This is a genomic window from Limosilactobacillus equigenerosi DSM 18793 = JCM 14505 (genome assembly GCF_001311375.1).
GTDB lineage: Bacteria > Bacillota > Bacilli > Lactobacillales > Lactobacillaceae > Limosilactobacillus > Limosilactobacillus equigenerosi.
Window position 1 is genome coordinate 1 of sequence record NZ_BBAS01000005.1, and the last position, 57,671, is coordinate 57,671.

General features: G+C 41.1%; 51 protein-coding genes and 14 pseudogenes (1 of these 65 running past the window's edge). 6 read left to right on the top strand and 59 right to left on the bottom strand.

What is annotated here, in order from left to right; translation table 11 throughout:
* Positions 1 to 70: 70 nt before the first annotated feature.
* The 5 genes and pseudogenes from JCM14505_RS03520 to msrA form a co-directional block, all read right to left on the bottom strand.
* Positions 71 to 1,001, bottom strand: a pseudogene (locus tag JCM14505_RS03520) (manganese-dependent inorganic pyrophosphatase).
* 63 nt (positions 1,002 to 1,064) lie between these two features.
* Positions 1,065 to 3,584: pseudogene (gene parC, locus JCM14505_RS03525) on the bottom strand (DNA topoisomerase IV subunit A).
* 17 nt (positions 3,585 to 3,601) lie between these two features.
* On the bottom strand, positions 3,602 to 5,605 hold the full coding sequence (parE, locus tag JCM14505_RS03530; RefSeq protein WP_054652983.1) for a DNA topoisomerase IV subunit B: 2,004 nt from the start codon (positions 5,603 to 5,605) through the stop codon (positions 3,602 to 3,604).
* Between the two features lie 496 nt (positions 5,606 to 6,101).
* A complete protein-coding gene (gene msrB, locus JCM14505_RS03535; protein ID WP_054652985.1) occupies positions 6,102 to 6,530 on the bottom strand; it encodes a peptide-methionine (R)-S-oxide reductase MsrB in 429 nt (142 codons plus the stop codon).
* Positions 6,531 to 6,533: 3 nt separating this feature from the next.
* A complete protein-coding gene (msrA, locus tag JCM14505_RS03540) occupies positions 6,534 to 7,067 on the bottom strand; it encodes a peptide-methionine (S)-S-oxide reductase MsrA (protein WP_054652987.1) in 534 nt (177 codons plus the stop codon).
* Positions 7,068 to 7,486: 419 nt separating this feature from the next.
* Between msrA and plsY the strand changes: the two genes are divergently transcribed.
* Positions 7,487 to 8,113 carry a glycerol-3-phosphate 1-O-acyltransferase PlsY gene (gene plsY / locus JCM14505_RS03545; RefSeq protein ID WP_054652989.1) on the top strand — a complete coding sequence of 209 codons (627 nt, stop codon included), beginning with the start codon at positions 7,487 to 7,489 and terminating at the stop codon, positions 8,111 to 8,113.
* A gap of 73 nt (positions 8,114 to 8,186) precedes the next feature.
* On the opposite strand, the gene JCM14505_RS03550 is transcribed toward plsY, so the two are convergent.
* The 11 genes and pseudogenes from JCM14505_RS03550 to oxc form a co-directional block, all read right to left on the bottom strand.
* Positions 8,187 to 9,212: a PrsW family intramembrane metalloprotease gene (locus tag JCM14505_RS03550; RefSeq protein WP_054652991.1), complete on the bottom strand. Its 1,026-nt coding sequence runs from the start codon at positions 9,210 to 9,212 to the stop codon at positions 8,187 to 8,189.
* Positions 9,213 to 9,259: 47 nt separating this feature from the next.
* A complete protein-coding gene (locus JCM14505_RS03555) occupies positions 9,260 to 9,889 on the bottom strand; it encodes a zinc-ribbon domain-containing protein (RefSeq protein WP_054652993.1) in 630 nt (209 codons plus the stop codon).
* A 246-nt stretch (positions 9,890 to 10,135) separates the two neighbouring features.
* Positions 10,136 to 11,545, bottom strand: a complete 1,410-nt coding sequence (locus JCM14505_RS08655) for an HAD-IC family P-type ATPase (RefSeq protein WP_263848942.1) — start codon at positions 11,543 to 11,545, stop codon at positions 10,136 to 10,138.
* 56 nt (positions 11,546 to 11,601) lie between these two features.
* A complete protein-coding gene (locus JCM14505_RS08660; protein WP_173571625.1) occupies positions 11,602 to 12,264 on the bottom strand; it encodes an HAD-IC family P-type ATPase in 663 nt (220 codons plus the stop codon).
* A 101-nt stretch (positions 12,265 to 12,365) separates the two neighbouring features.
* Entirely contained in the window at positions 12,366 to 12,608 is a 243-nt protein-coding gene (locus tag JCM14505_RS09460) for a cation-transporting P-type ATPase (RefSeq protein WP_173571626.1), read from the bottom strand.
* A gap of 188 nt (positions 12,609 to 12,796) precedes the next feature.
* Positions 12,797 to 14,233 (bottom strand): MDR family MFS transporter, encoded by a 1,437-nt coding sequence (locus tag JCM14505_RS03565; RefSeq protein WP_054652995.1) that lies wholly within the window; start codon positions 14,231 to 14,233, stop codon positions 12,797 to 12,799.
* An 82-nt stretch (positions 14,234 to 14,315) separates the two neighbouring features.
* Positions 14,316 to 14,804: an antibiotic biosynthesis monooxygenase gene (locus JCM14505_RS03570; RefSeq protein ID WP_054652997.1), complete on the bottom strand. Its 489-nt coding sequence runs from the start codon at positions 14,802 to 14,804 to the stop codon at positions 14,316 to 14,318.
* A 111-nt stretch (positions 14,805 to 14,915) separates the two neighbouring features.
* Positions 14,916 to 16,067 (bottom strand): AEC family transporter, encoded by a 1,152-nt coding sequence (locus tag JCM14505_RS03575; RefSeq protein WP_054652999.1) that lies wholly within the window; start codon positions 16,065 to 16,067, stop codon positions 14,916 to 14,918.
* Positions 16,068 to 16,083: 16 nt separating this feature from the next.
* Positions 16,084 to 17,283 carry a CaiB/BaiF CoA transferase family protein gene (locus tag JCM14505_RS03580; RefSeq protein ID WP_054653001.1) on the bottom strand — a complete coding sequence of 400 codons (1,200 nt, stop codon included), beginning with the start codon at positions 17,281 to 17,283 and terminating at the stop codon, positions 16,084 to 16,086.
* Between the two features lie 24 nt (positions 17,284 to 17,307).
* Positions 17,308 to 18,643 (bottom strand): annotated as a pseudogene (gene frc / locus JCM14505_RS03585) (formyl-CoA transferase).
* A gap of 24 nt (positions 18,644 to 18,667) precedes the next feature.
* A pseudogene (gene oxc, locus JCM14505_RS10535) lies at positions 18,668 to 20,362 on the bottom strand (oxalyl-CoA decarboxylase).
* 260 nt (positions 20,363 to 20,622) lie between these two features.
* On the opposite strand from oxc, the pseudogene JCM14505_RS08935 reads away from it, so the two are divergent.
* A pseudogene (locus tag JCM14505_RS08935) lies at positions 20,623 to 20,868 on the top strand (KUP/HAK/KT family potassium transporter); the annotation flags it as partial.
* A gap of 269 nt (positions 20,869 to 21,137) precedes the next feature.
* Here the strand turns inward: JCM14505_RS08935 and JCM14505_RS03600 are convergent.
* The 17 genes and pseudogenes from JCM14505_RS03600 to JCM14505_RS03670 all read right to left on the bottom strand — a co-directional run bounded on the left by JCM14505_RS03600 (position 21,138) and on the right by JCM14505_RS03670 (position 31,812).
* On the bottom strand, positions 21,138 to 21,632 hold the full coding sequence (locus tag JCM14505_RS03600; RefSeq protein ID WP_054653005.1) for an antibiotic biosynthesis monooxygenase: 495 nt from the start codon (positions 21,630 to 21,632) through the stop codon (positions 21,138 to 21,140).
* 13 nt (positions 21,633 to 21,645) lie between these two features.
* Entirely contained in the window at positions 21,646 to 22,107 is a 462-nt protein-coding gene (locus tag JCM14505_RS09955) for an energy-coupling factor ABC transporter ATP-binding protein (RefSeq protein ID WP_369395336.1), read from the bottom strand.
* A 40-nt stretch (positions 22,108 to 22,147) separates the two neighbouring features.
* Positions 22,148 to 22,366 (bottom strand): ATP-binding cassette domain-containing protein, encoded by a 219-nt coding sequence (locus JCM14505_RS10230; RefSeq protein ID WP_156249824.1) that lies wholly within the window; start codon positions 22,364 to 22,366, stop codon positions 22,148 to 22,150.
* On the bottom strand, positions 22,366 to 22,722 hold the full coding sequence (locus JCM14505_RS10350) for an energy-coupling factor transporter transmembrane component T (RefSeq protein ID WP_082405608.1): 357 nt from the start codon (positions 22,720 to 22,722) through the stop codon (positions 22,366 to 22,368). The genes JCM14505_RS10230 and JCM14505_RS10350 overlap by 1 nt, the downstream gene beginning before the upstream one ends.
* 434 nt (positions 22,723 to 23,156) lie before the next feature.
* Entirely contained in the window at positions 23,157 to 24,161 is a 1,005-nt protein-coding gene (gene cbiM, locus JCM14505_RS03615) for a cobalt transporter CbiM (RefSeq protein WP_054653009.1), read from the bottom strand.
* A gap of 24 nt (positions 24,162 to 24,185) precedes the next feature.
* Complete coding sequence (locus JCM14505_RS03620; protein ID WP_054653011.1) at positions 24,186 to 24,554, bottom strand: fluoride efflux transporter FluC; 369 nt, start codon at positions 24,552 to 24,554, stop codon at positions 24,186 to 24,188.
* Between the two features lie 13 nt (positions 24,555 to 24,567).
* Positions 24,568 to 24,948, bottom strand: a complete 381-nt coding sequence (locus JCM14505_RS03625) for a fluoride efflux transporter FluC (RefSeq protein WP_225352246.1) — start codon at positions 24,946 to 24,948, stop codon at positions 24,568 to 24,570.
* Positions 24,935 to 25,180: a hypothetical protein gene (locus JCM14505_RS09465; RefSeq protein ID WP_500778351.1), complete on the bottom strand. Its 246-nt coding sequence runs from the start codon at positions 25,178 to 25,180 to the stop codon at positions 24,935 to 24,937. Before JCM14505_RS09465 ends, JCM14505_RS03625 begins: the two co-directional genes overlap by 14 nt.
* 68 nt (positions 25,181 to 25,248) lie before the next feature.
* Positions 25,249 to 25,782, bottom strand: coding sequence for an urease accessory protein UreD (locus tag JCM14505_RS09470; protein WP_225352248.1), 534 nt, complete (start codon positions 25,780 to 25,782; stop codon positions 25,249 to 25,251).
* A complete protein-coding gene (gene ureG, locus JCM14505_RS03635; protein WP_054653015.1) occupies positions 25,782 to 26,399 on the bottom strand; it encodes an urease accessory protein UreG in 618 nt (205 codons plus the stop codon). Before ureG ends, JCM14505_RS09470 begins: the two co-directional genes overlap by 1 nt.
* Complete coding sequence (locus JCM14505_RS03640) at positions 26,335 to 27,129, bottom strand: urease accessory protein UreF (RefSeq protein WP_082405610.1); 795 nt, start codon at positions 27,127 to 27,129, stop codon at positions 26,335 to 26,337. Before JCM14505_RS03640 ends, ureG begins: the two co-directional genes overlap by 65 nt.
* A complete protein-coding gene (locus JCM14505_RS03645) occupies positions 27,119 to 27,574 on the bottom strand; it encodes an urease accessory protein UreE (RefSeq protein WP_054653017.1) in 456 nt (151 codons plus the stop codon). Before JCM14505_RS03645 ends, JCM14505_RS03640 begins: the two co-directional genes overlap by 11 nt.
* Positions 27,575 to 27,632: 58 nt before the next feature.
* Positions 27,633 to 29,354 carry an urease subunit alpha gene (gene ureC, locus JCM14505_RS03650; protein WP_054653019.1) on the bottom strand — a complete coding sequence of 574 codons (1,722 nt, stop codon included), beginning with the start codon at positions 29,352 to 29,354 and terminating at the stop codon, positions 27,633 to 27,635.
* 11 nt (positions 29,355 to 29,365) lie between these two features.
* On the bottom strand, positions 29,366 to 29,695 hold the full coding sequence (locus JCM14505_RS03655; protein ID WP_054653021.1) for an urease subunit beta: 330 nt from the start codon (positions 29,693 to 29,695) through the stop codon (positions 29,366 to 29,368).
* A 21-nt stretch (positions 29,696 to 29,716) separates the two neighbouring features.
* Positions 29,717 to 30,019 (bottom strand): urease subunit gamma, encoded by a 303-nt coding sequence (locus tag JCM14505_RS03660; RefSeq protein ID WP_054653023.1) that lies wholly within the window; start codon positions 30,017 to 30,019, stop codon positions 29,717 to 29,719.
* A 37-nt stretch (positions 30,020 to 30,056) separates the two neighbouring features.
* Positions 30,057 to 30,576, bottom strand: a pseudogene (locus JCM14505_RS03665) (AmiS/UreI family transporter).
* A 27-nt stretch (positions 30,577 to 30,603) separates the two neighbouring features.
* Complete coding sequence (locus JCM14505_RS03670; protein WP_054653025.1) at positions 30,604 to 31,812, bottom strand: ammonium transporter; 1,209 nt, start codon at positions 31,810 to 31,812, stop codon at positions 30,604 to 30,606.
* 707 nt (positions 31,813 to 32,519) lie between these two features.
* Here JCM14505_RS03670 and JCM14505_RS09475 point away from each other — a divergent pair.
* The 3 genes and pseudogenes from JCM14505_RS09475 to JCM14505_RS03680 all read left to right on the top strand — a co-directional run bounded on the left by JCM14505_RS09475 (position 32,520) and on the right by JCM14505_RS03680 (position 35,957).
* A complete protein-coding gene (locus JCM14505_RS09475; protein WP_225352258.1) occupies positions 32,520 to 32,690 on the top strand; it encodes a hypothetical protein in 171 nt (56 codons plus the stop codon).
* Between the two features lie 255 nt (positions 32,691 to 32,945).
* Positions 32,946 to 33,938 (top strand): annotated as a pseudogene (locus JCM14505_RS03675) (SLC13 family permease); the annotation flags it as partial.
* A gap of 39 nt (positions 33,939 to 33,977) precedes the next feature.
* Positions 33,978 to 35,957, top strand: a complete 1,980-nt coding sequence (locus JCM14505_RS03680; protein ID WP_054653029.1) for a KUP/HAK/KT family potassium transporter — start codon at positions 33,978 to 33,980, stop codon at positions 35,955 to 35,957.
* A gap of 66 nt (positions 35,958 to 36,023) precedes the next feature.
* Here the strand turns inward: JCM14505_RS03680 and JCM14505_RS03685 are convergent, their stop codons facing one another.
* From JCM14505_RS03685 to JCM14505_RS03740, 15 genes and pseudogenes are all read right to left on the bottom strand, one after another.
* Entirely contained in the window at positions 36,024 to 37,292 is a 1,269-nt protein-coding gene (locus tag JCM14505_RS03685; protein ID WP_054653031.1) for a DNA recombination protein RmuC, read from the bottom strand.
* Positions 37,293 to 37,618: 326 nt separating this feature from the next.
* Positions 37,619 to 38,500, bottom strand: coding sequence for an aldose 1-epimerase family protein (locus JCM14505_RS03690; RefSeq protein WP_054653033.1), 882 nt, complete (start codon positions 38,498 to 38,500; stop codon positions 37,619 to 37,621).
* Between the two features lie 15 nt (positions 38,501 to 38,515).
* Positions 38,516 to 39,364, bottom strand: coding sequence for a tyrosine-type recombinase/integrase (locus JCM14505_RS03695; RefSeq protein ID WP_054653035.1), 849 nt, complete (start codon positions 39,362 to 39,364; stop codon positions 38,516 to 38,518).
* 3 nt (positions 39,365 to 39,367) lie between these two features.
* A complete protein-coding gene (locus JCM14505_RS10540) occupies positions 39,368 to 39,832 on the bottom strand; it encodes a DNA topoisomerase family protein (protein WP_439646033.1) in 465 nt (154 codons plus the stop codon).
* Positions 39,733 to 41,414, bottom strand: a pseudogene (topA, locus tag JCM14505_RS03700) (type I DNA topoisomerase). Before topA ends, JCM14505_RS10540 begins: the two are co-directional and overlap by 100 nt.
* A 302-nt stretch (positions 41,415 to 41,716) precedes the next feature.
* On the bottom strand, positions 41,717 to 41,941 hold the full coding sequence (locus JCM14505_RS09965; RefSeq protein ID WP_263848945.1) for a DNA-processing protein DprA: 225 nt from the start codon (positions 41,939 to 41,941) through the stop codon (positions 41,717 to 41,719).
* 13 nt (positions 41,942 to 41,954) lie between these two features.
* Positions 41,955 to 42,218: pseudogene (locus JCM14505_RS09970) on the bottom strand (DNA-processing protein DprA); the annotation flags it as partial.
* Positions 42,115 to 42,579, bottom strand: a complete 465-nt coding sequence (locus JCM14505_RS09975) for a DNA-processing protein DprA (RefSeq protein ID WP_263848946.1) — start codon at positions 42,577 to 42,579, stop codon at positions 42,115 to 42,117. The gene JCM14505_RS09975 and the pseudogene JCM14505_RS09970, both read right to left, overlap by 104 nt.
* Before the next feature lie 56 nt (positions 42,580 to 42,635).
* Complete coding sequence (gene rnhB, locus JCM14505_RS03710) at positions 42,636 to 43,403, bottom strand: ribonuclease HII (RefSeq protein WP_054653037.1); 768 nt, start codon at positions 43,401 to 43,403, stop codon at positions 42,636 to 42,638.
* Complete coding sequence (gene ylqF / locus JCM14505_RS03715) at positions 43,396 to 44,268, bottom strand: ribosome biogenesis GTPase YlqF (protein ID WP_054653039.1); 873 nt, start codon at positions 44,266 to 44,268, stop codon at positions 43,396 to 43,398. The genes rnhB and ylqF overlap by 8 nt, the downstream gene beginning before the upstream one ends.
* A 97-nt stretch (positions 44,269 to 44,365) precedes the next feature.
* Positions 44,366 to 45,078 (bottom strand): annotated as a pseudogene (gene deoD, locus JCM14505_RS03720) (purine-nucleoside phosphorylase).
* A gap of 131 nt (positions 45,079 to 45,209) precedes the next feature.
* Positions 45,210 to 45,434, bottom strand: coding sequence for a YozE family protein (locus tag JCM14505_RS03725; RefSeq protein ID WP_054653041.1), 225 nt, complete (start codon positions 45,432 to 45,434; stop codon positions 45,210 to 45,212).
* A gap of 105 nt (positions 45,435 to 45,539) precedes the next feature.
* The gene (locus JCM14505_RS03730; protein ID WP_369395351.1) at positions 45,540 to 46,028 is read right to left on the bottom strand and encodes a YpmS family protein; all 489 of its coding nucleotides are present in this window, start codon (positions 46,026 to 46,028) and stop codon (positions 45,540 to 45,542) included.
* A gap of 2 nt (positions 46,029 to 46,030) precedes the next feature.
* A complete protein-coding gene (locus tag JCM14505_RS03735) occupies positions 46,031 to 46,948 on the bottom strand; it encodes an SGNH/GDSL hydrolase family protein (protein WP_054653043.1) in 918 nt (305 codons plus the stop codon).
* A 50-nt stretch (positions 46,949 to 46,998) separates the two neighbouring features.
* Positions 46,999 to 47,842, bottom strand: a pseudogene (locus tag JCM14505_RS03740) (DegV family protein).
* A 133-nt stretch (positions 47,843 to 47,975) separates the two neighbouring features.
* Here JCM14505_RS03740 and trhA point away from each other — a divergent pair.
* A pseudogene (gene trhA, locus JCM14505_RS03745) lies at positions 47,976 to 48,621 on the top strand (PAQR family membrane homeostasis protein TrhA).
* Here trhA and JCM14505_RS03750 read toward each other — a convergent pair.
* From JCM14505_RS03750 to JCM14505_RS03790, 11 genes and pseudogenes are all read right to left on the bottom strand, one after another.
* A complete protein-coding gene (locus JCM14505_RS03750; RefSeq protein ID WP_054653044.1) occupies positions 48,601 to 49,107 on the bottom strand; it encodes a dihydrofolate reductase in 507 nt (168 codons plus the stop codon). The pseudogene trhA and the gene JCM14505_RS03750 overlap by 21 nt on opposite strands.
* Positions 49,100 to 50,971 (bottom strand): ABC-F family ATP-binding cassette domain-containing protein, encoded by a 1,872-nt coding sequence (locus JCM14505_RS03755; RefSeq protein ID WP_439646034.1) that lies wholly within the window; start codon positions 50,969 to 50,971, stop codon positions 49,100 to 49,102. The genes JCM14505_RS03750 and JCM14505_RS03755 overlap by 8 nt, the downstream gene beginning before the upstream one ends.
* Before the next feature lie 24 nt (positions 50,972 to 50,995).
* Positions 50,996 to 51,475: a tRNA nucleotidyltransferase domain-containing protein gene (locus JCM14505_RS10355; protein WP_369395354.1), complete on the bottom strand. Its 480-nt coding sequence runs from the start codon at positions 51,473 to 51,475 to the stop codon at positions 50,996 to 50,998.
* A gap of 29 nt (positions 51,476 to 51,504) precedes the next feature.
* Positions 51,505 to 51,828 carry a tRNA nucleotidyltransferase/poly(A) polymerase-related protein gene (locus JCM14505_RS10360; RefSeq protein ID WP_369395380.1) on the bottom strand — a complete coding sequence of 108 codons (324 nt, stop codon included), beginning with the start codon at positions 51,826 to 51,828 and terminating at the stop codon, positions 51,505 to 51,507.
* Positions 51,820 to 52,199, bottom strand: a pseudogene (locus tag JCM14505_RS10365) (CCA tRNA nucleotidyltransferase); the annotation flags it as partial. The pseudogene JCM14505_RS10365 and the gene JCM14505_RS10360, both read right to left, overlap by 9 nt.
* On the bottom strand, positions 52,199 to 53,470 hold the full coding sequence (locus JCM14505_RS03765; protein ID WP_054653048.1) for a tetratricopeptide repeat protein: 1,272 nt from the start codon (positions 53,468 to 53,470) through the stop codon (positions 52,199 to 52,201). The pseudogene JCM14505_RS10365 and the gene JCM14505_RS03765, both read right to left, overlap by 1 nt.
* A gap of 118 nt (positions 53,471 to 53,588) precedes the next feature.
* Positions 53,589 to 53,864 (bottom strand): non-specific DNA-binding protein Hbs, encoded by a 276-nt coding sequence (hbs, locus tag JCM14505_RS03770; RefSeq protein ID WP_054653050.1) that lies wholly within the window; start codon positions 53,862 to 53,864, stop codon positions 53,589 to 53,591.
* A gap of 190 nt (positions 53,865 to 54,054) precedes the next feature.
* Positions 54,055 to 55,369: pseudogene (gene der / locus JCM14505_RS03775) on the bottom strand (ribosome biogenesis GTPase Der).
* Between the two features lie 71 nt (positions 55,370 to 55,440).
* Positions 55,441 to 56,676, bottom strand: coding sequence for a 30S ribosomal protein S1 (gene rpsA, locus JCM14505_RS03780; protein WP_054653052.1), 1,236 nt, complete (start codon positions 56,674 to 56,676; stop codon positions 55,441 to 55,443).
* Between the two features lie 65 nt (positions 56,677 to 56,741).
* On the bottom strand, positions 56,742 to 57,428 hold the full coding sequence (gene cmk / locus JCM14505_RS03785; RefSeq protein ID WP_054653054.1) for a (d)CMP kinase: 687 nt from the start codon (positions 57,426 to 57,428) through the stop codon (positions 56,742 to 56,744).
* An 11-nt stretch (positions 57,429 to 57,439) separates the two neighbouring features.
* A protein-coding gene (locus JCM14505_RS03790; protein ID WP_054653056.1) for a LysM peptidoglycan-binding domain-containing protein crosses the window boundary here: on the bottom strand, positions 57,440 to 57,671 show its final stretch. Its footprint extends 581 nt past the window's final position; the window shows 232 of its 813 coding nt (coding positions 582-813); the start codon falls outside the window, past its right edge; the stop codon is at positions 57,440 to 57,442.

The window sequence follows — 57,671 nt, forward strand, 5'->3', positions numbered from 1 at the left end:
TAAAAAAAATGCCCTTATAACTAAGTTAAACCTAGTCATAAGGACATTTAATTTGTTAATCGTTAGATAATTAACCTTCAAAAGCCGCCGTTAATGGTGGTACGACTTGCTTCTTCCGGGAAACAACACCTGGTAAGGCCATCCGGTGTTGATCATTTAACTTCGCATCAAAGGCTGCTTCAACTTTGTCCGCATTCGCTCCAACGAATAATAATTCGGAGTCACTGTCTAAGATGTTCGTTGCGACTAATAAGAACGTGTCGTAGCCGTTAGTCGCTGACAATTCGTTCATCTTCGTTTCAAGGTCGGCTTGACGATCAAAGACATCGTTTAAATCAACTGTGTTCACTTGACCAATCCGCACCTTCGTGCCACCAAGTTCAAACGTCTTGGCATCACCGTCAACGATTTGTTCATCGGACTTAGCAGCTAAGTTCGTCCCGGCCTTCAACATTTCTAACCCGTACTTGTCAGCATCAACCTGCTAACTTGGCTAAGTATGGCAAGGCTTCACGGTCGTGGTCCGTCGTCGTTGGTGACTTCAAGAGTAACGTATCTGAAATTAAACCAGATAATAACATCCCAGCAATTTCAGCCGGAATGTTAATGTTCTTAGCTTGGAACATTTCCGTTAAGATCGTTGAAACGGAACCAAAGGGCCGTAATTGCATGTATAATGGCGCGGCCGTGTTAAATCCGTTAATCCGGTGGTGGTCAACGACATGGGAAACACTAACTTGGTCTAAATCACTCACACTTTGTTGTGGTTCGTTGTGATCGACTAACATTACTGATTCAACTTCGTTCGCAGCCGTTTCAATCACACGTAATGGCTTTAAACCAAATTGATTTAAAGCAAATTTCGTTTCATCGTTTGGTTCGCCTAACGCAACGGCTTCAGCTTCGTAACCAAGTTGATTTTGGTAGTAAGCAAACGCCATTGCCGAAGCAATCGTGTCTGTATCAGGGTTTTGGTGTCCAAAAACTAATTCTTTCGTCATAAGATTCAAATTCTCCTTTTGAATACAAGTCTCTGTATTAATTGTAATGGTAGTCATCAATAACTACAAGGTTAATTGTTCAAATTCTGGCTCTGATTTTGCTGGCGCGGTCTTTCGGGGCTCTGCATCCGGCTTCGTTTGCGTTACTGGTGCTTCATCTTTAAAATGTAACTTCACCGGCGTTCCTTGCGTATCCACGTCAACCACAAAGGTCCCATTTGACTTGGCCGTACCAATGTGATGATCACTGACTTGCACATCTTGGAACATTGGCCGGTTCGTAATCACTTCGAGGGTCCCCGTGAAACTAGCTGGATGACCGATAAAGTCCGCAATTTGGTGCGGATTGGTCTTAATCTTATGTAAGACTAAGTTTCCCCGGCGGGCCCGGGCCCCTAATTCAAGGTCACTAACCCGCATTTCCTTAAAGGCCCCGCGTTGGGTAATTAAGGCTAAATGATCAGCTTCATTAACAAGGGCAATATTAACTAACTGATCATCATCTTTTAAGTTAATGGCCCGCACCCCGGCTGTTCGCAGGCCTGTCACTGGTAATTCATCGACATTAAAGCGTAAGCCGTAACCTTCTTTGGAAATGGCCACAATACTATCGGCAGCTTGCCCAGGTTGGTAATAATGAACTGCCACGACGCGAGCCGCCACCGATTTAAGTTTCATCCCAACACTTGGCCGTGACTTATAGCGGGTCCCCGGTTTAAAGTCCGCAAACGCCGATTGCTTAATTTGCCCATCGGACGTAGCCATGATGATTGAGCCCGGTTGTTCTAATTGGTCGAAGACATAGGCCGCAATTAATTCTTCATCTTCGGCCAACCCAATTGTTTGCGATAAGTGTTCCCCGGTATCCTTCCAGCGCGCATCCGCAATCTCATGGACTGGCCGGTAAATCACATTCCCATGGTTCGTAAACATCCAGACATGACTCAAGGTTGTTGTTTCCATCGTAACTAATGGGTAGTCATCTTCCCGGAGCCCATTGTCCGCGGCATCGGACGCTTTGTATGATCGTAAGCTACTCCGCTTGATGTACCCAGCATGCGAAATCAAGAGCATCACATCTTCATTTGGCACTGTAATCTTAGTGTCAACGGTTAACTTTTGCACCTTGGCTTCAATTTGGGTCCGCCGTGGCGTCGCAAAGTCCTTCTTAATTTGGCGCAGTTCTTTTTTCAAAACCTTGTCTAGTTCATGGGCATCCGTCAAGATTAATTGGAATTGCGCAATTAAGGCTGTTAATTCAGTCTGTTCAGCTTCTAAGGCCGTTACATCGGTGTTGGTCAACCGGTACAGTTGTAAGGCCACAATGGCTTCGGCTTGCCGATCAGTGAAGTCATATTCCGCCACTAAGTTAGCTTGGGCATCTTTGCGCTTCTTGCTAGCCCGAATTGTCTTAATCACGGCGTCTAAAATTGAGAGGGCCTTGATTAACCCTTCGACGATATGGAGACGGGCTTGGGCCTTTTGTAAGTCATATTGCGTCCGCTTCGTCACCACTTGGCGTTGGAATTCAACAAATGAATTCAGATAGTGCACTAAGCCGACCCGCATTGGCCGTTGTTGGTCAATCGCCACCATATTGAAGTTGTAATTGATTTGTAAATCAGTGTTCTTCAATAAGTAGTTTAAGACCCCTTGCGCATCTGCCCCCGCTTGAGTTCAATCGCAATCCGCAACCCATCCCGGTCGGTTTCATCCCGCGCATCCGCAATCCCGTCAACCTTTTTGTTAATCCGTAAGTCATTGATTCGCTTGACTAATTGGGCTTTGTTAACTTCATATGGGATTTCTGTGACCGTGATTTGTTCCCGGCCCCCGCGAAGGGTTTCAATCGCCGTCTTGGCCCGGACGACAATCCGGCCGCGCCCAGTTTCATAGGCTTTCTTAATTTCGGCCGCCCCTTGGATAATCCCGCCCGTTGGGAAATCGGGCCCCGGGACAAATTCCATTAACTTCGCTAAATCAGCCGTGGGGTGATCAATTAAGTAAATTACGGCCTCAATTAATTCGCCCAGGTTATGCGTTGGGATTTCAGTCGCGTAACCAGCTGAAATCCCCGTTGCGCCATTGACAAATAAGTTCGGTATCCGGGCTGGCAACACTGTCGGTTCTTTTTTCCGTATCATCAAAGTTCCACGTCATTTCAACCGTGTCTTTTTGAATATCTTGGAGCATTAACCCACTTATCTTGCTAATCGCGCTTCGGTATACCGCATGGCTGCCGCTGGATCACCATCATTGACCATTGTTCCCGTGCATTTCAATTAATGGTTCGCGGAGTTTCCAATCCTGACTCATCCGCACTAAGGCTTCGTAAATCGAACTATCCCCATGGGGGTGGAAATTACCCATCACGTTCCCAACCGATTTAGCTGATTTCCGGAACCCCTTATCGTACGTATTGCCATCTTTATTCATGGCGAAGAGAATCCGCCGTTGGACAGGTTTCAAGCCATCTCGAATATCTGGCAAGGCCCGTTCTTGGATAATCGATTTGGAATACCGGCCAAACCGGTCGCCCATAATCGTTTCCAAGTTCATGGTTTCAATTTTGCTGTCACTCACTGGTTAATCCTCCTTTCTTAGTCCGTCCACGTTGAAATGGTGGGTTCATTGGCTTGGGGAGCTTGGCCCTTCGTATCAACTAATTGATCGGATTCTTGATCGTCCGACATCGTGAATTGTACGTTATGATCAATCCATTCCCGCCGTGGTTCAACCTTATTCCCCATTAACGTACTAATCCGCTTTTCGGCTAAGGCGGCGTCTTCAATCCGGACTTGGATTAACGTCCGCGTTTCCGGGTTCATCGTCGTATCCCATAATTGATCGGCGTTCATTTCCCCGAGCCCCTTAAACCGTTGCAGACTGGCGCCTTTAACTTTCTTCGTGATTTGCGTTAATTCATCATTGGTCCACGCATATTTAATTTGCGTCTTGGCCCCCGAACCCTTTTGTAGTTTGTATAACGGTGGTAAGGCAATGTAGACCCGGCCGGCATCAATCATTGGCCGCATGTACTTGTAAAAGAACGTTAATAATAGGATTTGAATGTGGGCCCCATCATCATCGGCATCCGTCATAATAATGATTTTGTCGTAATTGGCGTCTTCCAAGTTAAATTCGGAACCAACGCCAGCGCCGACGGTATAGATAATCGTGTTTAATTCTTCATTCTTTAACACATCATCCAACTTGGCCTTTTCGGTGTTTAAGACTTTTCCTCGTAATGGCAAGATGGCTTGGAACTTCCGATCCCGGCCTTGCTTAGCCGAGCCCCCGGCAGAATCCCCTTCAACTAAGAATAACTCATTCTTGGCCGCATTTTTCGATTGCGCCGGCGTTAATTTCCCGGATAAATTCCGTTCTTGGCGCTTTTTGCCTTTGCCATTCCGCGTTAAGTCCCGGGCTTTACGGGCGGCTTCCCGTGCTTGCCGCGCTTTGATGGCTTTGCGGATTAACATTTGCGCAAAGTCACCATTTTCCATTAAGGCATAACCCAATTGTTCGGAAACAATCCCATCCACAATTTTCCGCGCTTCCGGCGTTCCTAACTTATCCTTGGTTTGCCCTTCAAATTGTAATAGTTCTTCTGGCACCCGGACGGAAATGACGGCGGTCAACCCTTCCCGGACATCAGAACCTTCTAAATTCTTATCCTTTTCCTTGAGCAGGTTCGTCTTACGGGCATATTCATTAAAGGCCTTTGTCCAAGCAGCCCGAAACCCGGCTTCGTGCGTTCCCCCGCCCGGCGTCCGCACGTTGTTGACGAAGGATAAGATGTTTTCGGAATAGCCATCATTATATTGCGCCGCCACTTCGACTTCGAGGCCTTGTTGCACCCCGTCAAATGATAAGACCTTCCCTAAAACATCTTTATCTTCATTTAAGTAGCTCACAAAGTCATCAATCCCATTTTCAAATTGGAAGACTTCGCTTTGTTCCTTACCAGCGCGCCGGTCAGTTAAGGTAATCTTGACCCCTTTTAATAAGAACGCTGATTCCCGCAGTCGGTTAGCTAAGGTATTGTAGTCATAAACGGTCGTACTAAAAATCGCTGGGTCGGGTTTAAACGTCACCGTTGTCCCGCTACTAGCGTTCGTTTTACCAAGCTTCTTTAACGTCCCAACTGGTTGACCACCATTAATAAATTCTTCTTGGTAGCGCACATGATCGCGGACGATCGTTAAAGTTACTTTTTCGGATAAGGCGTTCACAACGGATGCCCCCACCCCGTGGAGACCCCCAGATGTTTTATAACCACCTTGTCCAAATTTACCCCCGGCGTGGAGGACCGTCATAATAACTTCAGGGGTTGGCTTCCCACTGGCGTGTATTTCGACGGGCATCCCCCGCCCATGGTCTTGGACCGTAATTGAATTATCCGGTTCAATCGTGACGTTAATTTCGTCCCCATATCCAGATAACGCTTCATCGACGGCATTGTCGACAATTTCCCAAACTAAGTGGTGTAAACCATGAGTGTCCGTTGAACCAATGTACATCCCTGGTCGTTTACGGACCGCTTCGAGCCCTTCTAAGATTTTGATGGCGGATGCATCATAATTAGTTGTTGAATCAGCCACACTACGTTCCTCACACTTTCTAAAATTCTCGCTTTAAACTCGCGAGTATCACGTTTTAGAATACCGAATTTGAGAGGATAATGCAAACTAGAAACTAGTATGTGAGCCCGTTAAAAAACTCCGGTAGCTAAGCTCGTAATCACAACGGCACTCGTTTACGAGGGTCGACAGTGATTTCAGCTTAGCTTGAGGAGTTTTAGGACGAACATAATTACGTTTGTGATTTCGGATTAGCACGAGGAAACTTAGGGCGAGCATCATTGCACCAGTATGCGGAGCCGTTTAAAAATTGCGTGGGCTAATTCGTGAATCGTGTGCGGTGGAATTTTATTCCGCCGGAGCGATTCTAACTTAGCCATAGCAATTTTAGGCGAAGCATGATTACAAGTGTGAATAGAACACTTAGCATCGTGTTAGAGCGACCCTGCGAAACATCATTACAAGTGTGAATAGAAAAAACCATCACTCTCAAACGAAGTGATGGTTTTACATCAAATTACTTAAACAATTCCTTATATTCCCCGTAACCGACCTTATCTAATTCTGCCACTGGGATGAACTTCATGGCCGCAGAGTTAATGCAGTACCGCAATCCCCCTTGCGCCACGGGACCATCCGTAAAGACATGGCCTAAGTGCGAATCAGCTTCTTTACTCCGCACTTCAGTTCGCTCCATCCCTAATGATTGATCCCGCTTTTCCGTTAATTTGGCAATCGGCTTGGTAAACGAGGGCCACCCACAACCGGCATCATACTTGTCCTTCGATGAGAACAATGGTTCCCCACTCACCACATCAACATAAATACCATCTTCGTAAAAGTCATCATACTTACCTGTAAATGGCCGTTCGGTGGCTGCTTCTTGGGTTACCGCATATTCTTCAGGGGTTAATTTAGCTTTTAATTCTTCTTTGGTTGGTTTCATGATTTATTCTCCCTTCCAATTTTCCTTAATAAATTGTTCTCGACCACCCATTTCTTCAATCATATACCGCAGGGGGTTCTTTTTGTAGAAATCTTGGTGGTAATCTTCGGCCGGGTAAAATGGCTTGGCATCTTCAATCGTCGTCACAATCGGCTTGTTAAACTTGCCACTAGCAGCTAAGCGATCCTTGGAGGCTTGCGCAATTTGGCGTTGTTCAGCGCTATTGACGAAAATGACTGGCCGATAGCTATCACCCCGATCTTGGAATTGTCCAAATGCATCCGTGGGATCTGTTTGTTGCCAATAAATTTCAACTAACTCCGCATAAGAAATCACCGTGGGATCAAAAGTAATTTCAACGGCTTCCGTATGGCCAGTGGTGTGACTGCAAACTTCTTCATACGTTGGATTTTCCGTATGCCCACCAGTGTAACCAGCAATTACCGAAATAATCCCCGGTTGCTGGTCAAACGGATGCACCATACACCAGAAACATCCGCCGGCAAAAATAGCCGTTGCTGTCGTTGGTGTTGCCATCTAAATCAATCCTCCTTTACATCATGCTTGTAAGTCATTAACTTCGGTCCCGCACGCTTGACAATCCCCACGGCTTCATACCGTGCTAATCCATCTAAGAATTCACCGCCACATCATACTTCATTTTATTCACCTCTTAATGATAATCGCGTACGATTTTTGTTAAGAGCTTTAATTAATACTATGATCTATGATGTTAAGCAATATTTTAAACCGAATGGCGCTCTAATGCATGAAACTTGATCACAATCTATCACAAAAACTTTGTTTCTCGTTTGATACAATTAGCGGAGCGTTTACTATCTTAAACTGTTCATTAACTTTGCTTCCTTTGGTTCACAGACCCGTTCAAAATATGATATGATAACCACCATGGATTAGAGGAGGAAGAATAAATGGATTAGAGGAGGAAGAATAATATGAATGAAACCTGGGTTCAATTAGCAGCTTTAGCTGTTTTTGCCTACTTACTGGGATCAATTCCCAATGGATTAATTATTGGAAAACTGTTTTACCATAAAGATATCCGGCAATTTGGGAGTGGGAACATTGGGACCACGAATACATTTCGGGTCCTAGGAAAAAAAGCCGGGATCATGGTTTTTACCTTAGATGTTTTAAAAGGGGCTATTCCGACCGCTATCGCCGGAGCGCTCCATACTCCAATTAACCCCTTGTTTATTGGAATTTTTGCCGCCTTGGGACATGCTTTTTCCATTTACCTTCACTTTACGGGGGGGAAAATTGTGGCCACGAGTGCCGGGATTTTACTTGGCTATCACCCCATCTTGTTCTTTGTTGGGGCCGCCATTTTTTTAATTACCCTCTACTTAACGAGCATGGTCAGTGTGGGGAGTTTAACGGTCTTAACCGTCATGACCATCACCGCGCTCGGTCTACAAGATTGGACTTTAGGGGTAATTGGAATTTTCATTACTGGCCTATCATTTTACTTACATCGCAGTAATATTAAACGAATTCTGAATCATAATGAAAATATGGTGAAGTTTGGCCTTGGTTATCAACGGCGGCTTCGCAAGCAATAATTTATTTAGTTAAAAATAATAACCCTTCCACCGCTTTTGATTGGTGGAAGGGTTATTTCATTTCATTATTAATCTAATTACCTAAGGCGCTAAATTTAATTAAATTTGCTTCTTTTAATCCAGTTTGAACTAGGGAAAGGACCATTGACCAAGTAATCATAATCAAAATAACAATTACCAGCCAACTAGTTACTCCCAGCCAATCCCAAACCGTGTGTAAGACAATCACACTCATCAGACAACCTAAAAATGATCCTTGGAATAACTTATTTTTATCCCAAGCTTGATTATTCAACGCGATTACCAACCCGGCCGTGGCAATCGCACACCATTCGGTATGCCCGCCAATGGAAATCAATGCTCGTAATAAAGCGATGTTAGTTGAGGCTAAGGCACCGGTTTGATCATTAACCATATACATAATGTTTTCAAAGGCCGCAAACCCTGCGCCAACAGCCGCCCCAATTAAGAGGCCTTCTAAAATACGCTTGGTTCGCAACCGTGAGACAAAATAAGCTGCCACAATCAACTTCCCAATTTCTTCTGTAATCCCCGTTTCAAACGCCCCCATCAAATTTTGCGGGCCTTGATTTCCGACTACATAATCTAGCATCACCGTGACGATAATGGCCAATAAACCACCAACGAGGAAGATTTGAATGATTTGGTATAGACTTAAATTTCGATAAATATTAATTTCAAAAAACAACACTAAGGCTGAGACAGGCACTGAAATCGCAATCACAGCATCTAACGCCACCACATTTCCGATTCGGCCATTTATTGACGTTAAAATCCCCAATAAGACCGCTAAAAATAAGGTAAAAACTAACGCTCGGGAAAATAGCCAGGGCCGCAACTTAAATGGCTCCAGCGTCTCAATTGCTGGCGTGGTTTTCGCCGTTCCCGCAATCAATAATTCTTCGGCTTCCTCTCGTGAATGACGTTTAAATACTTCGCTAAATAAGTCACGTACCCGGAATGGAATGGTGTTTGTTTGATTAGCATGGACTTTAATTAACGGTTGCCCACAATTAATACAAAAATTGGCGTTACTCCAATTGACCGCTCCACAGTTGGTACAATATATTTTCTCCATTTTCCAAACTCCTTAAACTAAACCGAAACCTTTAACGAAAGTACCGCTTAATCCTGCATACTAATTACCGGGACCATTACTTCAGGAGTAATTGGTTGCTCACCTCGAGTTGTTTTGCTTAATAAAAATTGTTGGCGCATTTGTCGACCAGCATTAGACGTTTGGAATCGATAAATCATCCGGTCACCTTTCACTTCCCAAAGCAAACCCGTTTGATTCACAATCGCAATTTTCCAAGTTCCAACCGTCCGTTGATTGACGCGTTGCGCTAATTTAGCTAACTGGGTTTCAACGGTAATTTTTTTAGTACTATACCCTGTCTTAACTAATTCTTGTTGAATCTGTTGACTAGCTTGACTTCCTAGCGAAATAACAATTTGACGTTGCTTAGGATTAACCATCGTTTGGTAGCCTTGTTTGGCTGTAAAATGAGTGGTCGTAATCGCCTCGTTAGTTACCCGTGGCACATATACTCGAAGATAGCCGATCCAGCCCACCACGAGCCCAATCGCCACAACTAGTAACCACCGATAAATTGACCACTGCAGGCCGAATTTAGCCGATGAATTAGTTCTCGTGGTACGTGGATCGAGGATTTGCGTTAAATCAAGCCCACAATTTGGACACTGCTTTGTCTCAGGGGTAATTGCGGCCCCACAATTTGGACAATACTTCATTTTACTTACCTCCCTATTTATCAACAATATTTATTATTGAACGTTTTCTTACTAATTGAAAGTGGTTTTACCTTTTCTTAACTATGTTTAGAAAATTATTAAAATATTGGTGATGATATTAATGTTAAGTATACCAACAGGATTTGACATAGACCCTAAAAAAATCCAAAAAGCCAGTAACAATTGATTCCTTAATAATCAACCGTTACTGGCTTTTTTTTCTTTATGCGTAGATAGGACTAATAGTTAATTTTTTTCAAGAATTAACCGAACAATATTAATAATGAACATCCAAATAATGTTATATACCCAAATCAAAATAATCGTCTTAAGTGAAATTGCTGGAACTAACCAACCGAACAAACACATGCAAGCTGCCAAAATTTGTGTACAAATGATAGCCCAGAATAAAGCCTTAGCTGGGAATGGCCGTTGGAAGAACCACTTTGATTGACGAGTTACAAACAACAGCAAGTGTCCCGCAACAACTAATTGTAAGAACATTAACGTTTGTAACTGTGATTGATCAGTGATTCCGAAGATACTACCTGAACCGCTCCGAACTGCCATAAATTCATAAACTAACATAATCATTGATTGGATAACAGCAACAACTCCCAAAATTGAAGAAGTGGTTAAAATCTGCTTCATCTGCCAACGAATTGGCTTATCTGAAACGGAAGTGTTATCATAGGCAATCGTCATAATTGGAATATCATCTAGAAGTGACATAATCACAATCATAATCGCCGTTAGTGGCGTAAACTTCAAGAAGATTGCAGACAAAACAACTAAGAACATAATCGTCATGGTCAAGGCAACCCGATAGATGGTATATGAGGTAATCCGTTCGAAAATCCGCCGGGCTTCATCAATAGCGGTTTTAATAACGGATAGACCTGGTGCCGTTAAAATTAATGCTGCTGCTGACCGTGCTGCATCTGTTGCTCCGGAAACTGCCGTTCCACAATCAGCTTGCTTAAGTGCAGGAGCATCATTAACTCCATCACCAGTCATAGCGACAATGTGACCACGCTTTTGCATCGCTTTCACAATTGCATATTTATGTTCAGGAAAGACCCGTGCAAATCCATCAGCAGCTTCAATCTTGTCTGCAATTTCATCTGGCACATTATCTGGATCCATATTATCTGGGAAGACATCAGCCGCATTTAAAATATTGGTTCCTAATCCTAACTGACGACATGTTTCAATGGCAATAGCAGTATCATCACCAGTAATCATCTTAACCGTAACGCCTTTGGCCTTAGCAGCTTCAATCGTAGCCTTAGAATCATCGCGTGGTGGATCAAACATTGAGAAAACCCCTAGGATCTTCCAAGTGTTCCCATCATCATTTGATTGGGCAACTCCCAGTGCCCGATAGCCATGAGAAGCTAATTGATCAACTAACTTGAAGATAGCATCTGATTCTTGCTTTTCTGGCTTAGCTAAATCAACAATTACTTGCGGTGCCCCTTTTGATACTCGAATTTGATTTCCTTTTGAGTCATGTGCTTGTGCTTCTGTTCGTTTAGAAACTGGATCAAACGGAACAAATTTATCAATTGTCCACTCTTTAAGCACTTGCTTATCTGCTAATGCATTAATAACCGCAGTATCAATAGCATCATTATCTTCAATTTTTGAAGCCAATGCCCCCGCTAAAACGACTTCTTGTTCATCTTTAGCGTGATACAGCGTAGTATCCCCTAGGTTAATTGGTTCTTAGTTAATGTCCCCGTTTTATCGGAATACAAAATATCAATTCCGGCCATTTCTTCAATTGAAGAAAGCTTAGAAACAATTGCCTTTTCTTTAGATAAATTCAATGCCCCTAAAGCCAAGGTAACCGAGAATACCGTTGGCATGGCCACCGGTATTGAAGCTACCAATAGTACTAACACAAACTGCAAGATATTCAATGCAGCACTCATATTCATACTGTGAGTTACAACGTCATTGTAAACGTCAAAAATCACCATGATAACTGCTAGGATAACCGCAATTACAATTAAGTAGTTCCCAATTTGGAACATTGCTTGTTGCGCATGGCTCTTTGCTCCAGCCCCCGCAACTAGCTTTGCGGTCCGACCAAAGAATGTATGTTCACCAGTTGCAATAACAACTGCTTCCATTTCACCTTGCTTAACAACTGAACCAGAGTAAGCTTCATCACCAATCTTTTTATTAGCAGCGATTGATTCACCAGTTAAAGCCGATTGATCAATTGAGGCATAATCCCCAGCAATTAACCGAAGATCAGCAGGAACAATTTGACCCAACCGAATCTTGATAATATCACCAGGAACTAAGTTAGCTGCATCAATCGTTTGATACTTTCCATCCCGTAAGACATTGGCTTGCGGAGCCATCCCTTTTTTTTAAAGCAGCTAACGCACTAGAGGCCTTTTGTGATTGCCATAGGTCAATCGTAACGTTAAAGATCAACAATACCAAGATAATGATAAAATCATCAGTGACCAATAATCGCCGAAATAACTGCAGCAGCCTCAATCATGTACTCAATCGGTCCCATAAACGCATGAATCAATTTATGCATGAAAGTTTCTTCCTTGGCTTCCAATGCATTTGGTCCATATTGGGCTAAGCGCTTTTGAGCCTCAGCAGATGAAAGACCATTATTAGCATCAGCTTGTAAGTTGGCCATAACATCAATAATTGATGCTTTTTCCAAATCAATCTGACGATCTGCCATAATACATACCTCCAAATGTAAATTAAAATCACTGATATATCGTTGTTATACGGTACATTATCATTGTAAAACTACATTTTTAATTTGTTAATACTTAGTAAAGAATTTTATGCAATCGTTAACAAATCTTAACGATTATATTAAAACGATTACAAAAATGCAATTAATCTAATTAATTGCATTTTTAATTACTGTTCAGTTTGATCAAGTTGTTGTTTTGTCTTAAAAAACCAAGAAATTATAATTCCTAATGATGCAAAACCAGCTGCTAATAAGAATGAAGCATGGTAACCATTTAAAACAGCATCAACTTTTTCAGCTAATGAAGTTAAATGTTGTGAAGATTGACGGGTAACATCATCTAAAACAGACGTCATTAACGCAGTTCCAATTGCTGCTGCTACTTGACGAATTGTATTATTAACCGCGCTTCCATCCGCAAATAAACTTACTGGTAATGAATTCATACCGGCCGTTGACGCTGGCATCATGACCATTGAAATTCCTACCATACGAACCATATAAATAACGGAAATCCAAATAATTGGGAAGTTTTGATTAATCGTGACTAAGAATAATGTCCCAATGGTCAATAAAGTCATCCCTGTAATCGTTAAGTACTTAGCCCCGTACTTATCAAATATCCGTCCCGTCACTGGACTAAGAATCCCAAACATACATGCACCAGGCAGCAAGACTAATCCTGATTCAAAAGCTGATAAGTGATGGATGGTCTGTAAATAAATTGGAATAATCATTTCTACCCCTACCATCGCCATTCTAACAATCGAACTCAAAGTTGTACCAATAATAAATTGTGAATGCTTAAACACTCTAATTTCTAAAAATGGATGAGAAATTCTTAACTGACGGAAAAACATGATTCCGACGATAATAACACCACAAATTAAAGACATAATGACTACTGGACTAGCCCAGCCATTCGTCCCAACCATCGAAAATCCATACAATAATAACCCAAACCCAAAAGTTGATAATATTAGTGACCATAAATCGAGTTTAGCATTCGTATTTTTAAGTACTGGATGAATAAAGAAACAACCTAAAATAATCACTAATAATACAATTGGAACGATTAATCGGAATAAATCTCGCCAAGTCAGTGTATCAATGATAAAACCTGACAAAGTTGGACCAATCGCGGGGGCTAAACCAACCACAATTCCCGTAAATCCCATTGCAGTTCCACGTTGTTCAGCTGGAAAAATAGTTAACATTATCGTCTGAATTAACGGAACCGTTATTCCAACAGCCAGTGCTTGTACTATACGGCCAATTAATAAAATCGCAAAGCTAGGAGCTAACCAACAGATAATCGTGCCAATTTCAAAAGTAGTCATTGCTCCAAGATATAAATATTTAGTATTAAGCCGATTACTTAGATACGCACTAACCGGAATCATCATTCCGTTAACCATTAGAAATCCAGTAGTTAGCCACTGAACCGTTGAGGTATTAACTGAAAAATACCGCATCAAAGTTGGATAAGCAGTTGCCAAAATCGTTTGATTTAACACCGTACAAAACGATCCCGCAATTAAGATAATAACCATTAATAATCGATTATACGGATGCCCATTAACATCAACCGTTAATTGTCTCATTTCACCACTTCCCTTTTATCTTAATCCCATCGATTAAAAATGACGATCTGTTATTACCACAGGTCATCATCATCAAATTAATCTAAAAACTTAAAATCCTCATGGTAATACAATTGATCAATATTTTTGCATAATTATGATTAAATTGTGTTAACTCACGATGTTCGTTACTTTGTTGCCATGCTTGGAGTGCCTTTGAGTCTTTCCAACACGTTAACACCGCAACATTTGACGTATTTCTTGCATCTTTTAACCAATACATTCCATTACAACCTTCATGATCTTCAGTCATGAATTTTTGTAATTTAGTTTGCCAAATTTCTTGTTCATCATTTCCTAATTTAAATACTTCAATCCGTGAAATTCCAATTAACTTAGCCGCTTGACTTTGCCCCCAAATTTGATAACTAATTGGAGTGGTGTAAATACTTTCAGCATGGCCTGTTAAATCAAACAATGCATACCGATTATGATCTAATTCATACGCTAATCGCAAATTTCGCTTTGGGTTATCTGCTTTAACCATCTTCATAATTGATTCTGAACCCGTTGTATAGTGTAAATACTTCATTTATATCACCTCCTAATGTTACATTGACTAAAAAAAAGCCTTCAAATTAACAAAATTTGAAGACTAATTTGTTAAAGTAAAATAATCCTTTATTTGATTTTCAACTAAATCCTAAAACCAGCTCGCAATTAATGGCAGGGCCCAAATCCAGAAGATACACGTAACCGCAAAACCAATTGTTGAAATTGCAACTGAGTTAGCTCCTTCTTTAACGTAAATATTGTAACGACTGGAAATAATGATTCCTGAAAATGCCGGTGGTAGCGCTGTTGCTAAACAAAGCATCGCAACCTTATTGGGATCACTACCCATGCCACAAATGTAAGCAGCTGCAACAATTATCGCAGGAGTCAAAATTAACCGATAGAATGTGTTCCATAAAGCTTCTTTATCAATCGAGAATTTAACCGTTGATAATGCCAGTCCAGCAGCCAAAACTGCCACCCCAGAATTAGCCTTTGCAATCAAACTAAATGATGGTGCCCAACTAGCTGGCATATGGAAACCAATCAACACTAAAATCACCGCCAATAATGGAGCCGCCGCCACTGGTTGCTTAACTGCATTCCAAATTGATTCTCCAATTGAATTATTCAATTTACTTTGTTGAGCATGTCGATGATATTCGGCCCGAATTAAATCAATTTCACGATTAATCCCCGTTTCCTTGAGAATTGCCGCTTCATCATCCGTAATTGGCGTATTTTGACTTACTTTAGCTAATGAATTAGCATCCATTCCTAACGTTTTCTTTTGATCACTCTGTTCTTGATAATCTTGGTTTGCTGCCCGTTGTTCAGCTTGCCCCTTATTGATTAAAGCTAGTCCAATTGGAATCGTAATTGCATTAACCACAATTGAAACAATCCCAATCACTAAGTTCGTTGTTACACTATTTCCATAAATTGGATCTAACACCGCAAAGCCTAAAAAACCAATTGTTGGCGAGCCAGCAATTAAGGCACACACCGCCGCCTCTTGTGTTGAGCGATGAAACATCTTTTTATCAAGCCAGTAACTAAGTAAAAATAATCCTGTAACTCCAAAAATCGAAATTAAGGTCAAAACAATATCCTTAGCAAACATTGCACGTGTTGCCTTAATTATTGACACAAATAGCGCTGCCGGTAATGCAATATTCAACACTAATTTATTCAAACCTTGTCGTTGATCATCATCAAATACCGTTAGCTTGCCACATATGTACCCTAAAATCATAATGACTAAAATCGGCACAATATCATTTATAAGAATTCCCTTCATTATTGTTCACCTGATTTCATTCTTTGAATTCAGTCCGAATTTGATTTTCATTTTCATTATACTTTGGTGCATCCGTTTGCAATCCGTATGAATTCCAGGTCCCATATTTTAATGGGTTTCCCATTACCTTATTACCATCCGGCAGTGTCTTAACCATTCCACGAGCAACTACTTGTGGTAACCGTCTAGTATCATCGATATTCATCACTACCCCATTAGGTACCCCAGCTGAGGTTAATAATTGTTCCCAAACTGCCGCTGGCTTAGTTTGTAAAACCGATTCTAGATGGGCTTTGACTAATTGCCAATTGGCTACCCGCAAGTCATTAGTCTTCATTTGAACATCATCTTGCCATTCTGGATGGTTCAAGGCATTTACTAGTAACGACCATAGGTGGTCATTCCCACAACAAATTGCTAATGGTTGATCTTGACAGGCGAACGTATCGAATGGATACATATAAGGATGACGATTACCAATCCGATGTGGTACTTGATTTAATCCTAATGAAGTCATCAAGTCTTGTGACATTAAACTCATTGTTGCATCGAGCATAGCTACATCAACCGTCGTTCCTTTACCAGTCTTTTCCCGTGCATACAATGCCGTTGTAATCGCTGCATATCCTAGCATTCCTGCAACAATATCAGAAACTGATGTACCAACCCGAGTTGCCGGTCCATCTGAAGCCCCCGTTGCATCCATAATTCCTGAGATTGCTTGCACAATTGTATCGTAAGCAGCTTGTTGACTCATCGGACCATATTGACCAAAGCCAGAAATCGACGCCACGATCAGTCGGGGATTTTGTTTAACTAATTCTTCTGGGTCTAACCCTAGCCGTTTCATCACCCCTGGTCGGAAATTTTCAACAACAATATCCGCACGAGCAATCATCCGTTTCAACAGGTCAAAATCCGCTGCATCTTTAAAATCGAGTGCAATCGATTCCTTCCCGGCATTAGCAATCCGAAAATACTCACTTGATCCATCCGTCAGATACGGACCCATTGAACGAGTATCATCACCACTGCCTTTACGTTCCACGTGAATTACACGCGCACCACCATCAGCTAGCATTCGCGTACAAGTTGGACCTGATAAAACATGAGTTAAATCGATTACCAACAAACCAGCTAATGGATATGGTCGTTGGCGACTTAAATGTGCATTTTGTGCTGCTGCCGTCGAATAATCTGGTTCACTTTTTACCATCCGTCAACCTCCACGTCTTAACGACTATTCATTTCCTTTGATTACTTCTCGGCGAGGATTCTTAGGACCACGAGCCTTAGCGATAACACCATCGGCTTCAAGTTGATGAATTTGGTCAACATCATAACCTAAATCAGTTAAAATTTCATCGTTATTTTCTCCTAAATCAGGAGCCCGGTGATAGTCAGGCTTGTAATTACTCATCGTGAATGGTAATCCAATCGTCTTGAACTTACCCCGGTTACCACCTTGATCAATCGTAACAATCGTCCCATCACTGTTTAATTCTGGATCGTTTTCCAATTCGTACCAGTCAATAACAGGACCAACTGGTACGCCAGCTTCACCTAATTTTTGCGTTAATTCATACTTATCATATTGCTTTGTATACGATTCAATTAATGGATAAATTTCTTCTTTGTGTAGTTGACGATGTTGCCAGTCTTGGAACCGTTCATCATCAATCCATTCTGGATGCCCCATCGTATTAGCAATGGCTTCCCAACTCTTATTAGAGTCTTGAATAACGATATAAACATATGCGTTTGGATCAGTTTCCCAACCCTTGGCTTTATACGTCCAACCGATTACTTCACCACCTTCAGTGTTTTCTGCCCGTGGAACTGCTTTCCCCCACTTGTAATTAGGGTAGACAGCATAGTGTGGTAAAGCGCCCAAATTATCAAGCATTACTTGGTCACGTAATTTAATCCGGCATAGATTAATCACAGCATTCCGCATTGATTGGTAAACGAATGTTCCTTCACCGGTCCGTTCACGTTGCATTAAGGCCGCTAGAATACCAATTGTCAAATGCATTCCTGAGTTAGAATCACCTAAGGCAGCGGCTGATTGAGTCGGTGTATTATGTTTACCATCGTTCCAACCAGTCGCAGAAGCAGCACCACCCGCTGCTTGAGCTACTGGTTCGTAGGCTTTAACATCTTCAAACCGGGAACCTTGATTAAAACCTTTTAATGATCCCATAATTAAACGCGGATTAATCTTGTGAACATCTTCCCAACCAAAGCCGGCTCGTTCAGCGGCTCCAGGCTTAACATTTTCAATAAAGACATCGGCCTTTTTTTAATAAGTCCGTCATAATCTTTTTGCCTGCTTCAGATTTAATATTTAATGTTAATGATTTCTTATTAGCATTTAATTGAAGATAATACATTCCCCATGAGTCTTGAATATCTAATAATTGATTTCGAGTTGGATCACCCGTATCAGGACGTTCAATCTTAATAACTTCAGCCCCTAACCAAGCTAACAATTGTGTACATGAAGGACCAGATTGTACTTGCGTCCAGTCAACAACTTTAATTCCCTTTAATGGGGCATTTTCATTTACTGTCATGATTAAATCCTCCTTTAATTCAAGTTACTTCTTTAATGCTAATTTTGGATTCAGGTTACCAATGTGACCAGATTCCTTACCCATTGCCGGATCAATTGCCACATTAATCAAATTTGGCCGTCCTGAAGCCATCGCTTGATTGAAGATCCGTTCCATTTCATCGGCTGTTGTTACAAAGTAACTATCACCTCCAAAGGCTTCGGCAATCTTTTCGTAGTGAGCCTTTGCATCTAACATTGTTGGTCCCGGTTGATCAGCAACCTGGCGATCAGTTCCGTTATAAATTCCACCATTATTAACAACAACAACTGTAACAGGTAATTGATACCGGCAAATGGTTTCCATTTCCATACCGTCAAATCCAAAGGCACTATCACCTTCTAAGGCAACAACTGGCTGACCAGTTTCAACTGCTGCTGCAATTGCATAACCTAAACCAATTCCCATTACCCCCCAAGTACCAGTATCTAACCGGTGACGAGGTAATTTCATATCAATCATATTCCGACCAATATCAAGCGTATTGGCCCCTTCGCTAACTAGATATGTTTCTGGGTGAGCAGCAAAGTATTCATTAATTGGTGCTAAGACACCGTAATATCCTAATTTATCATTGACTTTTGCATCTGCACCCGTTTAGCCATTTTTTTCAATATTTGCATTCTTTTTGATATTTAATTCTGTTAACCAAGCAGCATCTGTTTTAAAGTTGGTTGCTTGTAATCCGCTTAATATCAATTCAAGACTTGAAATTAAATCCCCTTGTACAGGAGCAGCAATTGGTTGGTTAGAATCAAATTCATCCGCACAAATATCTAATTGAACAAATTTTGCATCGGCATTAAATGTTGCGCTGCCCCATGTGATAACATCCAGTTCAACCGAGCACCAACTAAAATTACTACATCTGCTTCCTTCAATGCTAATGAACGAGCTGCAGCCGCTGAATGTGCTTCGCCATCTGGAATTAATCCTTTGGCCATTGACATTGGTAAGAACGGCAGGTCTGTTTGTTGAACTAACGCTTGTAGTTGCTTTTCAGCTTGTGCATACGCAGCCCCTTTTCCTAAAATTAATAGTGGTTTTTTTAGCGCCTTTAATCACATCAACGGCCCGCGTGATGGCATTGGAACTAGGTAATTGAGCTGGATCTGGATCAACCAGCGGGTAAATGGCAGGTTGAACAGCATCTGGTGATACTAATTGTCCAATCGTATCTGCTGGTAAGTCTAGGTATACCCCACCAGGCCGACCAGAAACCGCTGTCCGAATTGCACGAGCAACAGCTAAGCCCATGTCTTCAGCTCGGTCAACCCGGTATGCTTTTTTTACAAAATGGTTTAGCGACATTATATTGATCAAGCCCTTCATAATCACCTTGATCTAAATCGATGATATGACGCTCTGATGAACCGAAATCATAATTAATGGGAAACAATTTTTAGTTGCTTGAGCTAAGGCTGTTAATCCATTTAAGAATCCCGGTGCAGAAACAGTTAAAGCCACTCCTGGTTTTTGAGTTAAATAGCCAGCAATTGCAGCTGCATCAACAGCCGCATCTTCACGCCGAAAGCCAAAATACTTCATCCCCTTTAACTGAGCTAATCGAGCAAAATCAGTTACTGGAATACCAACTAACCCATACATATTTTCTAATCCATTAGTTTGAAGCGCATCAATAAGTAATTCCGCTCCACTCTTCATTTCATTTTCTGCCATAATGTTTACCTCCATTTGACAATTATGAGTTTGGATTGAAGTTATTTAAATTCCTTAACTTCACTTTCATTATGATATTGGCACCAACAAAATGAAAGCGTTTTAAATTTTTCTTAATAATTAGTTTTCATTTCAAAATTGTCATACGTTTTCCGTTTAAGATAATTAACTTCATCCGATGAATATCTTTAAAAAAAATTAAGCCGCATCTATACTCAAGATATCCTAAAGTAAAGACAAAAAAAACAAAGGATTTTATCATGAATCAAAAAAAATCTAAATTAATTGCAAGTTCCCTAATTGCGCTAGGAATTGTCTATGGTGATATTGGAACCTCACCTTTGTATGTAATCAATGCATTAATTAATAATGCAGGGGGAACGCAATATCTCACCCCTTCATACATTATTGTAGGTTGTATTTCACTAGTTTTTTAGACTTTAATGTTAATTACCACCATCAAGTATGTCCTAATTGCGTTACGTACTGATAATAAAGGCGTTGGAATTTTCATTACTGGCCTAGCGTTTTATTTACATCGTAATAACATTAAACGAATTCTGAATCATAATGAAAACATGGTAAAGTTTGGCCTTGGTTATCAACGGCGGCTTCGAAAGCAATAATTTTTATTCATGATCTACTTATTTACTAAGTCTAATTTGTAATCAAAGTAAATTTAAGCAAACATAATAAATCCGCTATTGAAGTATGATTTAGTTACTTCAATAGCGGATTTACTTTATTTCTAAGTTTATTAAGATTATTTCTCTATTTAATCTAAAAACTTAAAATCCTCATGGTAATACAATTGATCAATATTTTTAGCATAATTATGATTAAATTGTGTTAATTCACGATGTTCATCGCTTTGTTGCCATTTCTGTAATTCTTTTGGATTAAACCAACAAGTTAATACTGCTACATTTGATGAATTATGATTATCTTTTAACCAATACATTCCATTACAGCCTTCATGATTCTCAGTCATGAACTTTTGTAATTTAGCTTGCCATACTTCTTGTTCTTCAACACCTAATTTAAACACTTCCAACCGCCCAATTCCAGATAATTTAGCATTAGAACTAAAGCCCCAAATTTGATAGCTAATTGGGGTCGTATAAATGCTTTCAATATGTTCCGTTAAATCAAATAACGCATACCGATTATGGTCTAATTCATACGCTAATCGCAAATTTCGCTTTGGGTTATCTGCTTTAACCATCTTCATAATTGATTCTGACCCCGTTGTATAGTGTAAATATTGCATTTATATCACCGCCTTATAAATAATCAATTTTATCTAATAACTCCGGAAAATCATCATGATCAAATTTTCCCGTAATCGTCCCCGTCTCACTAAACAAATATGCAGAATCTACCATTTCACTAATTTGTTTAAAATGATGGCTAGATATAATAATTGTTTTACCAATAGAATGCAATTTATTAATAATCATTTTTACCATTTTTCGGTGACGTGGTGATAACCCATTAAATGGTTCATCAAAAACTATTACTGATGGATTCATAGCCAATACGCTTGCAATTGCGACTAACTTCTTCTCACCACCCGAAATTTGGTATGGAACTCGATTACGTAATTTTTCAATTTCCATCAGTTTAAGCATGTCATCAACACGGGTCATAACTTCTTTTTCTGTTAAACCTAAATGCCGTGGACCAAATGCAATCTCATCTTCTACTGTCATATTGAATAATTGCACGTCACTATCTTGAAACACAAATCCAATCTGTGAATATAATTGGCCAACCTTAGTTAAATCATTTAAAAAAAGTTTGATCAATTAACAAATTATCAAAATGATAACTTCCCGCCTGAAGTGGTAATACTCCCGTTAAAATTTTCATTAATGTTGATTTACCAGCACCATTAGGTCCTACAAAACAAACTGATTCCCCATCATTAATTGTTAGGTTAATATTATTAATACCGTTTGTTTGATTGTAATTATACTTACCATCCACAATTTTAATCATCATTAGCCTCTACTAAAAATAAATACCATTATTACTACCACTAGTTGCAGTAATTCCCAACCATCATATCGATTAAACTTGTACTTCTGTCTCACAAGTGCTGGTTGATAGTACCCTCGCATTAACATTGCTTGATAAACCTCAACACTACGTTGTTTCGCAGATAGATATAGTTTTCCAATAATATTTCCTACCATCTTTCTATCTACCGGTTGTCCTATTGACCGTAACTGAATACTATTTAATACTTCAAGTAAATATGATCCTAATGTATATGTATACTTAATCATAATATCTAATGTTGTAACAATTACTGTCGGAACCCGTAATTGGCGTAACGCAATAAAAAATCTTGCCAATTAGTGCTATTCAAGTATATGGAAGTTTGCATCATAACTAAACCAATGCGGATTAAAAACAGGCCAACATTATGATGTCCCATAAAAATACTTGGTCCAATTAAAATTAGCGACATCAACAGCAACTGCCCTAATTTTTTTTAAAGTTTGTATCATTAATTTAGCCGGAAAAGTGACTAACTTTATCAGTAAATATAGAGCCATTAACCACAGAAAAATTAATTTGTATGAGCATAAAATCAAAATTAAATTAATAACATATACTAGTAAACTAATAATTGGAGTTGATTTAGATTTTGCTAGTTCTTTAGGTCGTGTTAGTTGATTTAGCAATGATTTAATTACTTTTAAATTTAAACTAATTATTCCCAATTTGGCTTTTTTTAATGGTTGGTAAATCATCACTTTTAACAACTAACCAATTAGGCAATTTATTATCCATGATTTCGACCACTTGATGATGAAATAATCTTAGCTAAAATTACAAAAATAATAATTGCTGAAATTGCACTTAAAATGTAACCAATTGGTAATGAGGTTCCTGGAACAGTATAATCACTAAATATTGCTTGATAGTTAATCCCATGTACCATTCCGTGTGGAAGTGAATTAGCCAAATGATCATGTTTCATTAAAGCTAATAATTCTCCATTTGACCATTCACCAAAAGCAGTTCCATTTGCAATTAAACCGATGGGACACAAGATAATTAAAATTGCTAATACCCAATATAATTTTCGATAACTATCTTCTGATTTATCAACAATATTTAGCTTAGTTTGATAAATTTCATTTGGGGCCACCCGTTTTACAAATCGATAAACCATAAATGTAAAGAATGCTTCAATCCAGCCTGCTACCAATAAATGGGCAAACAACATAGCTGGTATGGTTACCTTTAATCCATATGGACAATATAATGGCGCTCCATTTGCAGTATGAGCAACTAAAGGTTGGATCCCTAACAATATTCCAGCCATTAATGCGGCTACATTAATTCCAATATACGAACCAACAATAGTTCCCAAATTAGGATGGTGGAACTTTCTAAAAATGGCATAAACCGCATAGCCAACAAATGGCATCACAATTGCCATATCAAAAATATTAGCTCCTAACGCTAAAATCCCACCATCACCGAATAAGAATGCCTGAACAATCAATGCAACCGTTACTGATATACTAGCCGCATATGGTCCCATCAAAATTGCTAAGAGAGTTGCCCCTACTGCATGTGCAGTTGTCCCCCCAGGGATTGGGACATTAAACATCATCATCAAAAACGACAATGAGGCCCCAATTCCAAGCATCGGAGCTAATCCACGTTGTTGATTCAACTGAACCTTTACCTGATGCCCGGCATAACCAATTATTGGTGTTGAGATTAACAACATTGTCGTACAAGTCGCAGGACTTAAATAATTATCAGGTATATGCATCTTTTTCCCTCCCTTTTTTAACTATTAACTTTTAACAGCCTTCACTCCTAATTGATAGGTAATAAGACCAATCACCATTGTTAATACAATATAGCCTAATGCAAGTAAACTATTACTAGTCAACCAAACTTGTCGCGTATTTTCTGCAAATTCAGAAAAGGTTGTTAAACCACCACAAAAACCAGTTGATAAAAATGGTAAAAACCAACTTTGTTTTATTCGTTGCGTAGCTAATTGAGTTAATAAACCAATTAAAAAGCAACCTAACATGTTTACTACCCAAATTGCCATTGGCTGTGACCAAGCACCAATTGTTTCAATTCCCAAATTTCTAACAATTGCTCCCAAACTGCAGCCAATGCCAACTAAAATTAATTCTTTTCCTTTTGTCATTACCGATCTCCGTTTAAACCAGTGTTTTTAATTTCATACCAATTAAAAATAAAAACATGCAAACTCCAACGCAAACAATCCAATACCCCATCGCTAGCTTAATTTGGTGCTGCTTAATCATTCCCCAAACTTCTTTCGTAAAAGTTGAAAATGTCGTTAACCCACCAGAAAAACCAATTGCTAAAATTAATTGCATTGAATTAGTTAAATCTTGATCATGAATTGCTTGTACAATTCCACCTAAGAAACAACAACCAATAATATTAGCCATAATGGTTCCCCAAGGAAGTCGATGGTTATCACTATTTAATACCGTTGCTAACAAACTTCGCAAACATCCACCAAAAAAGCTCCCACACCAACAAATATTGCTGCCATTATTAAACTCCTCCACCTTGATTATTCTTCCGTAAATTAATGCGAGTTAAGTCATGAACCATTTCACGATAATAATTAATAAATTCCATCATAACTTGATGATTTTGATATGCGCTCATTCCTAAAATTCGTAAAACCATCCCATGATGTTCAGTTAATGAAATCCCATAACGACATTTTGAATTCAATGTCGCTAAAAATTGACGCATCATATCAACTAATGCTGTATTAACTGCTTCGTCAATAATTACTACTGAATTAAAATTATTAAAGCCTTCAAAAAAAACCTAATTCGGCCATCTGATGTTGCTGTGGGTTAACAATTAAAAAAATCGTTATAAACTAATTCATGATCATATTTAATGGTTACCTTTTGGGATACTTGCCCAAATTGAAACGGTTGATCATCTGGTGACCACCCCCGCGTCAAACCATCGGTTAAAATCAATTTAGCCCCTTTTTCCATATTAACCGTTGTTGATTGAGCAAATTGAGCATCTTTATATGGAATCGTTTCATCGATGTAATATTCTAAAAATGCATCTTTCTTAACTGTTAATTCATTAGTTTGTTTCGTCACATGACCATGCTCACATTTATAAATATAATTTGGTGTTTGGGTTGTCAATATGGCATGTGCTTTTGTATCTAGTTGAACAGTTTGCAGGTATCGTTCTCCTTCTACAAAACCACCACCAGTTGAAATTAAAAAATAATACGGTAAATCACCATTGGCCATAATATTTGATGAAATTCGTGAATTTCCTTGATGGTACGTTTTCGTCGCTAATGTACGATTATTTTGATATGCAAACCGAATATCAATTACTCCGTTGTATTGCGTACTCATTAATCTAATCCCTCAAGTAAGCATTCTGATTTAATCCATTTAACAACTTCATCCAGTCCTTCATCAGTCTTTAAATTAGTAAATAGAAAGGCCCCATTACCACGGAAAGTTTCTGAATCTTGCTTCATCTTATCTAAGTCCGCTCCAACATATTGGGCTAAATCAATTTTATTAATAATAAATAAGTCTGACTTAATCATTCCTTGACCTGCCTTACGTGGAATTTTTTCACCTTCAGCTACGTCAATAATATAAATTGAAAAATCAACTAATTCGGGACTAAAAGTGGCTGCTAAATTATCACCACCACTTTCAACAAAAATTAAATCTAAGTTATTATCAAAACGATTTTCTAAATCATCAATTGCAGCCATATTCATTGATGCATCTTCTCGAATTGCAGTATGGGGACAACCACCAGTTTCAACCCCAATAATTCGATCACTATCTAAAACCGAATTTGCCGCCATATACTCAGCATCCCACTTTGTATAAATATCATTGGTAATTACTGCCATTTCATAATCACCATTCATCCGCCGTGTTAACCGTTCAATCAATTGTGTCTTGCCTGAACCTACTGGTCCCCCGACTCCAATTCGTACTGCTCGTTTCATTTGTTGTTCCTCCAATCTTTCTATGACATAAATAACGCGCGTTTTGCGTTTCATGATTGATTTGTGCTAATTCTAATCCTGGTGTATTAGCTCCTAAGTAACTTACATCGTATTGACAACTTTCTTGATATAAATCCCCCAGTTGTTTAATAATACGATTTAACACCACTTGGCCTTCTCGTTGTCCCAACGGAATTGCTCGAACTGCATTTTGAACTAAGGTTGAAGCTACACTGTAACCATACATTAAATAAGCATCCTGCTTAGATACCCCTTGATAATGAGCAAAAATTGCAAATACAATTGCCGGGTTACCATAAACTTTCCCGTGTTCCATCAATTCAGCATACTGATTTAAATCTTTAATTTGGTTACCATAAATTTTCTGAATCAGAATTACCATTTGTTTAGCAATTACCTTCGTTCCATCCCGAGTTTCCCGCGCTAGTGTCGATTTAGTAATAACATCATCTAAATACTGTAATTGGTTAAAATTGTCACAATCTAAAGCCTGATATACTAATAACGTTAGTAGTCCTTCACCATATTTAAATTGTGATTGGTAATAATTTGTTAACCATTCGCTAAATTGATTAGCATCATCAATTAAGCCATTTCTTAAATAATTTTCCATTCCAAATGAATGATTAAACGTTCCAATTGGAAACGTTGAATCACAAATTTGAAATACGGCTAAATTCCGTAACCTTGTTTCTAATTTATTTTCCATTCGTCAAGTCCGCATACCGCATTGGTTGATCCAAAGTAACTTTTTTAATTTCGTAGTTAACTCGATGCTTATCCAAAGTTAAAACCACAACTTTATCAAATAGTAAGGTAATTTGCCCATTTTGCACTTGAATTGGTTTATGCAAATTTCCTAATAAATGGGCAATTACACCCATTTCATTAATATCCTTAGGTGTAATAACGATTGCCTCATCAGCTAACACATTTAAAACCAGTAATTCATGATCGCCTAATTGGAAAGTCGTTCCATTCTCCATAATTTGGGATGGATCTTCTAATCGGATCCCATATTCATTACCATGGTCAGTTTTTACTCGCAAAATTGACTTCATCAAATCGTCGCTACTTACGGTTGCTGTTTCTAAATGATAAGTATCAATATTAGGAATTTCTTCAATCTTTCGATATACATGTGTTAAAATCATTTTCTTGTCCTTTCAATAAAAAAGGAAGCACACCTAAACATGCGCTTCCGTCCATTAATTAATAGAAGTAGTACCGTTGAGCCAACGAAATTGTATCAGCTGGCTCACACGAAATTAATTTCCCATCAATTGTAACTTCAAAGGATTGCGGATCAATCTTGATTGTCGACGGCGTGTAATTATTTAATTTCATATCCCGTTTCGTCAAGTTCCGTGTATTATGAACTGGTAAAACAATCTTATCTAAACCTAATTGTTCCTTAATTCCATGATCATAGGCATATTGAGAAACAAAGGTGATACTCGTAGAACTAACTGCCTTACCCTTAGCACCGTATAAATCGCGCATTTGCCGTGGTTCTGGGGTTGGTAAACTTGAACTAGCATCTCCCATGACACCATATGCAATCATCCCGGCCTTCAAAACCATCTTTGGCTTAGTCCCAAACATCTTAGGTTCCCAAATTACTAGGTCAGCATATTTACCAACTTCAATTGAACCAATGTAATCGGACATTCCGTTCATAATCGCTGGATTAATCGTATATTTAGCAACATACCGCTTAATCCGATTATTATCGCTAAATTCTGAGTCGCCATCTAACGGTCCTAATTGTTGTTTCATCTTGTCAGCTAATTGCCAACAACGCATAGCAACTTCACCAACCCGACCCATGGCCATAGCATCAGAAGTCATTACACTCAACGCCCCCATATCATGAAGGACGTCTTCAGCAGCAACCGTTTGTTTCCGAACCCGTGATTCAGCAAATGAAACATCTTCTGGTACTTTTGGATCAAGGTTATGACAAACCATCGTCATATCAAACAATTCATCAATTACATTTTTCGTGTACGGGTTCGTTGGGTTTGTTGATGATGGTAAGACATTCTTTTGTCCCGCAACAACCATGATATCAGGCGCGTGACCACCACCAGCACCTTCAGTATGGAAAGTATGGACCGTCCGCCCACCAAATGCGTTAATCGTATTTTCAACAAAACCACCTTCATTCAAAGAATCGGTATGAACTGCGAATTGAACATCATACTTATCGGCAGCTTTCAATGAATTATCAATTCCGGCAGCAGTAGCACCCCAGTCTTCGTGAGTCTTAATTGCAGCAGCCCCTGCTTCAATTTGTTCACCGATTGTTTCTGGAGTTGCCCCAGCCCCTTTAGCCATAAAACCAAAATTTAATGGTTCATTTTCAACTGACTCTAACATCCGGTGCATATGAAATTTACCGGGTGTCGTCGTAGCTGAATTAGATCCATCTGCAGGGCCGGTCCCACCACCAAATAAAGTGGTAATCCCATTATCTAATGCTGCATGTGTCAAATATGGTGACAAATAGTGTACGTGGAGATCAATTCCACCTGCCGTCACAATCATTCCTTCACCGGAAATTGCTTCAGTGCTGGCTCCGACAACAAAATCAATCTTATCCATTAAGTCTGGATTTCCACCCTTCCCAATTGCTAAGATCTTACCGTCACGAATCCCAATATCAGCTTTATAAATCCCAGTGTAATCAATGATTGTAGCATCAGAAATAATCGTGTCAGCAACTAATGGGTTATTTTCACGAGTTTCCGTAGCATTAACTCCCATGCCATCACGAAGAACCTTTCCGCCACCAAACTTACTTTCTTGGCCATGAACTGTTAAGTCTTTTTCAATTCGGGCAAATAAATTCGTATCTCCTAAACGGACGCTGTCTCCCGTTGTTGGGCCGAACATTTGTGTAAACTGCTCGCGATCCATTTCAAAACTCATGTTACTACCTCCTATTCCGCGTCTTGGTTTTTGTCAAGGTAAGTATTGGCCTTATTATTAAATCCAAAGACACGCCGCTTACCACCAAAATCAATTAAATTAACTTGCTTTTCTTCACCAGGTTCAAACCGAACCGCCGTTCCAGCTGGGATATCTAACCGCTTTCCCCAAGCTTTATCCCGATCAAATCGCAATCCTTCTTCATTAGCTTCATAAAAATGGTATTCGGATCCAACTTGAACCGCACGGTCACCAACATTTTTAACCGTTAAAGTAATTGCATCATAACCAACATTGTAAGGAACCTTTTCACTTGATAATTTGTATTCTCCCGGAATCATTTATCGATACCTTCCTTTCAATTAACGAATTGGATCATGAATTGTGATTAATTTCGTTCCGTCAACAAAAGTTGCTTCAACTTGAATCATTGGAATCATTTCAGGAACCCCTTCCATCACATCTTCTCGTGTTAATACATGAGCCCCTTCATCCATTAGTTCAGCCACCGTTTTGCCGGCCCGAGCTCCTTCTAACAAGAAGCTCGTAATTAAAGCAATACTTTCTGGATGATTTAACTTAATCCCATTATCCTTGCGTTGTTGTGCAATCATGCCAGCGAGACTAATCATCATCTTTTCTTGTTCGCGTTCTGTAAGTTGCATAAGATAGACACCTTCCTTTCATAAATCAACAGCTAGATTATTTAGGCCATAAATTCAGTAACATTAAGAAACCTGGAATCCAGCCGTCACAATCCCTTCAATGACTCCTAACCATCCAGGGAAACTTCCTAATTTCCACTTGAGATTGTTAGTTAAGAATCCTGTTAACCACAGAATTCCCCAAGCCCACCAAATTAAACCGTAGACCCAGTTGCCACCAAAGTTTTGAAAACATAAATAGCCGGCCGGAATAGAGTTAATTGCAACAAATAGACTAAACCATCCATATAAGCGTTGATCTAAATCAAAAATCGTATTAATTGCCGTATATAAATACGTAAATGCAAATAGTAACCCAGTTGCACTGGCAAAGAACCAACTATTTGGCTTGTTATCAATAATTCCCCATGACAAAGCTACAATATTTAAAATTAAACTTAATCCACCTGTGAAAAAATTCATTACCACTAAGGATTTATCATTAATTTTTTTTCAATTGATGCCAACCCATTACTAATTAAAACAATACCAACATATAGTAGAATTGTGCCGAGCATGTTAACTCACCTCTTTAATTATTTAGCTTATAAGTCATAAGCATTTTCATTCAACATTTCACGGTCGAGTCCATCTTCAATTTGTTGTTGGCTCGGCTTGATATTAGTTAACTTACCTAAAACCTTAATAATAATTACGGTAACAACAAAGGCATATACCGCAACAAAAACAACACCACCTGCTTGAACTAAGAATTGATGCCAACCAGCACCAATGCCGTTAACAGTCTTGTCAGCTAATAATCCAATTAATAGCGTTCCTAGGAAGCCCCCCATTCCGTGAACTCCCCAAACACCAAGAGCATCATCAACTTCACGTTTTTCCAAGATTGATACACAAATATTGCAGACAATTCCGGCTGCTGCACCAACTAAAACAGCTGAGTTAGGATTAATGTACCCAGCACATGGTGTGATTGTCGCTAAACCAGCAACTGAACCGGTTAACACATCAACAAAATCCACCTTATGCCGGAAAGCTAATGCATATAACATCCAAACAACCATCCCAGCAGCTAGTCCAACCACCGTATTAGCAATTGCTTTTGCTGCTAATGATCCCGCTGAATATGCACCACCAGCATTAAAACCGAACCATCCGAACCATAGTAAGCCAGTTCCAACTGCCGCCGCCATCAAGTTACTTGGTTTCATCGGTAAATCAGCTAATTTTCGACGACCTAAAACCAAAATACTTGCTAAAGCTGCAAATCCAGCAGTCGTATGAATTACTGTCCCACCGGCAAAGTCAACGAATCCCAATTTTTGTAAGAATCCGCCACCCCATACCCAGTGACAAACAGGAATATATACTAAGTATGTCCAAATAATAAGTAACCAAACATAACCTTTCATGTTAATCCGTTCCGCAAATGCTCCACTCATTAATGGGACTGTAATTACACAGAACATCAATTGGAATAAGAAGAACAATACGAACGGAATCGATGCCGCATGCACTGCATTTGGCACTAATCCAACATGATTCAGTGCAAAGTAATCAGACATTCGCCCGATTACTCCACCTTGATCCTTACCAAACGCCAATCCAAATCCACCATAAATCCAAATTAACGTTACAACTCCCATCGCAATAAATGATTGCATGGTAATGTAAAGAACACTCCGTTTACGATTCAAGCCACCATAAAACATTGCTAATCCAGGCGTCATTAAGCAAACCATTGCCGTGGAAAGCATCATAAACGCAGTATCTCCCGCACTTAAATTATGCATATTTCCTTATACCTCCTTAGCTCCTATTATCCATAAAAATATGGTCTTTTTTTTTTTGTTGGAAGTTTCTGTGAAGATAAAACTCAGTTATTTACTTCTAATATTAAGCGATTATATTTATGAAAACGCTTAATTTTTTTTCTGAGTCTTCAAATATACTTCATAAACGCAAATTTAACCGTAGATAACCTTTCCTTATTACTGCTAACAAATAATTTAAGTTTTGAGAGGCAAGATAAATACGGCCTCTTTAGGAAAATTAAAAATCTAGCTTTAAAGTGGTTTCTCATCATATATTAATAAAGTTCCCACTGAATATTTTTCGTAAATTAATTTAAGTGATTCGTTTTTACTATAAATTCTTGCTTTGTATAATACCCGCGTTATAATGATTGGTGTACGAGGAGGCACTTAAAATAGAACAGCAATATAAATTTGTAGCGGAAGACTTAAAATTAGCTGAGTCTTCAACTAAAATTAATCAACCCATATCACTAAAAAAACCAATGACGTCGTAAAAAAAGAATGTAAATTAATTTCTAAACTCCAACCAATGTTGTACGCTCAACATAAATATGAGGGCGTAATCTGCTGGAAAAGATAGTTTAATTGCTCATACCTTTTCGGGATTAAACCCGAATTGATTTGATGGTGTTAATTTTAAACAGCCAAGTTCAGTTGATTTAAATCATGATTTCTTATGGCGAATCAACCAATATCTTCCCCCACGTGGGATTTTAGGAGTTTTTAATCGCTCTTATTGCGAAGATATTTTAATTTCACGAGTCCACCCAGAAATTGCCAAGGAAGACAATGCCAAATTAAAAGCAGCTACTAAAGAATTAATAAAAGAAGCTAAACTTAACAAGGTGCAATGAACTAAACACTAACTTAACTTGAAATTTATAACTAAGTCTGGCTAATCTAGCTAGACTCTTTTTAATTAGGAGATTTTCATGAATCGTATTTTAACATTTTGCAAAAAAACAAGTAGTCTTGAGTATTTCTTTCGTTTTGGCCGTCTTATCATGCTTTATTACTCCCCCAAGTAAAAGATATCTATCCTATATTGATTACCGAACCATTCTGCTGTTATTCTCATTTATGTGTGTAATATCTGACTACGCCGATTAGGCATTTTTGATAAAATGAGCAATTATCTTTTGACAAAAGTTAGAAATGAAAAAAGCGTTGCTATTGTGTTAGTCCTAATGAGTTTCTTTTTAGCTATGTTTCTGACTAATGATATTACGTTAATCACCCTCGTACCGTTAACGATTATCATTTTTTCATCTGAAGCTACCGAAATGAAACGCGAACAAAAGAAATTATTAGTAATTACATTAGTAATTGAATCATTGGCAGCAAACTTTGGTGGAATGTGTATGCCATTTGGTAGTCCCCAAAATATGTACTTATACTCTTTTTTTAACATGTCAATGCTGCACTTTTTCTCAACAATGCTTCCCTTTGCTATCCCTGGAATTATCATTCTAATTATTTTAGTTAGCTTTGTTAACTATGATAATAGTATTGAAGATCATAAAATGAACAATCTTCCAAAACCACAATCATCCACTGCCGGAATGCATAAGTTAATTATCTTCCTAATTCTTTTTATAATTTCAATTGCAGCCGTTGCTCGTCTAATTGACTATCTAATTGCAACTATTATCGTGCTAGTTATAACGTGTATTTTAGACATTAAAGCGTTAAATAAGGTTAATTATGTGCTATTATTTACCTTTATTTTCTTCTTCATTTTTATTGGTAATATTAGTAACATTCATTTACTTGAATCGGTCATCCGAAATTCGATTCATCAACATGAAGTTTTAGCATCCATTTTGACAAGCCAAGCAACAAGTAATGTTCCAGCAGCGATTTTAATTTCAAAATTTACAATGAATGGAACTGGCATACTAATTGGAACTAATATTGGTGGAATGGGAACTTTAATTGCATCAATGGCAAGTTTAATCACCTATCAATTATTAGGTGCCAAATATCCAGATGCAAAAGGAATGTTCATCAAATACTTCTCAATTTATAATTTCATTCTTTTAATTGTTTTTTTACTGTTACTACTTGATTGTTCATTAACACATAAACCAAATTGGCGTTAATATATCCTAAAGTAAGGATGAAAGGCTAAAGGATTTATCATGGAAAGAAAAAAAACTAAATTACTTGCAAATTCCCTAATCGCCCTTGGAATTGTCTATGGAGATATTGGAACCTCACCTTTGTATGTAATGAACGCACTAATTAATAATGCAGGGGGGACGCAATATCTCACCCCTTCATACATCGTAGGCTGTATTTCACTAGTTTTTTGGACTTTAATGTTAATTACGACCATTAAATACGTCTTAATTGCATTACGTGCTGATAATAAAGGGGAAGGTGGTATTTTTGCCCTCTTTGCCCTCGTTCGCCGCCAAGCTCGTTGGTTAATCGTTCCGGCAATGATTGGTGGTGCTGCACTCTTAGCTGATGGAACCCTTACTCCCGCCGTGACCGTTACAAGTGCTATTGAAGGTTTAAAACACGTCCAAGTTATTCATTCGCAAGACCAGGTCATCTTAATTACATTTGTAATTTTATTAGTCTTATTTAGTGTTCAACACTTTGGAACTAGTATTATTGGACATGCCTTTGGACCGTTAATGGTAATTTGGTTTAGTTTCTTGGCTTGGTTTGGATTTACGAACCTACTAAAAGCCCCCATTATCTTAAAGGCATTATCACCACTATATGGGTTGCAATTACTTTTCTCCCCAACTAACCATGCCGGAATCTTAATTTTAGGATCAGTTTTTCTAGCTACCACCGGAGCCGAAGCACTCTATTCAGATTTAGGTCATGTTGGTCGTTCAAGTATCTACACAACCTGGCCAATCGTATGTACTGCACTCACCTTAAATTATCTTGGCCAAGGTGCTTTCTTAATTCATCAACTCCCAACCATTGGTATTCAAAATCCAGGGTATAATCCGTTTTATCAAATGTTACCCGAGTCAATTTATTTGTTTGGTGTTTTAATTGCTACTATTGCTGCGATTATTGCCTCCCAAGCCTTAATTACTGGATCTTTCACATTAGTTGAAGAAGCAATTGCCTTACAATTACTTCCTCGTCTACAAGTTCGATACCCAACTTCTGAACGGGGCCAAATTTATATTGGTAAAATTAATTGGATTTTATTAGTAATTACCTCAGGAATCCTCTTTTATTTTCGCACTTCAGCCCATATGGAAGCCGCCTATGGATTAGCAATTACGCTTACAATGCTAATGACCACCATACTATTATCCCAATATTTGAAAAGTCATGTTGCCAAACCATTTACCGCTGGTTTCTTAGGTTTATTTGCCACTATTGAAACACTCTTTTTAGTGGCTAGTTTAGCTAAATTTATTCATGGTGGTTATGTAACAGCGCTTCTAACAATGTCAATTTTAACCATTATGATTTGTTGGTATGCTGGAAATTACGTTCGAAATGCAATTAGTGATCAAAGCAAGTATTTAAATCTTTTAAACTACAAGCAACAACTACAATCATTATCTCAAGACCAATCCATCCCGCTATTTGCAACTAATTTAGTTATGATGGCACGGATTAATCACCGTCACTTAGTCAAACGTGAAACTTTATATTCAATCCTTGATAAGACTCCTAAACGAGCCAAAGTTTACTGGTTTATCACGGTTAATACAACTGACAAACCTGATACCTGTTATTACAACGTTGATATGATGGGAACCAAAAATATTATTAGTATTCAGCTCTATCTTGGCTTCAAAATGCCAACTAGCATCAATCTTTATTTGCGTCAAATTATTCATGATTTAATTAAGCGTCAAATTATTGATTCACAACCACAACAATACACCACCACACCTAATCGTGAAGTTGGTGATTTTAAATTTGTTTTTATCAAAGAGGAGATTTCACCAATCTCACAGGTGACCGGTATTAAACGTTGGTTAATTCAAGCCCGCTTATTTCTGCAAAATCATACCTTATCTCCAGTTAAATTTTATGGACTTGAATTTAGTCAAACCATCGTTGAAACCATTCCGCTGTTTATTCATCATCAACATACAACGGAGTTAAAACTTAACCACTTGCAAAAATAATTATTATTTCTACATAACAAAATATAGCGGCTAGCTACCATTTTTCGGTAACTAGCCGCATTTTTATTAATCATCCGTTTCACTTTCAATTTCGTCAATGGCGCGGAACGCTCGTTCAATCGCATTCGTTCTGGTCGTCATGAGATCGTCAAGATTATGACTAGCATTGTTCAAGTGCTTTTGCGCCGTTTGCAGGAGCTTATCAAACTTTTCAAACTCGGTCTTGATCGTCCCTAAAGTCTTCCCAATGTGCACCGCATTTTGTTGAATGTTGAGTGTCTTAAAGCCGAGGGCTAAGGAATTTAGAATGGCCGCAATCGTCGATGGGCCGGCCACCACCACACTTTCTTGGCGGCGCAGGTCTTCAATTAGTTGCGCATCCCGAACCACCTCGGCATATAAACCTTCCGTTGGTAAGAACATAATCCCAAAATTCGTTGTATACGGTGGTTGTAAATACTTGGTGTGAATATCGTTGGCGAAACTCTTAACTTGGGTCGCTAAGGCTTTCCGGGCCTTCGCCATTTGGTCACTATCCCCGGACTCACTAGCATCTAAAACCGCTTGATACCGATCTAACGGGAACTTTGAATCGACCGGCAACCACATCGTTTGGCCGTCGGCTCCAGGTAATTTAATCGCATATTCAACGTGCGCCGTCGAGTTCGGCACGGTTGGAATTTCATGCTCGTATTGGTTCGTCGTTAAAATATCATCAATAATCATCCCTAATTGAACTTCACCGACAATCCCCCGGGTTTTCGTTCCAGCTAAGGTCCGGTTCAGATTGGCCACGTCCGCTGAGAGGCTCTGCATTTCCCCAATACTTTTGTTCACGTTGGCTAATTGCTGATTCAAATTATTGAAGGTTTGCTTCAACCGCGTTTGCAGCGTAGCTTCAAGCTTCTCATCCACCGTTTGGCGCATTTGATCAAGGGCTTGTTGATTCCGGGTTTGGATTTGGTTTAATTTATCATCAATCGTTTGTTGTAAGGCTGTCACTGCTTGATGGCTTTGTTGCAAGGTTTGTGTACTCTGCGTTTGCATTTGGTGTAACTTTTCATCAATCGTTTGTTGCAAGGCTGTCAAAGTTTGTTGACTTTGCGTTTGATTGTCGGTATTTTGGCTTTGCACTTGCGCCAGCTTCTCATCGACGACTTGCCGTAAATTTTCAAAGTCAGCATGGGTTTGCCGAAGTTGATTCATTAATTCCGCATCCAGCGCACTTCGGTCTTGATTATCAGCTGGCGTTCCTCCGCTTAACTTATCAATCCGCGTAATTAGGCTGTAAACTAAAATGATTAATCCAATTAATAAAATAATTACAAAGGTCATGAACTTGGCTCCTTTTAGTGATTTCCAAAATTCATTCTAACATAAAAACGACTGTTTCCCGGTTGGAAAACAGTCGTTGTTCTAATCACACTAGTAATGATGTTCGCAGGGACGCTCGAACGCGATTCTAAGCACTAATCGCTTTGGAGTTAGACTCCATGCGCGCTTAGCGACTTAGCTCGCGGAGCTCCCACTGCTCACATACTGGTGTAATGATGCTCAGCCTAAAATCCCTGATGATAAGGGAAACCGCCTCCGACGGCAATGCTTGCCGCCGTTCGTTGGTTCCATCCTTATCACACGGGATTTTTTAACGGCTTCGAATACTAATAAGGCTTAATTGCAAAGCTATAACTATCGGCCCCATTTGGTGCTAAGTGGTGCATTGGTTCTTTATGTTCTAATTGACCATCGGAGTGCACATCGTCTGCTAAGCCCCACCATGGTTCAACACAAACAAAATTACCGGTATTTGGATAAGCTGACCAAATCCCCACAAATGGCGTGTCGATTAAGGAAACTTCTACCCCATGATTGCCACTTGGATCAGTCAAAGTTACGGTTGTTGGTTCCCCATTTAATTCGAGCACAATTGCGTCTTCATTAAATAATTCATGATCTAATGCCAATGGTTTCGTCATGTCAAAGTCAAATGCATGAGCCCGGTCACTCATATGATCAGCAATCTTAAACCGCTTCATTACCTTACCTGGGGTAATCGTAACTGTCCCATCTTCAAACTTAGCCCCATCCGTTAATGGCATATTAAAACCTGGGTGCGCACCGAGGCCGTAAATCAACGTTTCGGTCGCACTTGGGTTTTGAACTTGATAATTAACTAATAATTGGTCATTAACTACTCGGTAGGTAATTAACAATTCAAATTCAAATGGATAGGCAGACATCGTTTGATCATCGTTTGCTAACTTGAACGTCACCGTATCTGCAGTTTGCTTGGCTACTGAAAATTCTTTGTCCCGCGCAAAACCATGTTGGGTTTGGTGATATTCTTGACCTTTGTAAGTGTATTTATCATAGGCTAACCGACCAACAAAAGGAAATAATACGGGCGCTTGGCGCTTCCAAGACGTTTCGGTTTGTCCTTGCCACAAGTATTCATATGGTTGGTCCGTACGCTTAATACTGTGCAGTTGGGCCCCTAATTCGTTAATTTGAACAATTAAATTGTCGTTTTGAATTGTAATCATCTTGCTCACCTTATCCTATCGTTTGAAATATCGTTGGTAATCAGCCCGTAAATGAGTTGGATCATGATGCCAATGTTTAATGGTCGTAATCTCACTCCGATCACCAAACTGCTGTTGCACCTTAGCAATATCAGTTGCATCCTTGGTCACCCGATTGCGGGCCGTCAACCGTAGCTGACCACTCGTCACCTTAAAATTAACCTCAGCGCTAATTACCCGTAACCAATAATACAACCCATTGATACTTAATGGTTGATTATCTTGATTTTTTATTAGTATATCACAATTTGATAAACGATTATCATTTTCTAAAGCATTTAATTTATTCACCAATGCAACTGATAACCGCAACACTCGTGGTGCTTCCCCTGAAATTGTCATGGTGTTAGTTTCGAAATTAACCGCTGTCCGGGTCAACGCTAAGACTTCCGTTGGTCGCAAGCCTAGTTCAAGCATTAGTTGAAGAGCTACTTGTCCCGCCAGCGGTAATTTCCGGTGGGCTGCTGCTAAAACTTGAGCTTGTTGTTCAGCCGTTAATCCTTTGGTCAGTACCGGAGCTTGATTTACCGGTAATTTAATCTTTTGTGCTGGTGATTGATAAATTAAGTCTCGTTGTAATAACCATTGATAAAATTGCCGCAAGCTCGACAATTGCCGTTTGACCGTGGCTAATTTTTGTCCTTGCGCTAATAAACCATCCAAGTAAGCTTGGATGGTTTGCGGTTGGACTTGTAAGATTTTCGTCGCCGGTCCCAAGTACGCTAAAAAGGCCCTTAAATCGCGTTGAGTGGCCTTAAGCGTGGCGGCTGATTTTGTTTGGGCGACCGTCGCTAAATAACGGTCCAACATACTTTGATTCGTCATGAGTTACTTTTGAATTTCTTCTTTGTAATCGCCATTTGGGCAAACAACTTGCTTCCCACCCTTAACCTTCTTTTCAACTAAGAAGTGATGGTCTTTTGGACATTCACGTTCAATTGGACGATCCCATGAAACGAAGTCACAATCTGGATACCGCGAACAGCCATAGAACGTCCGGTTCCGCTTTGACTTACGTTCAACGACGTTTCCTTCGTGACAAACGGGACATTTAACCCCGGTATCCTTAACAATTGCCTTAGTATTCCGACAATTTGGGAACCGCGAACATGCATGGAATTTACCATACCGTCCCATTTTCACGACCATTGGCGCGCCACAAATATCACAGTCACTCCCGGCCAATTCGTCCTTCATTTCAATTTTGGCAACTTGTTCTTCCGCCCGTTCCACTTCCTTAGAAAATGGTTGATAAAATTCATCGACAACCTTGACCCAGTTTTCTTTTCCCACTTCAACTTCATCCAGCTATCTTCAACTTCGGCCGTAAATTTAACATTCACGATTTCAGGGAATTGTTCCCCGATAATCTTATCGACGATTTCACCAAGTTCGGTTGGTTCAAAGTGGCGCGCCGTTAACTTCACGTAATAACGGCGTTGAATCGTATCAAGCGTTGGCGCATACGTGGATGGCCGACCGACCCCATTTTCTTCTAGCGACTTAACCAAGGCCGCTTCCGTATAGCGGGCCGGTGGTTGGGTAAAGTGTTGTGCCGGATTATCACTCACCAGCATTACTTGATCACCAACATTTAAGTCCGGTAACAAGTTATCTTTGTCATCCCCCGCTTGTAAACTTTCGTAAACCCAGGGAATTTTACCTTTGACCCAGTGGCACGGAAATCAACATGGTTTTGTTCAATCATGACCGCCATCGTATCCATCACTTGTGGGGTCATTTGGCTGGCCACAAAACGACTCCAAATTAAGTTGTAAAGTTTATATTGGTCATTGGACAAGTATTGCTTCATCTTAGCCGGCGTCCGGAACACTGATGTTGGCCGAATCGCTTCGTGAGCATCTTGCGCCCCTTCTGGCAGTTTACCTTTTACCGGTTTCGTGGCGGCGTACTCAGCTCCATATTCATCATGAATGAATTGCGAAGCTTCATGTTTGGCCACTGCTGAAATCCGCGTGGAGTCTGTCCGCATATAAGTGATTAACCCAACGGTCGCCCCTTCACCAATATTGATCCCTTCGTACAGTTGTTGGGCCGCCATCATCGTTTTCCGGGTCCGGAAATTCAGCCGCCGGTTCGCATCTTGTTGCATCGTTGACGTCGTGTATGGTGGTTGGGCCGACCGCCGCCGTTCCTTACGTTCAACATCCGTAATGTCAAATGGAGCTTGGCGATCTAATTGACCTAACACTTTTTGAACGGCTTCGTTATTTGGTAACTTGGTCTTTTTGCCATCTAAGCCATAAAAACTAGCGCCAAATTGATCTTTGCCATGCTTAAATTCAGCATCAAGCGTCCAGTATTCTTCGGGCTTAAAATTCCGAATTTCATTTTCCCGCTTGATAATTAAGTTTAAGGCAACCGATTGAACCCGACCGGCACTCAAACCTTTTTTTAACTTTCTTCCATAAAATTGGACTAATTGAATACCCACTAACCGGTCTAAAATCCGGCGGGCTTGTTGGGCGTCCACTAAGTCCATGTTAATTTCACGCGGTTCTTTAAAGGCTTCCTTAACTTTATCCTTCGTGATTTCGTTAAACGTCACTCGGTTTAAATTATCATTGGAATCCTTTAACAAGCTAGCTAAATGCCAAGCAATCGCTTCCCCTTCCCGGTCCGGGTCAGATGCCAAATAAACCGCCTTCGCTGCCTTCGCGTCTTTTTTGAGTTCCTTAATCACGCTCCCTTTTCCCCGAATCGAGATGTAATCCGGTTGATAATTATTTTCAATATCAACCCCCATTCGACTCTTGGGTAAATCGCGCACGTGCCCCACACTGGCCACGACTTTATAAGTCCGCCCGAGGTACTTTTCAATCGTCTTGGCTTTGGAAGGCGATTCCACAATCACCAATTTCTTTTGCGGCGCTTTCCGCGTTGTTTTTTTCTTTATCGCTGGTTTTTTTGCTGTTGTCTTTGCTGCCAAAATCCAGTTCTCCTCTACTATATTGTCTTACCTATTATTGCTACTCCTTTCCATTCTGTCAAATTAAATCCTGTTTTAATGGCAATTTTATCGTAATTTTAAGGAAAAACTAGGGGTTTATTCACAAATGTAATCATTCTCCGCCTAAACTTCCTATGGCTAAGCCAGCCTCCTCCGATGGATTTCCATCCATCGCACGGGAGGCAATGCTTACCCCACGGAAGTTTTTAACGGCTCCGCATACTAAATTCTTCCAATATATCATCGCTCGTCAGCACTGGTTTCGCGCCGGCGGCAATTAATTCATTCGTACCGACTGACGTTTTCCGATCAATATCCCCTGGCACTGCAATCACATTCCGATTTTCTTGCAAAGCCTGATTGGCGGTAATTAAACTTCCACTTTTTTTGTTTTCCTTCCACCACCAAACAGGTCGAACAAAGGCCTGCAATAATCCGATTCCGGGCTGGAAAATGTTGCGCTTTCGGCGGGGTTTGGAGGGGATATTCCGTAATTAACAATTGCTGTTGGGCAAGTTGTTCCTGTAATAACCGATGTTGATGAGGATAGGTAACATCTAACCCACTCCCAATCACGCAATCGTGTGACCCCCATGTTGCATTGCTAATTGATGCTCCATGCATCCACCCCCTTCGCCAAGCCACTAACAATCGTGATTCCTTGCTCGATGACTGGTGGTAATAAATGCTCCATCGCCATTTTGGCATACTGACTCATTTGGCGACTGCCGACCACCGCTAATTGTGGCGTCGTCAATAAACTGAGATCCCCGCGGTAATATAACACCACTGGAGCCGCATAAATCTCGCGTAATTGACTGGGATATGTTTCTTGCGTCAAAACGAGGTGGTTTACTTCATAGTTTAGCGCGACTTGTTGTTGTACCCACGGCGTTTTCAATTCTGTGGTCAACGCTGTCATTTGACTTTCCGTTAATCCAACTGCTTGGAGACAAGTCCATAAATCTGGGTTGCGTTGTTCCATTCCGACCCGCGCCACCATTCGTAAAACGTGCGGACTTAATTGCCGACAAAAACTTAACGCAAATAAATCATCTTCAAATTGCATAAAAAATACCTCCGCATTTAATAAATACGCAGGTACTAACAATTTAAACCGATTAATTATAGATATTTTGGCACGGGGGCAAATGTCCGCCGATGAATCGGGGTTACTCCATATTCAGCTAAGGCTGCTAAGTGTTGTTTAGTCCCGTAACCGGCATTTTGCTTAAAGCCATATTCCGGATACAGCTGGTCATACGTGGCCATTAAATGATCCCGATACTCTTTGGCGACAATACTAGCCGCGGCCACGGAGATACTCTTTTGATCGCCTTTAATTAACGTCGTTTGCGGGTAATCAAACGGTAGCGGTACGGCGTCAACAATTAAATGGGTCGGTTGATGCTTGAACTGCTTAATGGTGCGCATCATCGCATCCTGTGTTGCCGCATAAATGTTTAAATCATCAATTACTGGTGCATCATTGACCGCCAGTTGGACTTCGATGGCTTCATCCACAATCTTTAAATACAGCCGTTCCCGTTCACTCGCCGAAAGTTGTTTGGAATCCGTCACGCCAATTAAATCAAAACTTTCATCCAAAATTACCGCACAAGTAACTACCGGGCCTGCTAATGGTCCGCGGCCCACTTCATCCATCCCGGCCACATATTGATGACCAGCGGCCCATAATTGCCGTTCATACGTAAACCGTTGGTCAAACGCCGCTTGGGCTGCTGCTTGGCGTTCTAAACGCTTTTTAAATTGATTAAGGGCGGTTTGGACCCCTTTGCGCTCATCAGCTGCCCAAGCCATTACTTGCGGATCAGTCAGCGAAGTGGCGGTTTTTAAATACGCTTTGACTTCCGCAATCGTTGGCTTATTCATTGTAGCCCTCGTCATTGATATCAGCCGGGACTTCTAAACTGATTGGGCCGAGCTTACCTTTACGTAAATCAAAGATAATCCGTTCACTAGCCCGCTCATAATCATCACACATGCCCAGTTTTTGCGTAATCGTTAATAACAATTCTGGCGTTGGGACCCATTCCGCTATTTCATCATCCGTTAAGCGATACCGCGCTTGTAATTCGTTTAATCGATGCGCCCGTAAATAATCTATCGCGAAAATTGCCACATCATCTTTGGGATATAAACTATCCTTAATCGCTCCGGATAAGGCTAACATCACCCCAATCTTGGTCGTTTCAAACTTCGGCCATAAGACCCCTGGCGTATCGAGTAATTCCAATTCGGCGGATGATCGGAGCCATTGTTGTCCCGTTGTTACCCCCGGTCGATTAGCGGTAGCGGCGACATTTTTCTTTACCAAGTGATTTAATAACGTCGACTTCCCAACATTTGGAACCCCGACACACATGGCCCGAATCGCCCGCTTTTGCATTCCTTTATCCGCTTCATTAGCTAATTTAACCGCCAAAACTTCTTTCGCAGCTTTCGTTACCACTTTAGCAACGTTATGGGCCCGTGAATCAAGGGCTAACACCGGTTGGTTATGTTCCTTAAAGTATTCACGCCATTGCTTCGTGACTTCCGGATCCGCTAAGTCCATCTTGGTTAAAATTAAGAGCCGCGGTTTATCCCCCGTGGCCAGGTCGACTTCCGGATTTTGACTTGAATACGGAACGCGGGCGTCCACTAATTCAAAAACGATATCGACTAAATGCATTTGTTCCCGAATTTGACGTAAGGCCTTGGCCATATGTCCTGGGAACCATTGAATAACTGCCATAAAAATTGGTTTCCTTTCAACAAAGTGCTAGTTGTTATTATAATACAAAAACACCCAGCTTCATACCTCGCTGGGTGCTCATTTTCATCTAACTAACTTACTTATCAGCAATCGCCGTTTCCAAGGAAATCTTAATCATATCGTTAAACGTCTTTTCCCGTTCCTCAGACGTCGTCTTTTCATCGCCAAAAATTAAGTCACTCACTGTTAAGACAGATAAGCCTTAAAGTGTAACTTGGCGGCTAAGAGGTATAAGCCGGCTGATTCCATTTCCGTTCCTAAAACCCCGTAATCACGTAACTTCGTCATATCAAGTTCGTCATTATAGAACCGATCGGCAGCAAAAATGTCCCCGACCTTGGTGCTAACCCCAAGCTTTTCAGCGACGTGGTACGCCGTGTCTAGTAGCCCAAAATCAGCAATTGGTGCAAAGTGGAACCCTGGCCCAAACGTGTTGGCGGTCACGGCCGAATCCGTTGAGGACCCTTGGGCTAATAACACATCCCGCAGATGAACATCGGGGGCAATCCCCCCACAAGAACCAACCCGGATAATCGTCTTGACCCCATATTCACGGACTAATTCATTGATGTAGATGGACATTGATGGAATCCCCATCCCGGAACCTTGCACCGAGACCCGGTGGCCTTTATATTCCCCCGTGTACCCAAAGGCGTTCCGCACGGCATTAACTTGCTTCACATTGTCCAAGAAATTTTCCGCAATGTACTTGGCGCGTAATGGATCCCCTGGTAATAAAACAACATCCGCGTAATCGCCCATTTCAGCACTAATATGTGGTGTACTCATAATTAAACATCCTCTCTGTCAAACATTATTTAGCGTTTTGTATGCGCTTTCATTTATAGTTCCATTGTACCTTATTTGAGTCGAAGAAAAAAGCTCATGACCCCTTAAATTTAGGATTCATGAGCATTAAATTAATTCATTTTAGCTAAATATAATTGCCAAGCATCATCAAAAATCGTCATTGAATATAAATAATTAACGTTTTCTTCTAAGTAATGCGAGATTTCATCAAAATCCTGCGAATGCTTTGGAAACGCCGTATCAAAAAAGGCATCATTAGCAAATTGTTCAATTTCATTTGGTTGGTTGGGATTCCGTTGGGTCATTAAAAACTGGTAAAAACTTTCGCGAAACATCGTGCGTCCTCCTATTTCCGTGGCATACTCAAGCGAATTTTAAATTGGCCCTTTTCCATATTAAGTTCTTTCATTTGGTAGTTAACCGCCTTATCTTGACTGTATTTATTCAGATCCAGCAGGATGGTCCGTTTTTTTCGGATTTAAGGTTACCCAAGTTGGTAAATCATAGTTTTTCGCAATGTAGTGCATTACATACCCCATTGGGAGTTTAAGCTGTCCGACTGACAAACTCTTGGCGCGTAATAACACATTTCCTTCATCCGTCCGTTCGGGCACAAAATTAAGCGCAAATTTAACTTGGACGCCCATAAATTTGGTGGTCCCGACCACCGTGGCATATTGCTTGCCGACCAAAAATTCATATTTAACTTGCCGGTTCTTTAAAAAGCGATTGAGATAATTCGCTGACAAAGTATTCACTTGCGAACGATTCAATAATAATTCCACCGATGAATCCGTCGGTTTGGGGGCTGGAGTTTCAATTCCTACTTTGACGGGCCCGGTTGCTTTCACCGCCAGGGTGCCAATCCCAATCACGTTCACAGCTAATAACAGCCAAAATAATAACTTATACCAATTCCGTTGTTTCATAACTAATTTCCTGCCTTAGTTTCATATTCAAATTGATCATGTTGTTGCATGTTTTTGAGCAAGGCCGCCGCCATCTTTTCATACCCACGATGATTAGGATGATAATTATCCCCCGTCGAAATATATTGATTCAAATTGCGATTCGTTTTCATCACCTTGACGACTTCTTGTTGCTGCGTTTTACCACGATTAGCCGATTCCGTCCGCGCTACTAACGATGACCGTTGGGCGGCAGTTTGATATTGGCCATACGACATCGTTTGTTGAATATTGACGAAATACGTTTGCGGATGCTTGGTCAACGTCTGTTTAGTCACCCGATTCCATTGCGTAACGGCATCATTCATAGTAGTGATATTTGGAAAGTAAACGTAATAGGGATTATAAACACTAATCACAAAAATTGGCGCGTGCGGATTAACTTCACGGATTGCCCGGTAGAGTCGTTGCAATTTTTGCTGATAAGTATGCGCTCCCTTAGCTACAGCTTGATCAACTTGCTTGGCGCTCGCTCCCGGTGCTTTCGCGTATAGTAGTTGCGATAAATCATTGCCGCCCACCGTCATGACAATCACATCCGCATGTTTAAGCCCGGTTTTAATCTGTGGTTGGGTATTTAACCGTTTTAAAATTTGATCCGAGCGATCCCCACTCTTCCCAAAGTTAGCAGTTACAACTTGATTATGGTATTGTTTGGCCAAGGTTTGCTTAATAATCCCCACGTAACCACCTTGCTTAGCTTGATCGCCGACCCCTTCGGTTAACGAGTCACCAAGCGCTGCGAGATGAATTTGTTTTTTCACCACCCGCTGTGCGGATTGTGTACCTGGTTGCGGCGATGAGGTTAGCTTTTGGTAAGCCACCCCACCTCCTGCGGCCACCCCCGCGAGCACTACTAAACTAATAATCCACTTCTTCATTAACTTTCACCTTAATATTAAAAGAGCCTGCGACTAGACCTCTTTCTTCACTATTCTGTGTAGTATAACAAACAATTAGCCCCTTCTCCGGTATGGGTTGCAATCACCGGTACCGTCGTCCGGACTAAAATTTCAATCTCGGGGAAGGCTTGGTGCAATTGAGCTTTTAACCATTCCATTTCACTGCCGGCGTCCACATGCGAAATCCCAATCATCTTCACTTTCGGACCAGCTTGCATCTCAGCAATAATGTCCTTCCAAAGCTTATGCATCCCTTTAGTCCCGCGTACTTTGGCTGGAATATCAATCACGCCATCATGGACATATAACATTGGCTTGATATTTAAGACCCCCGATAGCATTCCGGCGAATCGACTCACGCGGCCCCCCGACACGAGGTTCTTAACATTATCAATTCCTAAGTAAATCTTCGAACGCTTTTGAACATCTTTACATAAAGTAATTAATTCTTCCACCGTGGCGCCATTTTCAATCGCTTTGGCTGCTTCTAAGACTTGGTAACCTAAACACCGATCCGTCGTATCAGAATCGAGTACCGTTACCTTGGTCTCGGTCATCGTGGCTGCTTGTTCGGCCGCATGAACAGTGCCACTCAAACTTTCCATCATATTAATACAAAAAAACTTCGCTCCCATCCGCGCCAAGGCGATCAAAGGCATCCACAAACTTACCGATTGGTGGTTGCGATGTTTTGGGCAGTTCATCGCTAGCTTCCATCTTGGCCACGAATTCATCATTCGTAATTTCTTCGCGCTCAACGTATGTTTGACCGTCAATCATCACATTTAATGGCACGATGGTAATATCGTACTTTTCGATTTCGGCCTGTGTTAAGCCCACGGATGAATCAGTTACTAACTTAATCTTCGACATAGTTTTACACTCTTTTCTCGCAGTTTGCTATAATGAAACTAATTTCACAAATCGGTTTCATCGCTGATAATTCTAGTATAACAAACCGATTTCAAGAATGCATGTTTGAACAAAAAAAAGTGGGGATTGATTAATGACACAAACTAAAATCAAATTACGGCAACTATTAATTGAAATTGGCAATGCCGTGACGCACGGCTTAGGGGCCTTATTAGCAATCGTGGGGCTCGTCGTCTTATTAGTCCACACGGCAGCTAATCCAGCCTTGATGACGCCGATGCGAATTGTGGCTTTTTCCATTTACGGTTTCATTATGATTATCTTTTACCTTGCTTCAACCTTATTTCACTCACTGTACTTCACCCGCGCCCGCCACGTCTTTCAAATCATTGATCACTCGATGATTTACTTAATGATTGCGGGGTGCTATACCCCCTATTGTTTAGTGGCGATTGGAGGATGGCAGGGCTGGACCTTGTTAAGCATTATTTGGGTGATGGCGATTGCCGGCGTTGTTTACAAGAGTCTGTACTTAAACAAAAAAGCCACCTCTCAACCCTGATTTATGTCATCATGGGTTGGATGTGCCTTTTTGCACTCGTCCCCCTTTACCATGCCTTAGGAACGGTTGGGTTTGGCTCTTATTTGCCGGTGGCGTTGTCTATACCTTAGGGGCTTTGTTATACAGCTTCCCGACTGATTATACGCATCTGATTTGGCATTGTTTTGTCATGGTTGGCTCGAGTTTAATGTATTTTTCAATTCTCTTTTACGTCTAGGCGGTGCCAAGTTTCAAAGCGTAACTTAACGCCATGCTCAATTAATGTTGTCTGATTAACTAATGTCCAAGCTTGCTCATCAAGCTTGGGCATTTTTGTATCGCTCGGATAAGTTGCTTCAATTACGGTCCGTTCTAAGACATCAACTTGCGCCTGCAATAACGCAAAAAGGGTCGCCCCACCGATAATCGCAACTGGTTCCAGTTGGCGGCGCTCGGCAATCACTTGGTGCAACTGAGCCTCATCATGGACAACCATTACCCCAGGAACCGTTAATGGTTGGCGCGTTAACACCACACTCGTTCGCCCCGGTAACGCTCGCCCAATCGCCCGCCACGTTCGGCCACCCATCACGATTGTTTTCCCCATCGTGACGGTCTTAAAATGCGCTAAATCGGCGGGAAAATGCCACGGTAATTGGCCTTGATACCCAATACCGCCGGTTAAATCCTCCGCCCACACAAAACTTAGGGGGTACTTATTCATCGACATATTCACTCAAGTACTCCCAGCGGGCCGTTTTTTCATCCAACGCCTTCGTCACAACATTTAATTGACCTTGCAGCTTCGCTAGCTTTTCATAATTATCGCCATTTTCGGCCATGGCCGTTTCGAGCTCGGCTTGTTGATTGGCGAGGTCATCGAGTTCCTCATTAATTTGATCCCATTCCAGCCGTTCTGCGTACGTTAATTTAGTCTTTACAGTTGGCTCCTTAGCCACCGCTGGCTGCTCAGTGACCTTCTTAACTGGTTTTGGCGCTGCGGTGGTTGCTTGATTAGCTTCCCGGTCTAAGTAATCGGTAAACAAGCCGACATGCCGATCAATCACCCCATTACCCTTAAAGATTAAGAGTTGGTCGGCCACTCGGTCTAAGAAGTACCGGTCGTGGGAAATCGTAATCACTGTCCCCGCGAAATCATCAAGATAATCTTCTAAAACTGCTAACGTCCCAATATCCAGATCATTGGTTGGTTCGTCCATTAATAAGACATTTGGTTGTTGCATCAAAATCTTAAGCAAGAACAACCGTCGTTTTTCACCCCCGGATAATTTCCGAATCAACGTTCCATGCATAAACCGCGGGAATAAGAACCGTTCGAGTAAGTTCGTCACTTCAATCCGTTCGCCATTTTTATCAACGACACTTTCCGCCACTTCGGATAAGTATTCAATCACTCGCTTATCTTCCGGAATCGGTTCCGTTTGTTGGGAATAGTACCCAAACTTAACCGTTTCCCCGATTTTAAGCGTGCCACTATCCAATGGTAGTTGTTCCATTAAAATCTTGAACAAGGTTGTCTTCCCGGCTCCATTGACCCCAGAAATTCCAATCCGATCGCCAGCTTGCACGAGCCAATTAAAGTCGTGCAAAATGGTTAAATCGTCAAACGCCAAGTTCGCATTTTCCATCGCAATCACATCTTTGCCGAGCCGTTGGGATCCCATTGTAATCGAAACATCTTGGTCAACTTGGAGTTTCCCGAGTTGATCTTTTAATTCGTTAAACCGATTAATCCGACCCTTTTGCTTCGTACTCCGGGCTTTGGCTCCCGTTTTAATCCAGGATAATTCCTTTTGATACAAGCTTTGGCGTTTCTTTTCGGTTTCTTGGGCTAACGCAACTCGCGCCGCCTTTTGTTCCACAAAGGCTTGGTAATTCCCATCATAATGGTACATTTCCCCAAATGATAATTCCCAAATATGATTCGTCACTTGATCTAAGAAGTACCGGTCATGAGTCACAATTAAAACTGCGCCCGCATAGCTCGCCAAGTAATCTTGCAACCACACAATCGAATCGAGGTCCAAGTGGTTGGTGGGTTCATCTAAAATTAGTAAATCGGGTTGTTGAATCAACACTTGCGCCATCCCAACCCGTTTAAGTTGGCCACCCGACAATTCACTAATGGGTTGGTCTAAATTATCAATGTGGAGTTGGGTCAAAATGGTTTTAATTTGGCTTTCAACTTCCCACGCATCCGTTTGGTCCATTTGGGTTTGTAGCTTCGCATACCGATCCGCTAATTGCGCATCATTCGGATTCAAACTATACGCCGCTAACACCTCTTCATACCGCCGGATTAAATCAAAGACCGGTTGTTCCCCAGTAAAAATGGCTTGCGTAATCGTTAAATCAGCTGGTAATTGGGGTTGTTGGCGTAAATAACCAATTGTGTAATCACCGGGTTTGATAATTTGCCCTTGATCGGCATTCGTATCACCCGCAATCACATTTAATAAACTCGTTTTTCCACTCCCATTGGTCCCAATTAGCCCAATGCGGTCGTGTTCATTAATTAAAAAATTGACATCTTGAAAGAGTACCTTTTCACCATACGTACTCGTCAAGCCTTCTGCCGTAATGTTTGCATCTTAATTCTCCTCGTCAGCGGTCGCTGCTTGAATCAATTGCGTGGTTTCATTAGCTAGTTCGCCCGTCACCACCGCCGTTAATAATTGCTTTAAAGCCTGGCCTAACGCCGGCCCTGGTTGCAAGCCGGCTTGGATTAGTTGCCCGCCGTTCACCGCTAATTCCCGTTGATTATGAATCGGCAGGTCGCGGTATTGTTGTAACGCAGACGTTTCATCAAACGAATGCCCTAATAATTGCGCTACGGCACTGGCCCCGCGAATAATAACTTCTGAAGCCGCAAAGCTGACCATCGCGTCAACAGTTCCCGTCATCGCTGCTTGATAATAAGTTCGTTGTGCTTGGACCAGTTTAATTAAATCATTGGATAATTTCCACGACTTTAATTCCGTGTTAATTTGCTGGTGGTCCCAACCATTCGTTACCGCCACGACTGTCCATACCGTGGCCGGCGTCGTTAATGGCCACGTAGAAACGGTCATTAATTGCTTCAAGCCCGGGGCAATCGCTGCTAAGACTGGCGCAGCATCAATAACCCAGTTTGGTCCATTAACTGCAAGGCCGGGACTGGTTGTTGACCGAGCATTAGTTTTTCAAATTCCACTTGAATCCGTTCAACGGCAATTTTACTTAATAAGGGGGCATTTTGCCTTAACCCATCAATGGTTGCCGGATCAATCGTGAAGTTCAATTGACTCGCAAAGCGAACAGCCCGCATCATCCGTAATGCATCTTCGTTAAACCGTTCATTAGCGTCGCCCACAGCGCGAATAATCCCGGCGTTTAAATCTGTCATCCCATCAAACAAGTCAATCACTTCGCCACGCGGATTCATCGCTAGGGCATTAATCGTAAAATCCCGGCGCTTTAAATCTTCGGCTATTGACCGGACGAAGGTGACTTCATCAGGCCGCCGATAATCTTGATACCCTGATTCGGTCCGGAAAGTCGTTGTTTCATAGCCTTGTCCATGATCAAGAATCATTACCGTCCCATGTTCAATCCCTGTATCGACCGTCTTTTTAAAAATCGCCTTAATTTCACTTGGATAGCACTCGTAGCGATATCAATATCATGGAGGGGCTTACCCAATAAGGTATCCCGGACACAACCACCGACAAAGTAAGCCTCATACCCAGCTGCTTCGATTTGTTCTAACACTGGGGCCGCGGCGATAAATTCCGCTGGTAATTGTTCAATCTTCATTAGTAATCCCAGTCCGTTTCTGCTTGTGCTAACCGTAACGCCATCTCTTCGTCAGTTGGAACCAACGCTACGTAGCGTTGTAATTCATCCAACATTTGTTCGCGATAACCCATTAATTGATAGAATGCAACTAATTGCTTTACAAACGTTGGATTCGTTTCAAAGCTTGGCCGGGCATTTTCAAACGCTTGGCCGGCTTCATCAAATTGTTCCAGCGCCAGGTAAGATTGCGCCGCATTCCATTGTGCTTGCGGATCAATCCCATCGTCCTCATCTAAGGATGCTAATAAGTTTAGATTATCTTGATGCCGACCTTGATCTAACAAGAAATTACTATATTGCAACGTAATCGTTTGGTTTTCAGGATCTAATTGGTGGGCTTTTGCCAAGTATTTGTCCATTAACTGGCTATCACCCAAATGACTGGCATAGTCCGCTGCTTGCGCATATAAGGATTCATTGTATTCGTCATAGCCCATCCCTTCTTGCAAGGTTTTAAGCGCTTGCTCAAAGTTATCTTGCTTGGCGTAAACTTGCGCTAACGCCGGATAAGCTGACGTATATTGTGGATCATCTTTGATTAAATCGCTTAACGTAGCGGCCGCGGATTTCAAATCACCCGTATGTAATTGAATTAATCCGATTTGCGCGCGAATATCACTGGACCGGTATTGGCGATCAACTTGTTCTAAGTATCCCAAGGCTTGATCAAACTTACCGGCTTGGGCGTAAGCCATTCCTAAGCGTCCCGCAATATCAACCTTAGCAAATTCTAATAACCCTTGTTGAATCAACGCAAAGTAATACGGAATTGCTTGTTCAGCCTTCCCAACTAACCGGTAAAATTCCCCTAAGGCAAATAAGACGGCGGGTTCTTCCGGCGCGATTTGGTAAGCAATTTTTAACTTGGCTTCGGTAACTTCAAATTGTTCTTCCGTTTGGTATAAATCGGCCGCAACTAATAATGCTGATAAATAAAAATCCGAATCCGGCTTGATTTGATTTAGGTAACTTAACGCTTCATCATTATGATCATTATCAATCGCAATTTCGGCTAACACCGTCCGTAAGACATCTTCATCCGGGTATTTTTCCAATAATTTTAAATACACGCGTTGCGCTTGGTTGTTAAAGCCGAGCCCATATAATTCTTCCCCCAAACTAAATAAGGTATCATCATCATCTTTGCGTAACGCCCACGCAAAGGATTTCTTGGCGGCATCTAATTGGCCCGCTTCAATTTCATCTAACATGCGTTGTGAATATGACATTTACTGCACTCCTTTATCATTCGCTGCTTCAGTCCCACTCCTAATTCCCCTGAGACAAAAAAAATGAGGATGCAACAGCCATCAAGCTTGTTACACCCTCAAATAAGCAAGTTAAGGATTACTTAACAGCATCCTTTAAGGCCTTACCTGGCTTAAATGCAGGAACCTTGCTTGCTGGGATTTGGATTTCTTGACCAGTTTGTGGGTTACGACCCTTACGAGCTGCACGTTCACGAACTTCGAAGTTACCAAAACCGATAAGTTGTACCTTTTCACCGTTAGCTAATGCCTTTTCAATTGATGAGAAGACAGCGTCAACAGCGGCCGTAGCGTCCTTCTTCGTTAAACCAGTTTCGGCTGCGACATTGTTTACTAATTCAGCTTTGTTTGCCATGTGGATTTCACCTCCCATTGACCGAATTTTAAAATGTTGCTTAAATTTGGAGTGGTCCCAAATTAACGAAATAATAGCGATATTTCTAACATTTCATATGGTATATTATCATAGAATCGTTGATATGACAACATTTAGCGTCCTTTTTGACCCAAAGTTAACTAAATTTGCCATTCGTTTAACAACTTCTTTATTGCCGTTGCCGTTTAATAATATGAATTGGCGTCCCCGTAAAGTCAAACGCCGCCCGAATCCGGTTTTCTAAGTACCGTTCATATGAGAAGTGCATTAAGTCCGGATCATTCATAAAGATAACAAACGTCGGTGGTTGAACTGCCACTTGGGTTGCATAGTAAATCCGTAACCGCCGTCCATTTGACGTTGGCGCTGGGTTGGCTGCCACCGCATCCATTAAGACGTCGTTTAAGACCGCTGATTGTACCCGCCGGGTGTGGTGTTCATAAGCTTCTTGCACCATGGCCGGCAACTTGTGCAACCGTTGCTTGGTCTTAGCGGAAACGAAAATAATTGGGGCATAACTTAAGTATTGGAATTCTTGCCGGATTAAATTCGTGAAGTCCGTCATCGTCCGTTGGTCACGGTCAGGAATCGTATCCCACTTGTTAACCACGATTACAATCGCCCGGCCCGCTTCATGCGCGTAACCAGCGACGTGCTTATCAAGTTCGCGAATTCCTTCTTCAGCGTTCAAGACAAATAAGACCACGTCGGAGTCATCAATCGCCCGCATTGACCGCATTAAAGCATACCGTTCCGTGTTTTCGTATAACTTACCTTTTTTTCTTAATCCCGGCCGTATCAACCATCGTAAATTCTTGACCATCAGGCGTCTTGAATTCGGTGTTAATTGAATCCCGCGTGGTTCCGGCAATATCAGAAACAATCACCCGCTCTTCGCCGAGCATCGCGTTCACGATTGAGGATTTTCCAACATTCGGACGACCAATGAAACTAAAGCGGATCTTCTTATCATCAATTTCGTCATTCTTTTCTGGGAAGTGCTTGATAACTTCATCTAATAAGTCACCTAGCCCGACCCCATGGACACTTGAAATTGGGTAAGGTTCACCCAAGCCTAAAGAATAGAAATCATAAATTTGCGTCCGCCGTTCCGGATTATCGACCTTGTTAACGGCTAAGACGACCGGCTTATTGGACCGGTATAAAATTTTAGCTACTTGTTCATCAGCATCCGTGACCCCGTTTTCAACGTTCACGACCATTACAATCACATCCGCTTCATCAATCGCCACTTCTGCTTGTTCCCGGATTTGGGTTGATAATGGTTGGTCAGACATTTCAATCCCCCCAGTATCAATCATACTGAAGTTTTTCCCTAACCATTCTCCATGGGCATAAATCCGATCCCGTGTTACCCCAGGGGTATCTTCAACGATTGAAATTCGTTCCCCCGCAATCCGATTAAATAAAGTTGATTTACCGACGTTAGGACGACCTACGACGGCTACAATTGGATTTGACATGGAATTCTCCTTTAAAAATAAAGAGGTTGAGTTTGACCCAACCTCTTTTGATTTAATGATAAGTAATTAAATTACTTACCAGCGTTCTTTAATTCGTCACCGATTAAGTCACCAAGAGTAAATCCGGTTTCTTCTTCAGGGGCATCAGCCACGAAGTTGTTCGTGTTGTTACGACGACGTGGACGACGGTTGCCACCGTTGTTGTTATTGTTTTCAGCACCAGCTGGAGCTTCTTGTAAGGCCTTGATTGAAAGACCTAAACGTTGCTTATCAGCTTCAACGTTAAGTACCTTAACCTTAACTTCTTCCCCAACCTTAAGGACATCAGCAGGCGTTGCGATGTGCTTGTGTGAGATTTGAGAAATGTGAACTAAACCTTCAACACCAGGGAAGACTTCAACAAAGGCACCAAAGTCCGTAAGACGCTTAACAGTACCAGTTAATTCAGCACCTTGTGGGGCCTTTTCTTCAATGTTATCCCATGGTCCAGGTAACGTTTGCTTGATAGAAAGGGAAATCCGTTCCTTATCAGCATCAACGCTTAAGACCTTCACGTCAACTTCTTGACCAACTTCTAAGACATCAGCTGGCTTAGCAACGTGGTCGTATGAAATTTCAGAAACGTGAACTAATCCGTCAACCCCACCAAGGTCGATGAAGGCACCGAAGTTCGTCATCCGAGCAACCTTACCCTTAACAACGTCACCGGCAGCTAATGAACCGAAGATCTTAGCAGCTGCTTCAGCGTGTTGTGCTTGAACGATTTCCTTGTGTGAAAGGATCAAACGGTTTTCGCTTGGTTCAATTTCCACAATCTTGAATTCAAGTTCTTGACCCTTGAATTGGTTTAAATCATCAACGTAGTGATCAGTAATCATTGATGCAGGTACGAAACCACGTACTCCAGCATCAACAACCAATCCACCACGAACGGCTTGCGTAACCGTAGCCGTAATCGTTTCGCCAGCTTCGAACTTAGCTTGTACTTCGTCCCAAACCTTCATGGCTTCTAAACGACGGTGTGAAAGCAAGTAGCTCCCGTTTTCCTTATCGCTGCCGATCTTTGAGATAACAACCAAGTCTAAGACATCCCCAACCTTAACAACATCGTTGATGTCCGTAACTGGCTTCGTTGAAAGTTGGTTGGCAGGAACAATTCCTTCAACCCCGGCACCTTCAATCCCAACGACTGCTTGGCGATCGTCATCGATTTGCAATACCTTCCCCTTCACAACATCACCAACGTTAACTGGCTTGATGCTGTCAAGTGCTTCTAACATCGCGTTCATAGTTTCATTTTCAGCCATCTAATAAAATCCTCCTAGTGACAATTAACTCTGATTACTATTTTACTAAATGAAATCCGCTTTGACTAGTGTTTTAACCGATTTGTTGAGTTTTTTTCGATAATTTCACTAATCTCGTTCACAACTTCCTCAATCGTTAAGTGCGTCGTATCTAAGCGAATCGCATCGGGCGCTTGGGTTAATGGCGACACTGCCCGCGTGGAATCCTTTTGATCCCGTAATTCAATCGCTGCTTGTAATGCTTCGATTGATTGGGTTGGTAATCCCCGTTGCTTATTATCTTCATACCGCCGCCGGGCCCGTTCATAAGCCGAAGCAACCATAAAGATTTTAACTGGCGCCTGAGGCAAGACCGTCGTTCCAATATCACGACCATCCATGACAATATTGTCGGTCGCCGCAATTTCCCGTTGCATGGCCACCATGGCCGTCCGAACTTCACCAATCGCTGCGACGGCTGAAACATTAGCCGCCACTTCGCTCGTCCGAATCAATTGGGTCACATTTTGGTCGCCTAAGAAAACTTGTTGCGGATCCCCCGCTTCAAAGCGGAGTGGTAAATGTTGCGCAATTTCAATAATCGCTGCTTCATCATCCATAGCCACTCCTTGTTGTAAGGCCGCTAGTGTCACCGCCCGGTACATCGCACCAGTATCACAGTAGATAAAGCCAAACTTTTGGGCAACTAACTTCGCCACCGTACTCTTACCGGCTGAGGCTGGTCCATCAATTGCTACTTGAAAACTCGTCATTAACTCTCTCCTTACCGTACTCGTAATTGTTGCCCAGGTTGTAAGTTAGCACTTGAACTTAAGCCATTCAGTTGCATCAATTGTTGCACCGTAATTCCGTTGTTAACAGCCACTCGGTAAAGACCTTGCCCCCGTTGCACCGTCGCATAGTTAGAGCCAGTGTTGGTCGTTTGGGCAGCCGGTTGTTGAGCTGGTTGGGCTTGAGCTTGGTTAGCATTGGATTGACTCGCTTGACTAGCTTCC

What these genes read in the sequence shown, in the direction of transcription:
- JCM14505_RS09460 (WP_173571626.1), bottom strand. Translation starts at nt 12,608, where the DNA reads ATGGCAGATCGTCAGATTGATTTGGAAAAAGCATCAATTATTGATGTT.
- JCM14505_RS10360 (WP_369395380.1), bottom strand. Translation starts at nt 51,828, where the DNA reads ATGAATCCGCGTGGCGAAGTGATTGACTTGTTTGATGGGATGACAGAT.
- JCM14505_RS08660 (WP_173571625.1), bottom strand. Translation starts at nt 12,264, where the DNA reads ATGGCTCCGCAAGCCAATGTCTTACGGGATGGAAAGTATCAAACGATT.
- JCM14505_RS03695 (WP_054653035.1), bottom strand. Translation starts at nt 39,364, where the DNA reads ATGACGAATCAAAGTATGTTGGACCGTTATTTAGCGACGGTCGCCCAA.
- msrA (WP_054652987.1), bottom strand. Translation starts at nt 7,067, where the DNA reads ATGGCAACACCAACGACAGCAACGGCTATTTTTGCCGGCGGATGTTTC.
- JCM14505_RS03730 (WP_369395351.1), bottom strand. Translation starts at nt 46,028, where the DNA reads ATGAAACAACGGAATTGGTATAAGTTATTATTTTGGCTGTTATTAGCT.
- JCM14505_RS03660 (WP_054653023.1), bottom strand. Translation starts at nt 30,019, where the DNA reads ATGCAACTTACAGAACGCGAACAAGAAAAGATGATGATTAGTCTCGCT.
- JCM14505_RS03735 (WP_054653043.1), bottom strand. Translation starts at nt 46,948, where the DNA reads ATGAAGAAGTGGATTATTAGTTTAGTAGTGCTCGCGGGGGTGGCCGCA.
- JCM14505_RS03550 (WP_054652991.1), bottom strand. Translation starts at nt 9,212, where the DNA reads ATGGAGAAAATATATTGTACCAACTGTGGAGCGGTCAATTGGAGTAAC.
- JCM14505_RS03685 (WP_054653031.1), bottom strand. Translation starts at nt 37,292, where the DNA reads ATGACCTTTGTAATTATTTTATTAATTGGATTAATCATTTTAGTTTAC.
- JCM14505_RS03600 (WP_054653005.1), bottom strand. Translation starts at nt 21,632, where the DNA reads ATGCAATATTTACACTATACAACGGGGTCAGAATCAATTATGAAGATG.
- JCM14505_RS03680 (WP_054653029.1), top strand. Translation starts at nt 33,978, where the DNA reads ATGGAAAGAAAAAAAACTAAATTACTTGCAAATTCCCTAATCGCCCTT.
- plsY (WP_054652989.1), top strand. Translation starts at nt 7,487, where the DNA reads ATGAATGAAACCTGGGTTCAATTAGCAGCTTTAGCTGTTTTTGCCTAC.
- rnhB (WP_054653037.1), bottom strand. Translation starts at nt 43,403, where the DNA reads ATGAATAAGCCAACGATTGCGGAAGTCAAAGCGTATTTAAAAACCGCC.
- ureG (WP_054653015.1), bottom strand. Translation starts at nt 26,399, where the DNA reads ATGAAACGAGCAGTACGAATTGGAGTCGGGGGACCAGTAGGTTCAGGC.
- JCM14505_RS03580 (WP_054653001.1), bottom strand. Translation starts at nt 17,283, where the DNA reads ATGGTAAAAAGTGAACCAGATTATTCGACGGCAGCAGCACAAAATGCA.
- JCM14505_RS03640 (WP_082405610.1), bottom strand. Translation starts at nt 27,129, where the DNA reads ATGGAAAATAAATTAGAAACAAGGTTACGGAATTTAGCCGTATTTCAA.
- JCM14505_RS03655 (WP_054653021.1), bottom strand. Translation starts at nt 29,695, where the DNA reads ATGATTCCGGGAGAATACAAATTATCAAGTGAAAAGGTTCCTTACAAT.
- JCM14505_RS03575 (WP_054652999.1), bottom strand. Translation starts at nt 16,067, where the DNA reads ATGAAGGGAATTCTTATAAATGATATTGTGCCGATTTTAGTCATTATG.
- JCM14505_RS10355 (WP_369395354.1), bottom strand. Translation starts at nt 51,475, where the DNA reads ATGACCGTTTCTACGTGGCCATTAACGACGCCGGCCACGGTATGGACA.
- cmk (WP_054653054.1), bottom strand. Translation starts at nt 57,428, where the DNA reads ATGACGAGTTTTCAAGTAGCAATTGATGGACCAGCCTCAGCCGGTAAG.
- ureC (WP_054653019.1), bottom strand. Translation starts at nt 29,354, where the DNA reads ATGAGTTTTGAAATGGATCGCGAGCAGTTTACACAAATGTTCGGCCCA.
- JCM14505_RS09975 (WP_263848946.1), bottom strand. Translation starts at nt 42,579, where the DNA reads ATGCAATTTGAAGATGATTTATTTGCGTTAAGTTTTTGTCGGCAATTA.
- msrB (WP_054652985.1), bottom strand. Translation starts at nt 6,530, where the DNA reads ATGAAACCAACCAAAGAAGAATTAAAAGCTAAATTAACCCCTGAAGAA.
- JCM14505_RS03565 (WP_054652995.1), bottom strand. Translation starts at nt 14,233, where the DNA reads ATGAGACAATTAACGGTTGATGTTAATGGGCATCCGTATAATCGATTA.
- JCM14505_RS03725 (WP_054653041.1), bottom strand. Translation starts at nt 45,434, where the DNA reads ATGTTTCGCGAAAGTTTTTACCAGTTTTTAATGACCCAACGGAATCCC.
- JCM14505_RS03670 (WP_054653025.1), bottom strand. Translation starts at nt 31,812, where the DNA reads ATGCATAATTTAAGTGCGGGAGATACTGCGTTTATGATGCTTTCCACG.
- JCM14505_RS10230 (WP_156249824.1), bottom strand. Translation starts at nt 22,366, where the DNA reads ATGATGATTAAAATTGTGGATGGTAAGTATAATTACAATCAAACAAAC.
- JCM14505_RS03555 (WP_054652993.1), bottom strand. Translation starts at nt 9,889, where the DNA reads ATGAAGTATTGTCCAAATTGTGGGGCCGCAATTACCCCTGAGACAAAG.
- cbiM (WP_054653009.1), bottom strand. Translation starts at nt 24,161, where the DNA reads ATGCATATACCTGATAATTATTTAAGTCCTGCGACTTGTACGACAATG.
- hbs (WP_054653050.1), bottom strand. Translation starts at nt 53,864, where the DNA reads ATGGCAAACAAAGCTGAATTAGTAAACAATGTCGCAGCCGAAACTGGT.
- JCM14505_RS03750 (WP_054653044.1), bottom strand. Translation starts at nt 49,107, where the DNA reads ATGAATAAGTACCCCCTAAGTTTTGTGTGGGCGGAGGATTTAACCGGC.
- JCM14505_RS03570 (WP_054652997.1), bottom strand. Translation starts at nt 14,804, where the DNA reads ATGAAGTATTTACACTATACAACGGGTTCAGAATCAATTATGAAGATG.
- JCM14505_RS03690 (WP_054653033.1), bottom strand. Translation starts at nt 38,500, where the DNA reads ATGATTACAATTCAAAACGACAATTTAATTGTTCAAATTAACGAATTA.
- JCM14505_RS03645 (WP_054653017.1), bottom strand. Translation starts at nt 27,574, where the DNA reads ATGATTTTAACACATGTATATCGAAAGATTGAAGAAATTCCTAATATT.
- rpsA (WP_054653052.1), bottom strand. Translation starts at nt 56,676, where the DNA reads ATGGCTGAAAATGAAACTATGAACGCGATGTTAGAAGCACTTGACAGC.
- JCM14505_RS09470 (WP_225352248.1), bottom strand. Translation starts at nt 25,782, where the DNA reads ATGAGTACGCAATACAACGGAGTAATTGATATTCGGTTTGCATATCAA.
- JCM14505_RS03765 (WP_054653048.1), bottom strand. Translation starts at nt 53,470, where the DNA reads ATGTCATATTCACAACGCATGTTAGATGAAATTGAAGCGGGCCAATTA.
- JCM14505_RS03620 (WP_054653011.1), bottom strand. Translation starts at nt 24,554, where the DNA reads ATGACAAAAGGAAAAGAATTAATTTTAGTTGGCATTGGCTGCAGTTTG.
- ylqF (WP_054653039.1), bottom strand. Translation starts at nt 44,268, where the DNA reads ATGGCAGTTATTCAATGGTTCCCAGGACATATGGCCAAGGCCTTACGT.